The sequence below is a fragment of the Phyllobacterium chamaecytisi genome (assembly GCF_020164455.1).
GTDB lineage: Bacteria > Pseudomonadota > Alphaproteobacteria > Rhizobiales > Rhizobiaceae > Phyllobacterium > Phyllobacterium chamaecytisi.
On record NZ_JAIQWW010000014.1, the window covers coordinates 57672 to 113080 of the forward strand.

Consider the following 55409-nt stretch of genomic DNA (forward strand, 5'->3'; position numbering starts at 1 on the left):
CTGGCCTTTCGACGGCTGGATATTCGCCTTGATAGTTTCGAGCATTGATTCCCGAATAACCGTTTCACCGTGGGTTTCACGCAGATGCTCGGCAGCGCGGCGAATGATTTCAGCTTCGGTGTCGTGACGTGTATGCCACTGGCAACCGGGAACAATGCAATGAAGTTCTTTCATGCCTTCTCTCCCTGTTGTAAGCCCGCAAAAATACGTGCTCTTCCCATAAGAGCGCGGCTGCTTTTGCCGCACCAGCGGTTAGCATAACGCATGAAGCGGCGGATTGATCCCTTAAATATCTATCTCACGGCCATTTGACCGTAGGTGGCATCGACGAGAGAATTGAATCGACATTCCCGCCGGTCTTCAAGCCGAAGATCGTGCCGCGATCATAAAGCAGATTGAATTCGACATAGCGGCCACGGCGGACAAGTTGCTCCTGACGGTCGGCATCTGTCCAGTCGTGATTAAAGTTCTGCCGTACAAGATAGGGGTAGACTACGGAAAAGGCGCGGCCGACGTCACGCGTGAAATTGAAATCGGCCGTATAGCCGCCGTTTTCTTCGGAGGAGTGTAGCCAGTCATAAAAAATACCACCAGTTCCGCGCGGCTCCTTGCGGTGAGGAAGATAAAAGTACTCGTCGCACCATGTCTTGAATTTCTCATGATCCGCGACGGCTGAATGCTTGTCGCAAACGAATTTCATCGCTTTGTGGAAAGCCAGTGTATCCGGATCGTCCTGTGTTCGCTTGCGGTCAAGAACCGGCGTGAGATCAGCGCCACCGCCGAACCATTGTCTCGTCGTTACAACCATGCGCGTGTTCATATGTACAGCAGGGACAAACGGACTTTGGGGATGTGCGATCAATGAGATTCCCGATGCCCAAAAACGGGGATCTTCGTCAGCTCCGGGTATCTGCTTGCGAAACTCCTGCGAAAACTCACCATGGACTGTTGATGTGTGGACGCCGACTTTTTCGAAGACGCGGCCGTGCATGACCGACATAACGCCGCCGCCGCCCTTGCCATCATCGCGTTGCCATGGGGTCTGCTTGAAGCGACCTGGCGTGCGGTCCGAGAGCGGTCCGTCCAGTTCGTCTTCCAACTGCTCGAAACTCGCGCAGATCTTGTCGCGCAATTCCATAAACCAAGCGGTCGCTTCAGCTTTCTTTTCATCGAGCGCTTCGGGAAGTACGGCGGGGATATCTGGACGGTCCATGGCAAAGAATCCTTTTTCGCCTGGACATTATCACATCCACTTGAAGCCAAAAGGAAGTTGCTGCCGTTCATTCAGCCTATCCATAAAAAAATGACTCGTTTTCCGGCTTTGCTGCACCTACTCTCATGATTGTAGGGTTCAGTGAGGGATACGAGATGGTCTCCAAAGCGCCCCGATCGCAATATCCAAAACCGCCGCTCGACGGTTTGCGAAAGAGACTTAAGGAAAGCCGCGAAGCTCCCAGCCAGCAACGCGGTGCATTTGTTCGCGAGAGTTTTAAACTGCCGCGTCTGGCGGCGCGCGAAAAGGCACGCGAATGGTTCGAGCAATATCCGAAAGCCGCTTATTGGACTGAAATTGAGAGCTGGTATGAGCGTCCTGGCGACATCATTGAATTCACTATGCGCCGCTTGCCGAACGCTGATTGAAAATGCGAAAAATCCTCGATTCAACAATAAAATTGATGTTCTTTTTCAAATATTTGATTGTTTCGGCCGAAAACGGTCCCAGTTTTTGAGAATTCTTCAAATTTTCTTCCATTTATGCAGAATTTCCAATGATCGCAGCTGACAGCCATTTCCAAAGACAGTAGAACTCTGCCAGCACCGGAGAACGTTCCGGACGCATAAGAAAATCCAAGGAGGAAATAATGCGCTTATCGTTGATCTCTGGCGTGGCGTTGGCAGCCGTTATGGCGATGACGTCGTTTGCCAAAGCCGACATCGTCGTCGGAATTATCGCACCTGTGACCGGCCCCGTCGCGGCTTATGGTTTGCAGGTAAAGAATGGCGTCGAAAGCGCTGCTGAAGCCATCAACGCAGCAGGCGGCATCAAGGGCGAAAAGATTGTAACGAAGATCTTCGACGATGCAGGCGAACCCAAGCAGGGTGTATCGGTTGCCAACCAGGTCGTTGGTGAGGGCATCAAGTTCGTCGTGGGTCCGGTGACGTCCGGCGTCGCCATGCCTGTATCGGATGTTCTGGCCGAAAACGGTATCGTCATGGTCACGCCTACGGCCACCACACCAGATCTCACGACACGCGGTCTCGAAACTGTGTTTCGCACTTGCGGCCGCGATGACCAGCAGGCTGATGTTGCGGGCAAGTACATGCTCGACAAGTTCAAGGACAAGCGCATCGCTATCGTCTACGACAAAACGCCCTATGGTACCGGTATTGCCAACGGTCTGAAGGCCGTGCTCAACAAAGGCGGTGTTACCGAAGTCGTCTTCGAAGGCATCAATGCCGGCGAAAAGGACTACAGTGCGCTCATCACACGTATCAAGTCTGAAAAAGCCGACGTGATCTACTTTGGCGGTTATCATGCCGAGGGCGGCCTTATCGCCCGCCAGTTGAACGATCAGGGAATCAAGGCCCAGATCATCGGTCCCGATGGCTTGTCGAACACCGAATATTGGGCAATTGGCGGCGACGCAGCAGCGGGTACACTGTTCACCAACAGTGCCGATCCAACCAAGAATCCAGCCGCGGCAAAGGTTGTGGAAGCACTTCAGGCCAAAAACATTCCGGCTGAAGCATTCACGCTGAATGCTTATGCCGCGTTGCAAGTGATCGCCGGAGGTATTGAAAAGGCTGGCTCTGCCGAACCATCCGAGGTCGCGGCAAAGATCAAGTCTGGTGACGCGTTCCCGACGGTAGCTGGGGATCTCAGCTATTCCAGCACTGGAGATCTGAACACACCTGCTTTCGTCTTCTACAAGTGGGAAGGCGGCAAGGCCACTCAGATCGACTGACGAGAACCGTCGACTGCTAATTCGCCGGCCGAGTTGGCCGGCGAAGATTAGCGGACCAATGAAAACTGTCGTTGCGCTTCAGCGGTTGCGATCGCTGCGGAGAGCGCCAGATTGAGCGAGCGGGCGCCAGACACCATTGGAATGATGAGTCTGGCGTCGGCAGCCTGATGAACTTCATCGGGAACACCGGCAGATTCGCGGCCGAACATTAAAATGTCACCGGGTGCAAACTTGAAGCGAGTATAGGGCTCAGCCGCCTTGGTGGAGAAAAGCAGAACCCGGCGTTTTTCCCGAAGCCGCCATTCCTGAAACTGTGTCCAATCGGGATGACGTGTCAGGGTGGCTTGTTCGAGGTAATCCATTCCGGCGCGTTTCAGCGCGCGATCGGAAATATCGAATCCGGCAGGCTCGATGATATCAACGCCGACGCCAAAACACGCTGCCATGCGCAGAATAGTTCCAGCATTGCCAGGAATATCTGGCTGGTAGAGTGCAATGCGTAAGTCGGTATATGGTTCGGTCAACGAGATGCCTTCCATGAGTCGGCGTGGAATGACGATGAATGAGGTTTAACAATGTTTCGCTGGTTTGAAGAGAGGCTCGAACCATTTCCGACGGCTGAACCCGCTGAGCCGCCGAAATCGCTCGTCGCGTTTTGCCTGCATTATACCCAAGGCGCCTGGCCATGGATTGCCGTTATGGCTGTTTGTACAGCGCTGATCGCTGTACTCGAAGTGTCCATGTTCGCCTTCATGGGCAATATCGTCGACTGGTTGTCCAATCATTCGCGCGAAACCTTCCTTTCCGATGAAGGGTGGAAGCTGGCGCTGATTGCCGGTGTCGTGTTGATCATCATGCCCGGCATCGTACTCGTGGATTCGCTCATCATCCATCAGACTTTGCTTGGTAATTATCCCATGCGCATCCGCTGGATGGTGCATCGCTATCTCATTCGCCAATCGATGACTTTCTTCCAGGACGAGTTTGCAGGGCGGGTGTCCACCAAGCTTATGCAGACCTCGCTTGCCGTGCGCGAAACGGTGATGAAGCTGCTTGACGTGCTAAACTATGTCATCGTCTATTTCACCGGAACATTGATCATCGCGGCAGCAGCGGATTTGCGGCTCATGCTGCCTTTCCTTGTCTGGCTCGCTATTTATGTTGGACTGCTTCGCTATTTCATTCCGAAAATCCGCGTCATTTCCGAGCGACAGGCTGATGCACGTTCGACGATGACCGGACGGATCGTCGACAGCTATACAAATATCGCCACGGTAAAGCTGTTCTCGCATTCGAAACGCGAGGAGCGTTATGCGCGCGAAGGATTGGAGAACTTTTTAAACACTGTCCACGGGCAGATGCGGCTGGTGACCAGTTTTCACTTCTCGCTCTATGCGATGAATTGCCTGCTGCTTTTCTCGGTAGGCGCAATTGCCATCTGGCTGTGGCTTGGATCGGCCATCTCCGTAGGTGCTGTAGCGGTGGGCATTGGCCTTGTGCTCCGCCTCAACGGCATGTCGCAGTGGATCATGTGGGAAATGTCAGCGCTGTTTGAAAATATCGGCACTGTCGAAGACGGTATCACGTCCATTTCCCTGCCGCGACTTGTACCCGATGTCCCCAACGCGCCGGAGCTCGAAGTCACTGCAGGGGCGATCAGCTTCGATTCGATCGGCTTCCACTACGGAAAAGGCGCAGGCATTATAGATCGTCTGTCTCTGGATATACGTCCAGGCGAAAAGATCGGCCTTGTTGGACGATCCGGAGCCGGCAAATCGACACTAGTCAATTTGCTGTTGCGATTTTACGATCTCGAAAGCGGCCGGATACTTATCGATGGTCAAGATATATCCAAAGTCTCGCAAGACTCCTTACGTGCACAAATCGGGATGGTGACGCAGGACACATCGCTTTTACATCGCTCGGTTCGGGACAACGTGCTTTACGGCCGTCCCGATGCGTCGGAAGAGATGATGCTGCAGGCGGTGAGAAATGCTCAAGCCGACAGCTTCATCGAAGACCTATCGGACCCCAAAGGCCGGCGCGGTTTCGACGCCCATGTCGGCGAGCGCGGGGTCAAGCTTTCCGGCGGGCAGCGCCAGCGTATCGCCATTGCACGTGTCATGCTGAAGGATGCTCCTATTCTCATCATGGACGAGGCAACCTCGGCGCTCGATTCAGAGGTCGAAGCAGCGATACAGGACAACCTCTATCGGCTGATGCAGGGGAAGACGGTTATTGCCATCGCGCACCGGCTGTCGACCATTGCGGCGCTCGACCGGCTTATCGTCTTGGACAAGGGACAAATTGTCGAAAGCGGCAGTCATGAACAGTTGATTGCGGCCGACGGTATCTATGCCGGATTGTGGGCACGTCAGTCAGGCGGTTTCCTTGGTCTCGACGATCAGGAAGCTGCAGAATAACACCAACGACGACAAATTAGCCCAAGGCGATCTCGCCATAGCTGGCGGCATTTATGCTGGGGTTGGATGAGGCAATCAGGAGTTTTTATAGGGTGCGAACAAGATCAGGGTCTATCCCTGCGACATCCTGCCCTTGTGACGCTGTCTCACTGGACAAGCTCAAGCGACATGCTTAGAAACCACGCCATATGTTGGGGATTCCTCATGGCTCAGCTCTTGGGCCAGTCTTCTATTGTGCTGACAATGTGGACTCTCCCGCTGCGTTGTTATTCGGAAAGGAACAGGCCCCGTGAGCGCACACGATACGACCGAGCCGACACGGCGTGACTTCCTCTATATTGCGACAGGTATGGCCGGTGTGGTCGGTGCGGGGGCTTTTGCTTGGCCCTTTATTGACCAGATGCGACCGGACGCGTCGACCTTGGCAGTCTCGTCGATCGAAGTTGATGTTTCTGCTGTTCAGCCAGGCATGTCTCTGACGGTCAAATGGCGTGGCAAACCGGTTTTCATTCGCAACCGGACGCCGAAAGAAATCGAAGACGCCAAGAACGTTCAAATGGGTCAGCTCAAGGATCCGATTGCGCGCAATGCCAATTTGCCGAGCGACGCCCAGGCGACCGACGCGGATCGTGCAGCAGCCAAGGACAAGGAAAACTGGCTGGTGATGATCGGCGTTTGCACTCACCTCGGCTGCATTCCGCTTGGCCAGCAAGGCGAATTCGGTGGCTGGTTCTGCCCTTGTCATGGTTCGCAATACGACACTGCCGGACGCATTCGTTCAGGTCCAGCGCCGGAAAATCTACCTATCCCGCCACTTACTTTCACTTCCGACACCGTCATCAAGATCGGCTAAGGTTCCACGGGGAGATACGACATGAGCGGTGGACATTCATCCTATACGCCGAGCACTGGCATCGAGAAATGGATCGACGCGCGACTACCGTTACCGCGTTTGGTCTATGATTCTTTCGTCGCCTATCCGGTGCCACGCAATCTGAACTACGCCTATGCGTTTGGCGGCATACTGGCGATCATGCTGGTTTCGCAAATCTTGACCGGTGTTGTTCTGGCAATGCACTACGCTGCCGACACAGGCCTAGCCTTCAACTCCGTTGAAAAGATCATGCGCGACGTCAATTCTGGCTGGCTCCTGCGCTATCTGCACTCGAACGGCGCATCGATGTTCTTCCTCGCCGTCTACGTGCATATATTCCGCGGGCTTTACTATGGCTCCTACAAGGCGCCGCGCGAGCTTCTGTGGATTCTCGGCGTAATCATTCTTCTCTTGATGATGGCGACCGCCTTCATGGGATATGTGTTGCCATGGGGACAGATGTCCTTCTGGGGGGCTACCGTGATCACCGGCTTCTTCACGGCATTCCCCATCATTGGCGACCCGATCCAGCAGCTGCTGCTCGGTGGTTTTGCCGTCGATAATCCGACGCTCAATCGCTTCTTCTCGCTGCACTATCTATTGCCGTTCATGATTGCCGGCGTCGTTGTCCTGCACGTTTGGGCATTGCATGTTGCCGGACAAACGAATCCGACCGGCATCGAAGTCAAATCGAAGACAGATACAGTTGCCTTCACCCCCTATGCGACGGTCAAGGATGCATTCGGACTGGTGTTGTTCCTTATCCTCTTCGCGTATTTCGTCTTCTATCTGCCGAATTTTATGGGCCACCCGGACAACTACATTCAGGCGGACTCGTTGAAGACGCCGGCCCATATTGTTCCGGAATGGTACTTCCTGCCATTCTACGCGATGCTGCGGGCCATCACCTTCAACATTGGACCGATCAATTCCAAGCTCGGCGGCGTTCTGACAATGTTTGGCTCGATCGCCATCCTGTTCATTGTACCGTGGCTCGACACATCGAAGGTCCGTTCGGCTGTCTACCGTCCTTGGTACAAGCTCTTCTTTTGGCTCTTCATTGCCAACGCAATCATGCTTGGCTGGCTCGGATCGCGCCCGGCTGAAGGCTTGTACACGCTGTTTTCGCAGTTCGGAACGGCTTACTACTTCGGCTTCTTCATCGTTATCATGCCCTTGCTTGGCCTGATCGAGACGCCACGCCGGTTGCCGAATTCGATCACCGAAGCTGTGCTTGCGAAAACCAAGAGTGGCGGCCAGCTGGCTGGTGTCGCTGCCGCTCCGGAAACCAGGGCTTGAGAATCGTGAAGGGCTCAAACATGAAAAAAATCCTCCTCGGTCTTGCAGCTGCCGGTCTTGGTACCATGCTTGCATTCGGTACCGCCAATGCCGCCGAAGAAGCCCACAATGCTGCTGAGCCAACGCACTTTCCGATCAAGGAGCCAGCCGAGGTAAACTGGTCCTTCGCCGGTCCGTTTGGTCACTATGACAAGCAGCAGCTGCAGCGCGGTCTGAAAATCTACAAGGAAGTGTGTTCAGCTTGCCATTCCATGCACCTGGTTGCATTCCGCTCGCTAGAAGAACTGGGCTATACGGAAGCACAGGTAAAGGCGTTCGCCGCAGAATACGAAGTGCAGGATGGCCCTAATGCTGAAGGTGAGATGTTCACCCGCAAGGCATTGCCGTCCGATTACTTCCCGTCGCCGTTTCCAAATGCGCAGGCTGCCGCCGCAGCCAATAATGGTGCTGCACCACCCGATTTCTCGCTGATTGCCAAGGCGCGTGCGGTGGAACGCGGCTTCCCGCGCTTCGTATTCGATATCGCCACTCAGTATCAGGAAGGTGGCCCGGATTATATCCATGCGCTGCTTACCGGGTTTGGCGAAACGCCGCCGGAGGGTATGCAAATCCCGGAAGGCACGCATTACAACCCATACTTCATTTCCGCAAAGTCACTTGCAATGGCGCCCCCGCTGCAGGACGGCCAGGTGACTTATGATGACGGTTCGCCGCAGACGCTGTCTCAGTACTCGCAGGATATTTCTGCGTTCTTGATGTGGGCTGCAGAACCGCATCTTGAAGAGCGCAAGAAGACCGGTTTCCGCGTCATGGTCTTCCTCGTTCTCTTCGCAGGCTTGGTCTATGTGGCGAAACGCAGGATTTGGGCCGACGTTGAACATTGAACGATGAAGATAACGGATTCTGAAAGGGCGCGCTGCGCCCTTTTCTTTTGAGTGCAAGGCGGTAGATTGCCTGCACACTGCGGACAGCGCGAGGAATACACTATGGATCCAACCCTGAAGCAGACGCTGGTCGAGGCCATCCGCAACATTCCTGACTATCCGAAGCCGGGGGTGATGTTCCGCGATATCACCACATTACTTGGCAATGCGCGTGCCTTCCGGCGAGCTGTGGATGAACTCGTCCATCCCTACGCGGGTGGCAAGGTCGACCAGGTGGCTGGCATCGAGGCGCGAGGCTTCATTATCGGCGGCGCCATGGCACACCAACTTTCTTCCGGCTTCGTGCCGATTCGTAAAAAGGGTAAGCTGCCGCACGACACAGTACGTATCGCCTATAGCCTCGAATATGGGGTCGATGAGATGGAGATGCATCGCGACGCGATCGTGCCGGGTGATAAGGTCATACTCGTTGATGATCTTATTGCCACCGGCGGTACTGCTGAAGCTGCCGTGAAGCTATTGCAGCAAATGGGCGCTGATATTGTTAGCGCTTGTTTCATCATCGATTTGCCGGATCTCGGGGGGCGCAGGAAGCTCGAAGCGCTTGGCGTCAACGTCAGGACATTGATCGCCTTCGAAGGGCACTGAAGCTATTCAGGCAGGGCTATGAGCGCAGCGCTGTCGAATTCGAGTACTTTATCGCCCGCCTGGTTATAGGCGGCGGACGACATCTGCATCATCGACCAGCCGGGACGCGATTTCAGAGCGCGAATACTGTTGATTGTTCGTGTGAAGCGGATCGTGTCTCCGGCATAGACCGGCTTCAGCCATTTAAGATTTTCAAAGCCAGGTGAGGGGCCGAATTGTGGGGGCTGTTCGCCGCGCGCGATTGCCGATTTAACCTCGCTCATGATGTCCTCGACATTCAACCGCATCCAAACGGCGGTAGTATGCCAACCGGAAGCGCAGAGTGCGCCAAAGTTGCTTTTCTTGGCAGCTTCCAGATCAATGTGGAAACGCTGGGGATCATACTTGGTCGCGAATGCAATGATTTCGTCCGCTTCGAATGTATATTCCCCAAGGTCGCGTTCGACGCCTGCCAACTGTTCTATCCTGTTCATTTGGCCGACCCCCTTAGAGAGAACATTGCGGTATGTTCCAGCTCGCAAACAACCAGACCATCCTGGTTGAAGACCGAATGATGCAGCTTGACGAAGCCTAGAGAGGGTTTCGAATTCGATACGCGCCGGTCGAGAATGGTAGTCCTTCCAGTGAGTGTGTCGCCAGCAAGAACCGGCTGCGTCCACTTCACATAGTCAATTCCTGGAGCGCCCTGTGACGTGGAATCGAGAAGATATGCGTCGCACAGCATGCGCATGAACATCGAGACGGTATGCCAGCCGGACGCAGCCAGGCCCCCCAGGATACTCGCCTTGCCCGCCGCCTCATCGAGGTGAAAAGGCTGCGGGTCGAACTGGCTGGCGAAGTCGATAATTTCCTCTGCCGTTACGATTTTCGATCCGAGTGGCCATTCGCTGCCAATCGTGAAGTCCTCATAGGCGTATCGGGGAGAGTATTCGCTCATGTTCTACCTGAAGTTTATGTATTGAACCTGAACAGCATGATATCGCCGTCTTGCACGATATATTCCTTGCCCTCATCGCGCGCCTTGCCGGCTTCCTTTGCCGGGACCTCGCCCCCAAGGGATACAAAATCACTATAGGCGATCGTCTGGGCGCGAATGAAGCCCCGTTCGAAATCCGTATGGATGACACCGGCCGCCTGTGGTGCTTTCGAGCCGCGGTGAACCGTCCATGCACGGGCTTCCTTCGGCCCGACGGTGAAATAGGTGATGAGGTGAAGGAGTTTGTATCCGGCCTGTATGAGACGGTCGAGGCCAGGCTCATCAAGGTTCATGGCGTCCAGATATTCCTTCGCTTCCTCCTCCGGCAATTGCGCCACTTCCGCTTCTATGGCGGCAGAAATAGTAACCGTTTCAGCGCCTTGGCCCGTCGCCATCTCCTCGACGGCTTCGGTATACTCATTGCCTGTGGCTGCATCTTCTTCGCCAACATTGCAGACATAGAGTACCGGCTTTGATGTCAGGAGATTCAGTCCTTGTAGAATAACCAAATCTTCTGAGGCAATACCGTTCAACATAAAACGAACCGGCTGGCCTTCCTGCAAGAGCGCCAGCGCCTGCTCCATTACCGGCAGAACGGTCAGTGCCTCCTTGTCCTTGCTGCTCGCTCGTTTGCGGAACTGAACGATACGACGCTCAAGGCTTTCGAGGTCCGAAAGCATCAGCTCTGTCTCAACCGTCTCGGCATCGGACACAGGGTCGATCCGTCCCTCAACGTGGGTGATGTCGTCGTCCTCGAAACAGCGCAGCACATGGACGATTGCGTCGACTTCGCGAATATTGGCCAAGAACTGGTTACCAAGACCTTCGCCCTTCGACGCACCACGCACGAGGCCAGCAATGTCAACGAAGCTGATGCGAGTCGGTACGATATTTGCCGATTTGCCGATTTTGGCGATTGCCTGCAGGCGCGGATCGGGTACTGCAACTTCGCCCGTGTTGGGCTCGATCGTGCAGAACGGATAGTTTGCAGCCTGGGCAGCTGCTGTCTTGGTCAGCGCGTTGAAAAGCGTCGACTTGCCGACATTAGGCAGACCAACAATGCCGCATTTGAAACCCATAATTCGCTATCCTTATTCTTTCTTGCCGAAGAGCTTGTTCAGCATATCCGCCATGGGGCCAGATTTTGGAATGTTCACAGCAGGCTTTTGCTGGCGAGCTTGCCGGATATGACTTTGGCCGACGGATTTTGCAACCGGCTTTTCCCCAGTTTCCCGCTCAATTTTGCTCCCTCCGCCGAGAGCCAGAGAAACGCGGTTCATAAAACCAGCGTCGTCCTTTTTGGCGAGTAGCCCTGCATTCGTTGCAATCGCGTCGAGCAATGGTTCGACCCATTCACTGTCCGCTTTGGCAAAGTTGCCGAGTACATGATTGCTAACCATTTCTTTAACGCCGGGATGACCAATACCGAGGCGCACGCGGCGATAATCCTTGCCACAGTGTGCATCAATGGATTTGATGCCGTTGTGACCACCTGAGCCGCCACCGGTCTTCACACGTACCTTACCGGCGGTCAGATCAAGCTCGTCATAGATGACGACGAGATCGCTTAAAGCCAGTTTGTAGAAACGCATCGCTTCGCCAACGGCTTGGCCGGACAAATTCATGAATGTCTGGGGTTTGATCAGGATAGTCTTTTCGCCTTCGATGGTACCATCGGCGATCAGCGCCTGAAACTTCTTGGTCCAAGGAGAAAAACTATGGCGGCGGTGTATTTCATCCGCCGCCATAAAACCAATGTTATGCCGATTGGCAGCATATTGGAAGCCCGGATTGCCAAGACCTGCGATAAGCAGCACGTGCCTAGCTCCCAATAAACAAGACGATTACTCGCCTTCTTTTTCCGCCGTTTCAGTGGTTTCCGCTGGTGCGGCTTCAGTCGTTTCTTCCTCAGCGGCGAGAACAGCCGGAGCTGCAATCGTCGCGATAGTGAAGTCGCGATCATGAATAACCGATGTCACACCCTTAGGCAGGGTAACAGCAGAAATATGGATCGAGTCGCCGATCTGCGTGCCAGTGAGGTCGATTTCAATCGCATCTGGAATAGCGTTGGCCGGGGCATGAAGTTCAATATCGTGACGAACGATGTTGAGTACGCCACCGCGCTTGATGCCAGGCGAAGCTTCCTCGTGGAGGAAGTGGATCGGCACATGCACGTTCACCATGGACTTGGCCGATACGCGCAGGAAGTCGACGTGTACTGGCTTGTCACTGACTGGATCAAGCTGGAAGTCCTTGGGAAGGACCTGAATCGACTTGCCATCCAGAAGGATGTTGGCAATCGTCGTCTTGAAACCGCCGCCGTGAATCTTGTAGTACAGCGTCTTGTAGTCGAGGGTAATCGAAACTGGCGCCTGCTTGTCACCATAGATGACAGCCGGCACTTTACCGTTGCGGCGAATTTCCCGGGAGGACCCCTTACCAACCCGTTCGCGCGCCTCGGCCTTGAGCTCGTATGCTTCGCTCATGGCATTTCCTTTCGAGGTTCAAATCTGGAGTGTTTTTCGAGGCCAGTGGATGGCTGTTCAAAAAACATGAAGCGGTCGCACGCTCATCCGAAACCGGATGAAATGACCGCTCCATTCCGCGTTGCCTCCAAGGGTGTCTACGCGGATGGCGGCTCTATAACGGAAAGGCGACAGATGTGCAAGTTTGTTGCTTGCTGAAGGGCAGACAGTTCCGGAAGATTAATCGAAAAGGCTGGAAACGGACTCTTCCGAGGCCGTTCGCGAGACGGCTTCGCCGATCAGATCGGAAATCGACAGCACTCGAATATTGGGTGCAGCTTCAATGGCAGGGGTTGGCTGAATGGAATCGGTAATGACTAATTCCTTGAGCTTCGAACTGGCGATACGGGCGGCGGCCCCGCCAGATAGTACGCCGTGCGTGATATAGGCGGTAACGCTGGTCGCGCCCTTTGCAAGAAGCGCTTCGGCCGCGTTGCATAGCGTGCCGCCAGAATCGACAATATCGTCGAACAACAGGCAATCCTTGCCGCGCACATCACCAATGACATTCATGACTTCGGACTCGCCGGGACGATCACGTCGCTTATCGACGATGGCGAGCTGTGCATCGATGCGTTTTGCCAGAGACCGGGCGCGTACAACACCGCCAACGTCAGGGGAAACGACCATGACGTTCGACTTGCCGTAATGTGCGCGGACATCGCGGGCAAAGACCGGAACAGCATAGAGATTGTCGGTGGGGATATCGAAGAAGCCTTGAATCTGGCCAGCGTGCAGATCAAGTGTGAGGACGCGATTTGCACCTGCTTCGGTGATCAGATTTGCCACTAGTTTTGCGGAAATCGGCGTGCGTGGGCCAGGCTTACGATCCTGACGGGCATAGCCGAAATACGGAAGAACGGCTGTGATACGTTTTGCCGACGAACGGCGGAACGCATCGATCATGATCAGCAATTCCATCAAATGGTCGTTTGCCGGAAAAGAAGTCGACTGCATGACAAAGACGTCTTCGCCGCGAACGTTCTCCTGAATCTCGACGAAAATCTCTTGGTCGGCGAAACGGCGGACGCTGGCCTTGCCAAGAGGGATATTGAGATATTTGGCGACAGATTCGGCAAGAACCCGATTGGAATTGCCCGCGAAGAGTTTCATGCCGTATTTTCTCCACGTCTTTTTCAGAGCGCAGCCAAAGTAAAGGGTATGGCGGGCCTTTTACTGCCCCTGACGCACATTGCAAGCGGGCACGCTAGATTCATACACAATTCAGCGAGAATATCGCCTTAAACGTGTAAATATGTCACGTCTTGGTGCCTGATACCCATGTCATATAACCTTGGATAGCCTTGTCAGCGATGCCTTCCATAACCTTCGGGGGGACGGTGCTCCACGGGTCAGTTCCTCCTCCAGGTACCTTTTCTTGACCCTGTATCCGGTGCAGACGTGTGCCGGCTGGATCAAGTACATCCCATACGTAGATGATCGTCGTCTGGTTGCCATCGGGGAGAGCAGAAAAGTAGCCCTTCATGATGTGCGTGTTGTCGGTGTCGCCGGCTGTGCCGAGCGTGATGCCTTTTTCCTTGGCAAGTGCCGACAGACGTTGCGATAGTGGCGTAGCCGCAGCGATAGGTGCGCCTACAATGGGTGCAAACCGCAACTTTGCCGTGGGCTGGGCGCTCGGCTTCCCGGTCTGGGTGGCCCCAGATGCCGTTGTGGTTGTGTTCGAGGTTGCGGGACCGGTGCCCGGTGTGGCCGTTGCTTGTGCATTTGTGCCCGCTGAAGCGCCTGGTATTGCGGTGGCTCCCGGCGCGGGTGGTGTTGTCTGGCTTCCTTGTGCTGGGGGTAGATCAGCTTTGGTAACGCCAATAGGGGACTCTGAACTATTACACGCTGTAAGTGTGATACCGGCCAGGACGACGAATACACATGTCAGTGAGTTGCGAGACTTCATTTACTCAAACCCCGTCATGAGTCACCATTGTGCTCATTTGCAAGCAAAAACAGACAAAAGTTTTATTTTACGATCAAGTCAAGAGATTGGCGGGAAAGCGGCTCCGCCTGACCATTGGTGGTAAGGTAGGTACGGCCAAGCGTCATGGCCGTATTGCTGTCGGAGTCCATGATGATCATGTGAGCAAACAGTGTCATATCCGGCTGGATACGTTCCGGATTTCCAGAATAAAACATGGGCATGTCCATCCAGGAAGGTGTGAAGCGGGCACCAACCGAATAGCCGCAGGCATTGAGACGATGGCGGGTCAATTCATGCGCCTCCATCACCTTGGCGTGCGCATCGAATACATCGCCAAAAGTGAAATCTGGCGTCATCGCAGCTTCTACAGCTTCGAGCGCTTCGTGTGCCGCGTCATAAAGCTCTTGGTGCCGTTTCGATGCCTTGCCGGTCAATATCGTGCGCATCATGGGGGCGTGGTAGTGGCGATAGACGCCGGCCCATTCCAAAGTCAGCTGATCGTTCTTGGTCAACTTGCGTCGCCCGGACTTGTAACGGCAGAGAAGCGCATCTTCACCCGAGCCAATGATGAACTCGTTGGCCGGATAATCGCCACCGCCTGCAAAGATTGCCGATTGCATGGCAGCAAGTATGACGCCCTCATCTGCACCGGCTTTCACGAGTTTTAGCGCTGCATCGAGCGCTTCGTCGCTCAGCTCCGCGGCCTTGCGGCTAAAGACGATTTCGGCAGGGCTCTTTAGCACACGCAATTTGTCGACAATGCCTGAAATGTCGACGAGTTGCCCGAATGCTGTGAGCTGTTCGTCAAGCTTCCGGCCGTTGGCGGCGGTGAGTCCATGAGTCTGGTATTCGATACCAATACGGCAACCAAGCAGATCGAGATCGTTGAGAAGTTCGCGCAAATCGGCTGCGGGATTGGCGTTGTCGCGGTCTGCCCATACTATGATATTTTCGATGTTCGACGTTTGGCGCGCTTGTCTCAAATCCGCGGAACGGGTCATCAACACATTGCTGCCATCTGCCTTGACGACCAGGCATTGGAAGAAACAGAAGCCAAAGGTGTCGTAGCCGGTGAGCCAGTACATGCTTTCTTGGGCAAACAGCAAGACCGCATCAAGCTTCTGCTCGGCCATGACCATCATGAGCCGGTCACGGCGCGCAGCAAATTCTTCCGGTTCGAAATGGAGGGCCATACTCTTACTCCGTGATCGTAATCGCTGATATCTGCCGGCCGTAGTCAGCTTCCTTGCGGTGGGTCGTCCGGCGGTAGGAGAAAAACTGCTCCTCATCAGCGTAGGTGCACTGTTGAAGCCCAGAGGCCTCTACCCCGGCACGTTCAAGCCGCGTTGTGATAAAGGCCCATAGGTCAAACATCTTGTGACCGTTATTGGCCGAGTCGCGGAAAAACGCGCGATAGGAAGGGTCAGTTCCAACGAACTGGTCATAGAACTCTCCTCCCACTTCGTAATTGTCGGGACCGATCGTTGGGCCGAGAACAGCCTGGATCCGATCGCGACGTGCGCCCAGGGCAATCATCGCGTCAACGGTATTTTCGAGAATGCCGTCGATGGCTCCGCGCCAGCCGGCATGCGCTGCGGCCACTACTTTCGCTTCGCTGTCAGCAAAAAGGATAGGACCGCAATCGGCAGAAAGAGCACCAATGACGATGCCGGGAGTGGCGGTCACAATGGCGTCGGCCTTCGGTCTGTCCCCGTTTAGCGGTGTCGTAACGGTGACGACATCGGATGAATGAATCTGATGGACGGTGACAAGCTGTGATAGGGGAGCGCCGAGCGATTCAGCCACCCGCCTGCGATTCTCCTTGACGCGATCCTGATCGTCATTTGAACCGCTGCCTACATTCAGGCCGCGATAGATGCCGTCCGACACGCCGCCTTTGCGAGTAAAGAAACCATGAGCGATTCGGTCTTTTTCAGGGGATCCCAGCAAGGAGGAACGTAGCGGTGCTGGTTTGTCTGACGTTGTCATACCGAATGCCTTTCAAGGGAGCGGATGGTGGTTGAGCAATCGATTGAAGTCAATTGCCAGAATTTATTTCGCTTCGAATGGGAAAACATGTGTTGCCGGATCGCTCACACACAGCACCTTGAACAACGTTCCCATCTGTTCCGGGCCCGCCAACCGTTCGACGTCGAGGCGAATTTGTTCCTGGACCTCCGCCGATTTGTGTTGGCCCAGTGCTCCGGCGCGATCAAGCAAACCCATAGCCAGCAAAAAATCGCCTTGCGTCATCGCACTGGTCTTGCAACCTTCCCTGCGTGCAGCCAGCGCGAGAGCATGAAAGTCCACATGGGTGGTGAGGTCTGCTGCGCCGGGAATATGCAGGACATCGACAGAGTTGTGGCGGCTCAGCGCTTGCAACGTATCGCCAAAGCCCGGTTGCAAATGTCCGTAGTCGAACAACAACGCTGCACCTCGCTCATGATGAATACGCGCTGCAATTTCCTGCATGAGGGCATTGCGGGCCGGAGCAATCTCGAAAATACTCCCTTCCGGAGCGATGTCGCTACCAGGCGGAAGCAGAGCTGCCTCAATCGAGCCGGAACCGGCAGCAAAGACAAGGTTTTGCTCTGCATCGAGCGCAAGCACGCGTTCGACAAAACGCCCTTTCGTCTTCACATGTTGACGTGAGGGAATGGCATCGAAAAGTTCATTAGCAATGGTAATCACCGGGCCGGACGGTATATCGCCAAAGTTCTTTTCCCAGACGATGGCACCACCGTGTTTCCCTAGCGACTTTTGCTGAACTTGCGTCAAACGATCGCTGATTTCCACCATATGGATTTTAGCGGCAGCGATAAAACCCGGTGCGATCTTGTCGGCCGTGCGAATGAGATCTTTCATGAGCGTGCCGCGTCCAGGCCCAAATTCGCAGAGAATGAAATCGTCGGGCGACCCAAGCGCTTGCCAAGCGTTGACACACCAGACCCCGACGAGTTCGCCAAACATCTGGCTGATCTCTGGCGCCGTAATGAAATCGCCGTCTTTGCCGAATGGTTCGCGCGTTGTGTAGTACCCCGCGTCGCGATCGAACAAACACATGGCCATATAGTCAGCAACGCTCATCGGGCCATTGGCCTCGATTTGCCTGATGATGCGTTGCCCGAGATTCATCGTCCGGTCGCCACCTCGGGGTTGCGGGCAGACAGGATGAATGCCAGTCCCACGAGAACCATGGGAACGGAAAGCACCATCCCCATCGTTAGCCAGCCGCCGTAAAGGTAACCAAGTTGCGCATCCGGCTCCCGGAAAAACTCGACGAAAATGCGCGAGAGCCCGTAGAGGGCAACGAATGTTCCTCCGATAAATCGTGGGCTTTTCAGTTTACGGCCATAGAAGATCAATAGAGCTAAAACTGTGAACAATACGATTCCCTCGAGACCTGCCTCATACAGCTGGCTCGGATGGCGCACGAACGGGCCGCCTGTCGGGAAGATCATGCCCCATGGTACGTCTGTCGGGCGACCCCATAATTCGCTGTTGATGAAATTGGCAAAGCGTACAAGGCCGAGACCAACGGGCACACCTGCGGCAATAGTATCGAGCATGCTGTAGACGTTGATCCGGCGTGATCGGGCAAAGAGCACCATGGCGAGAATAGTGCCGAGCATGCCACCATGGAACGACATGCCGCCTTCCCAGACTTTGAACATGTCGAGCGGATGGGCGATATAACGGGCAAAATCATAGAACAATATATAGCCGATGCGCCCGCCGAGAACGACACCGAGCGCTGCCCACAGGACGAAATCGTCCAGGTCCGCAGGCTTCATCGGTGGTGTATTGTTTGCCCAAAGCCGAGGCTTGCTGATGAGCTTCTTAGCGTACCACCAGGCAAATAGAATGCCCGCCACGTAACCGAGGCCATACCAATGTACCGATAGCGGACCCAGGTTGAATATTACGGGATCGATATTGGGAAATGCGATCGCGGCAAACGTCGGTAGAAGTATTTCGCTCACAAGGCACTCCATAGTCGCGATTCAATTTGGCGGGACCATGCGCGAGGGCAAGAACAGCGTCAAGTTTCTCCTCCGGTAACATTTGTGCGTCGCCGATCCAATGCCAACTTGCTTGCAATCGCCAGACGCGGCGATTATTTGATTGGGAAATGAGAGAGGTGTCGCCATGACCAATGGATCAAACCGCGTTCTTGACGAACTGGCAAAGCTCGTGACCGATGCAGCGGGTGCTGCTCAGGGTGTGCGGCGCGAAGTCGAGACCGCATTTCGCGGTCAAGCCGAGCGCTTGCTCAACACAATGGATGTCGTTCAGCGTGAAGACTTTGAAGCTGTGCGCGAGATGGCTATCCGGGCGAGGGCAGAAAATACTGCACTACTTGCGCGCATCGAGGCGCTGGAGGCGCTTGTAGGCCAGAAGGGTAAAGCGTCGAGCGATACTCCTGAAAAACCAGCGGCTTCTGGTCGCACGAAGAAGGCCTGATACCGAACAAGCACGGAAGCCTGTTCGGTAACCAACGGGCAAGCGCTGGTCTTGTCTCAATTCCAGCGCTTTAGGCGTTACCGCTTTCCGCCAATTTTTGCTGGCCTGCAGCTATTGCGGCTTCTTGGGTGTCGTAGGGCCCCACTCTGTTTCCCTCTTCTTGATCGATGGTAATCACATAGTACCACCGTCCATCATCATTTTTTTGAGTTGCAGTTACTTTCGTATTTGGCTCGCTTGTCATCGCCACCTCCTGTTGCGTTACACGGTACAGGCAATCTAGATGATGTGGATATCGGAGATATGACGAACGCCGACCGAAAGAGGTTGGCATTAGATTGCCCGTTTCCGATATTTCGATGCTCCTTGTGCCTATCCCCAAAATAAATCTTAAGTACTTATCAACAGGTGGAAATCGCCGAAAATCGTTGTCTTAGAGTCAGTTAAAGGCAGCTCGTGAATCTTTTTCCGAACTTCTGTCCACATCCATTCCCACCATTCGACCAAAAGGGGACTGGCGCTCGGACTCAGCATCAATACACTGAAATTACAGCATGATTCGTTTCGGCGATCATGTAGCGGTTAACAAGGTTTGTTGCCGCGGCCCGGCTGGCGCGTTCTGCCTGTTCATTGGGTCTAAGCGTTTGGTGTCCTCTGGGTTGGTTCGCTGTGTCCCCGCAGCTTCATACGAGATTCGATTTAGCAGGTAATGGCAATGAGCCTTCTGGAAATAGAGATTGCGCGCGATTTACATCCAGTTGATGTGATCGAGCATGTGGCCCATGCCAATGAGTGGGCATTCGAGCGCACTGGAGAGGACGAGATTGCCATAACGGTAGAGGGAAGCTGGACCGATTATCAGATTTCCTTCTCGTGGATGGAAGATTTCGAGGCGCTCCATTTGGCCTGCGCCTTCGACATTGCGATCAGCGAGCCGCGGGTCAATGAAGTGATGCGCTTGCTGTCGCTGATCAACGAGCAACTGCTCATGGGCCACTTCGATCTTTGGCGGCAGGAGGGCGCGGTTATGTATCGTCAGTCACTGCTGTTGTCCGGTGGTGCCGAGCCCACGAGCAAACAGGTCGAAGTGCTGCTTTCCAGCGCGCTCGACGCCTGCGAAACCTATTTCCAGGCATTCCAGTTCGTTGTCTGGTCTGGCTCGACGGCCCGGGAATCGCTCGACAGCATCCTGTTCGAGACAGTAGGCTCGGCCTGAGACAATCATTCAGGATCAGCAGCGTGGCTACAATTACCTTTGATGATTTCGAGAAAGTGGATATCCGCATCGGTACTATCGTTGAAGCCGAAACCTTTCCCGAAGCGCGCAAACCCGCATTCAAGCTGAGAATCGATTTTGGTCCCGAGATCGGGATCAAGAAATCGTCAGCTCAAATCACAAAGCACTACATGTTGGAAGAGCTCAAGGGCCGACAGGTTATTGCGGTGGTCAATTTCCCGCCACGCCAAATCGGGCCGTTCATGTCCGAAGTGTTGACGCTGGGTTTTCCGGATGAAGAAGGTGCGGTCGTCCTTGCAGCAATCAGCAAACCCGTGCCGAACGGTGGCAAGCTCTTTTAGAGAATAGAGAACCATACCATCGCACAGAATGCGATGGTATGGTTCAGCGGTCGTGCCGCCGGGAGGATTCTACGCTAGATCGTTTTCGCGGCCATCTCCTTGGCAATGTAGTCTGCTTGGCGAATTGCAAGACTGACGATCGTGAGCGTCGGGTTTTCGGCTCCGCCTGTCGTGAACTGGCTGCCATCGGACACGAACAGATTTTTGATGTCGTGGCTTTGGCCGTGCTTGTTCACCACTCCATCTTTCGCTTTTTCGCTCATGCGATTTGTTCCAAGATTATGCGTCGACGGGTAAGGCGGCGTCGGGAAGACGCGGGTTGCGCCAACGGCCTCGTATAGAGCCTTGCCCTGTTCATAGGCATGATCCCGCATGGCTATATCGTTCTTATGGTCGCTGAAATTCACATTGGCGATGGGCAGGCCGTACTTGTCCTTCTCACCCTTGTGCAAGGTGATCCGGTTGTCTTCCTGCGGCATGTCTTCACCAACGATCCATAGACCGGCCATATTCACATATTGGTCGAGCGCTGAAGTGAAAGAACGTCCCCAGCCGCCGGGATCGAGAAAGGCCGCCATGAACGGTAGGCCGAGGGACAATGTTTCCATCTCATAACCGCCGACAAATCCCCGTGAAGGATCGTGGCGGGCCTCGTCGCGAATAATACCTGCCATTGTCGTGCCGCGATACATGTGCACCGGCTTTTCGAATATGCCGTATACCGATCCGGTCGTATGGCGCATATAATTCCGCCCCACCTGACCGGATGAATTGGCAAGACCGTTGGGGAACATGGTCGATTCGGAATTGAGCAGCAGACGGGGGCTTTCTATCGAATTGCCGGCGACGGCAACGATACGGGCTTTCTGCAATTGCTGTTTGCCCTCTTTATCCGTGTAGAGAACGCCAGTTACCTTGCCGCTCTTGTCGTGTTCGATCTTCTGGGCCATGGAATTAGGACGAACTTCAAGCTTGCCGGTCTTTTCGCCTTTTGGAATTTCCGTATAGAGCGTCGACCACTTTGCGCCCCACTTGCAGCCCTGGAAGCAGAAGCCAGTCTGCTGGCATGACATCCGGTCGTCACGCTCGGCGGAATTGATCGCCATATTGCCGGTATGGCACTCCTTGTAGCCGAGCTTGTCGGCACCAGCCTTGAGCACCTTGAAATTATTATTGCCTGGCAGACCTGCAATCCCGTTGGTGCGGGTTACGCCCATCTTGTCTTCCGCTTTGGCATAGTAAGGCTCAAGCTCTGCCAAGGTGATAGGCCAATCGAGCAGGCTTGCGCCTTTTACTTTGCCATAGTGGGTAAGCGCTTTGAATTCATGGTCTTGAAAACGCAGAGAAGCACCAGCCCAGTGGGTCGTCGATCCGCCGACGGATTTGACGATCCACGCGGGAAGATTGGGAAAATCCTTGGCGACACGCCAATCCCCGGAAGTAGTCCGTTTGTCGACCCAGGCAAGCTGACCGAAACTGTCCCACTCATTGTTGGTGAAGTCTTCATATTCGTGGCGGGCACCAGCCTCTAGAATAACGACATCAATGCCTTTTTGTGCAAGTTCGTTGCCGAGCGTTCCGCCGCCCGCGCCAGAACCTATGATGACGACGACACTGTCGTCCTTAAGATCAAAAGGTGCAGCCATGGTTTCCTCCCATTAGCTTGAAAGTTCTTTGATTGCGCGTGCTGTTCACAGCCATTCGATGTCACCGAAGCCGCGGGCGATGTAGCCGCCCTTCGAATAGGACTCGCCCTCATAACCAAATAGCGGCCAGATCTCTTCCTGATTGTAGAGGCCTGTGACAAGGCCGCCGCGAACGGTTTGAAAGAAAGGCGTGTCTTCAACTTTTCGAAGGATCGCCAGCCGGTCGTCTTCCCATCCGAGACCGATGTAGCCCCCCTTGCCGGCGCGCTTGTCGAGATCGGCAATGCCGTCCTCGATCATCTTCTTGGTCTTGGGGTCCTCTCCTGCCTTGGCGTCATAGGGCTTGACTGCGATGGCATAAAAGCGATCCGGAATATGGTCGTGCGGATAGATATCGCGCGCCAACTGGATCAGAGTCGCCATTGTTTCTGGCTTGAGATTGGATGTCTCGAGACCCCAGGCAAATTCTGGATGGATGATCGAACTGCCGCTGATCACGAGGATGGCGCCGAGGCTGATCGTACCGCCTTTCAATAGATCGCGTCGCGATAATCCTTGTTTTTCAATTGGTTCCGGCGTGTCAGGCGCCGCCGCATTGCGGTTGAAGATGGTAACCATAGACTTCCTCCCTTGCTTGCTATCGGCATTCCGGCGGGAATTTCCGTCGGATGCCCTTGCTGGCTGATGGCGTTCCTCCAACGCCATTGGCCGGTATTACAAATACCGGCCTTGTCGTTCCAAAACCTCGATCTTGTAGCCATCCGGATCTTCGACGAAAAAGAACCGCGCCAGCATTGTGCCTTCGCGTTTGAATTCCACGATATCGCGAATCTTGAGTTGCTGAGCCTTCAGGCGCACGTGCTTGGCGTCGAGATCGTCGACGCTGAAGGCTAAATGGCCATAGCCATCGCCAAGATCGTAGGGCTCGGTGCGCCCCTTGTTGATGGTCAGCTCGAGTTCGAAATCCGTCTCGCTGTTGCTCAAATAGACCAGGGTAAAATTGTCGAAATCGAGCCTGTCCGCTACGTTCAAACCGAATGCAGACTTATAGAACGATCTCGACTTCTCTTCGTCGAGAACCCGGATCATGGAATGGATGGCTTTTGCCAAAAGCTCCTCCTAATGAACGATATGCCGCCCGAAAACTATTGTTGCAGTGTCAGGGCTTGTCGGCGATTATGAGCTTGGGAGAACAGAAGTGGTGGCAATCGGCTACCACACCGCGATACGAGCGGAATAATTTTTGCCCATGATGCACTAACGCGCAAAATACCACCTTTGCGCATGGGTGGCGAGCATCATCAGGCACTCTGGAAGGGAGGTTTTTGGAATGTGTAAGGTATTTGCAGAACAGGATCCGCAAGGCTATCGGCAGATCAATCGTTCTGTGCGCATTGGCGGGCATTCAACGAGCATTCAACTCGAGGCAACGTTCTGGAAACTACTCGATGAGATCGCCCAGAGCCAGAATATGACCACACCGCGGTTCATCTCCACTCTCTACGACGAGGCATTGCAGGCGCAAGGAGAGATTCCGAATTTTGCCTCGATGCTTAGTACCACATGCGCGCTCTATTTGCGCGGCGTGCAGACCTGCGCGGAAACAGTGGCTGGGAAGAACCAAGTCCTCGTTGGAGAACATGCTGCCTAGGCAGGAATCCTGACAACTGCCCTCAAGCCACCGGCGGGGTTGTCATCAAGGATAATGTCCCCGCCGTGACTGCGGGCGATATCCAATGCTATTGCGAGGCCCAGTCCTGTTCCGCTTGAATCCTGATTGCGTGCTTCATCCAGCCGGAAGAATGGCTTGAACACCTCATCACGCATCTCCCTCCGTATTCCTGGCCCATCGTCGTCGATAGTTATGGTCAGCCATCCGTCACGGTGATCTGCAGCAACGGACACGTTTTTCGCGTAGCGGAACGAATTCGACACCAGATTGGAAATCAGGCGGGAGAACGCATTCGGCCTAACCTGTATTTCCGGCTCACCGCGGATTTTCGACGTGAAGCCGCGTTCGAGCAGGATACCTTCTTCCTTCAGCTTGCCAAATAACCGCTCCAGATTGAAGGTGCCGGTCTCTTCCTCTGCCTCGCTGCGAGCGAAGGCGAGATAGCCCTCCAGCATCGATTGCATATCTTCGATGTCCTGCTCCATAGCTTCCGTGTCGACCCTGTTGCCGACGAGAGCGAGCTGGAGTTTAAAGCGGGTCAGGATCGTGCGTAGGTCATGGCTGACGCCACTCAACATCGTTGTGCGCTGCTCGATTTGCCGCTCAATACGCTCGCGCATGACGATAAAAGCTGCGCCGGCCCTGCGAACCTCTTCCGCACCGCGCGGTTTGAAATCTGGGGGGCCGGCACGGCCCTTGCCGAAACTATCGGCGGCGGTGGCAAGCTGTTGAATTGGCTTGATCTGGTTACGCAGGAAAAGGATAGCGATGGCAAGCAAAACGAGGGCGGAACCCGCCATCCAGACAAGGAATATCAGCGTGTTGGATGCATAGGCTTGGCTGCGGCGTGCAAAGACCCGCAAGACTTTGTTGTCGAGCTGGATGCGGATTTCCACCAGATCGGAATCGCCGATCGTGTCGATCCAGAACGGGCGGTTGATCTGCTTGGTGATCTCTTCGCTCAGAATACTATCGAGAATTGAGAAGAAGGGTTTGGGGCCAGGTGCGGGCAGGGGATCGGCGGGCAGGATTGAAATATTGAGCGATAATCTTTCACGCGAAATGCGGATCAGGTTTTCATAGGCTGGATCTTGAGGATAAGTCTCCATGAGATCGATGATGCCAGCAATGTCACGCACAACGGCCGTCGACAGACGCTGTGTCACGGTCTGCCAATGCCTCTCCATGAAGACAAATGCAATCAACGATTGCAATAAGACCATAGGAGCAATGATGATAATCAGTGAGCGCGCGTATAGCCGTTTTGGCATCCAGTGCGCTAACCAGCGCGTGAACTTTCGCCAAGGGCCCAGCAATGTACTTCGTCGACGTCGCCAGTGGCGCTTCCTGACTGCCAATGCGCGTTTTGCGGTATCCGTCGGTGCCATTTATCCAGTATCCGCTTGCGCATTGAAATGGGCGGATCGCTACTCCACGCTTAGTTTATAGCCGACGCCCCGCACCGTCTGCAACCAAACTGGGTTTGCCGGATCATTTTCAATCTTGCGGCGCAGGCGGTTTATCTGGACGTCGATCGTCCGCTCGCCCACATCGCCTTCCTGTCCGGTCAATTCGTGACGCGGGACGGTTTCACCGGCGCGTGCAGCGAAAATTGCCATTATATCCTGCTCACGGTCTGTCAGTCGGATCATTTCACCTGAGCGCTTGAGTTCACGCTTCGCAATGACGAATGTGTAGGGACCAAAGACGATCTGCTCGATCTTCGCTTGTGTAGCCGGGGCGCCACGCCGAAGGATGTTGTTGATCCGCAGGATCAGCTCGCGCGGATCAAAAGGCTTTGGCAGGTAATCGTCGGCGCCTGCTTCCAGACCGGTAATACGGCTGTCGGTCTCCGAGAGCGCCGTGAGCATGAGTATTGGTACGTTCTTTTCCTGACGCAGCGACTGGGTCAGGGCGACGCCGCTTTCTCCTGGCATCATCACGTCGAGGATCAGAAGATCATAGTCGATCCCGGCCAGCTTGCGCCGAGCCTCATCGGCATTGGCAGCCACCGTAATGCGAAAACCGCTGCCCGTAAGATATTGCGACAGTAGATTTCGAATTCGGGTGTCGTCATCGACAATGAGCAGGTGCGGTGCATCGTCTGAAAGCAGCAGTTCGTCACTCACCAATGTATTCCTCTTTTCTCGCGGACATTCGTCCTCCCTTTTCGTAAAACTTGTTTTATCCTGCCTTCGGCAGACTGTCGATCTGTTGCCATTGAGCGGGATTCACCATCGCCTTAAGGAAATGCTCGATCACTGACCGGTCGGAATCACCGATCTGCTCCAATGCACTGGTAATGCGGCGTGATTGCGGTGCAGCTAGTTCCAGCGCCAGTTCGCGACCCTTTGGTGTTGGATAGAGCTCGCGCTGGCGCCTGTCGCGAGGTCCGGTAATCTGAACCACATGATCCGTATCGATCAGTTGCTTGAGCACGCGGGCAAGGCTTTGCTTCGTGATCTGTAAAACCTCCAGTAATTCCGCAACGGTCATCCCCGGCTTACGATTGATGAAATACAGCACACGGTGGTGCGCGCGCCCAAATTCAAGCTTTTCCAGTATCATGTCGGGATCGGCGGTGAAGTCGCGATAGGCGAAGAAAAACAGCTCGATAATATCGAGTTGACTTGCATCTTTTTGGGTTAGGGCTGTCTCAATATGCCGCTCTGGTGTATAAGATTTCATACAATGTTCCCGCTCTTGTTGAAAAATATGTCAGCCTTGTTGACTTAGTTTTAGACTGCTGATAATTTTTGACAAGCTGTTGGCCGCATTTTGAATTAAACGCAAAGCCGATAGGCGTGTCTGAGACATTTTTCTCATTCAACCGCTTATTGTGTTGGTGGGCAATGGTACACCAATTGGTAATCGGGACCAGTTGGCGGACACATCAGACCCGCAAAATTATCAGGAAATCAAACGCCTGGAGGAAAACATGGCACCCGTTCCATTCGACCAGCTTGAAGGTTATATCTGGATGAACGGCGAATTCATTCGCTGGGCGGACGCAAAGGTCCATGTGCTGACCCATGGCTTGCATTACGCCAGTTCGGTTTTTGAGGGTGAGCGCGCTTATGGCGGCGAGATATTCAAACTCAACGAGCACACCGAGCGCCTACATGAGTCTGCACGCATTCTTGGCTTCAAAATACCTTATACAGTTGAAGAACTGAGCGATGCGAGCCGCAAACTATTGGCCAAACAGGGCTTCCAGGACGCTTATGTCCGGCCGGTTGCGTGGCGCGGTAGCGAATCAATGGGGGTTTCTGCTCAAGCAAACAAGATCAACGTCGCCATCGCTATCTGGCAGTGGCCGAGTTATTTCGACCCGGCCCAGAAGCTCAAAGGTATCCGCCTGGATCTCGCGGAATATCGCCGTCCCGACCCACGAACCGCTCCATCGAAGTCCAAGGCAGCGGGTCTATATATGATATGCACGATCTCCAAGCATGCGGCGGAGGCAAAGGGATATGCTGACGCACTAATGCTCGATTGGCGTGGACGAGTTGCCGAAGCAACTGGCGCGAACGTGTTTTTCGTCAAGGATGGCGTTCTTCACACACCGACGCCAGATTGCTTCCTCGACGGTATCACACGCCGGACAGTCATCGATTTGGCCAAGCGCCGTGGTTATGAAGTTATCGAACGCGCCATTATGCCGGAAGAACTGGAGACTTTCGAGCAGTGCTTCCTGACGGGGACAGCCGCAGAAGTTACGCCGGTGGCGGAAATTGGTCCTTATCGTTTCACCGTTGGTGAGATAGCAGCTAATCTGATGAATGATTATGCAGCAGAAGTAATGCCAAAGAAAGCTGCTGCTGAGTAACAGCTGGATAAAACGAAGAAGTGAACTTGATACCTGCGCTATGAGGTATCAAGTTGTTTGACATTGATTAAAACTTAGTCATCATGTTGCATGTCAGGCATGAGTCTGGCTTGAAACGTTGACGGGGTACAATCATGGAAGCGCTTCTTCCTATTATTATCCAGCTTATCTCGGGTGGTGTCGGCGGAAATATTGTCGGCGGTCTTCTAAAAAACCTGAGTCTCGGTACGACCGGAAACACAGTTGCTGGTGGTATCGGCGGCCTTGTTGGTGGTTACCTGACGCAATTCCTTGGCGCAGGCGGTGCCGAGGTGGTAGCAAATGCGGCGGCGTCCTCCGGGCTTGATATCGGATCGATCATCGGTCAGGTAGCCGGCGGTGGTGTCGGTGGTATCATCTTGACTGCAATCGTCGGCTTCATCAAGAATTCGATGGCAAAGGCCTGATCGATATCATCAACAACGAAATCAACTGTTTTCAAGGGCGGCACACGGCCGCCCTTTTCATTTGAGTACTTATTGTCCTACATATTGTCCCAAGTAATGTATCGCGTAGGATTTTGGTGAAATGGGACAATTGCAGGCGGGTATTATTCCCGTCACGGCCTTCCAGCAGAATTGCACAATCCTTTTTGACAGCGAGGACAAGCATGGCGTGCTCGTTGATCCGGGTGGCGACAACGATCAAATATTGAATGCCATCCGTTCAAACGGCATCGCGATCGAGGCAATCTGGATCACACACGGGCACATTGATCACGCTGCGGGTGCAATGGATATGAAGGATGCGCTTGGGGTCGATATTATCGGGCCAAATGAAGCCGATCGGTTTCTGTTGGACCGCCTTGAATCCAAGGCATTGAAATATGGCATCACGGACAAGGTCCGCAATTGTGTGCCGGATCGCTGGTTGAACGACGGTGATACAGTTTCTTTCGGATCGCATATCTTTGAAGTATTGCATTGTCCGGGTCATGCACCCGGCCACGTCGTTTATTTTAACAGGGCGGCGAAATTTGCACATGTTGGCGATGTGCTCTTCAACGGTTCGGTAGGGCGAACAGACCTTGAAGGCGGCGATCATGCCGCGTTGATTAACTCCATCAAGACCAAGCTCTTGCCGCTCGGTGACGACATCGGTTTCATCTGCGGACATGGCCCCGGAGGCCGCTTTGGCGAAGAACGTCGCACCAACCCATTCCTGAATGAAGCATAAAAAAGCCGCCGGATGACCGGCGGCTCGTCAAACGCGAATGATTGCAGATCAGTTGGCGTTGCAGAAATAGTCGCGTCCGTCATAGCCGCGGAATGTACCCGTCTCAGGATTGAACGAGCGATAGCGGTCGGCGCAATAGCGATACCATGAAGGTGACCAAGGCTGTGCGCCGCCGTAATAACGCGGTGCCACTTCACGATAGACCCGGACCGGGCGGCGATAGTAGCCGTCATCATAATCCCGGTAGATCGGCTCTGCCGGTTGGGCCAACGCGCTACCAAGCAAAGCGCCTGCTGCAAGGCCGACTGCGCCGGCCGCCCATGCGTCGCTGTTATTGTTATAATGGCGATGACGGTAGTACCGATCGCCACGCCAGCTGTCGGCCGAGGCCGATGTCAGAGGAACCGCGACCGTCGCAAATGCAGCGGTTGCAAGAATGGCAATCTTAATACTCTTGTTCATTTGTGCCTCCTTTGAAGCATCCTTGGCGAGTGCTTTTCGGCGTCGCCTGATCGATATTGGCCGGAATCCATGGGAGCTCCAGCGGTAGTTCTGTTTTATTCGCTTCAGAATGAATGCAAGCTGAACGGCACTCATACGAAATGGTTCCACCGCCCATCCTGAGGACAAGAGAAGCACATATAATTTTAGCAAATCCGAGGCGGGAAAAAGGCACGATTACAATTGCAAGCCCACATGGAGGTGTGCACACTCCACTCAGCGGCAAAGTGGACCCCTGCCGCGGCATATCCAGGCAAAACCCCCGACTTCTGCCGGGGATCGGTGGCGGCTCCAGCCGCTAGAATTATTCAGTCACCGCGATGTTTACGGCCTTTGGTCCTTTGCCACGACGATCAGGCTCCGTATCAAAGGAGACCTTCTGATTGTCTGCGAGACCTGTGAGTCCGGATGCCTGAACGGCGGAAATATGAACGAAAATATCCGCTGCGCCATCATCCGGCTTGATAAAGCCAAAGCCTTTTTCACTATTGAAGAATTTGACCGTACCGGTCTGTGCCATGCTCAGTTCCTTTTCCTTACTTACCGCGTTCCCCTCCGGGTTTGCGGGATTGGTAGTGCCGTTTTCAGTAAGATACATTCAACGGAGATCATGCAGGCAGTTCTCGAATTCAGGAAAGGAGCCGATCATTGCCGGGATTACTCCCGGCCCGGTATTCTTGCGGTTCCGGCGCGCCGTTCTTCCAGTCTTCCAGTGTTCGCAAATGCCCGAACGCTTTGAGACTGCTAGAATAAGTGTTTTTTGGCAAGCAAAAGTTTTTCTACCATTTAGGCGACTATATCGAACGGCTTTGCAACCTACATACTTGGGGGTAGGAAATTTCGTTTGGCATTCGTCCGCCAGCACCTCTCGAGATCACGACACGCAAGTTGAAGTCGCTGCTTTTCTTTCAGCTTTATCGATTGCGCAACACGATACAGGCACCACCAGCGCTGTGGAGTTGCGAACAGATTTGGTTGGCTTCGCCGCGATTGTCGGCACCTATACGCACGGCGTAGATGCCGCGCCGCCCCATGGCTGTGCGATTTCGGCTGATCACAGCCTCGTGCTTGTCGAGGATGGCCGGAAAGGCGCGACGCAGGCGTTGAAGCTGTCCCACTGCTGCTGCGCGGCGGAAGTTGCCAGCAATCTGGATTCCCCAGGGCTTCGGCTTGATTTGGGCCATCGCAACTGTCGCAAAGCGAACAATCGGGAGCTTCCGGCAAGCCGCATCAAAGGTCAGTTTAGCGTTTAACGGATGCGCCGATATTTCAGTACCCGCGGCAAAGTCGTCAGCCGACTTTCCGGTTATATCGAGTACATATTCTTCGGTTTCGAGAGGGAGGAAGCCACCGTTTGATAACCATTTTGACACTCGCGTTGGCCCCGCATTATAGGCAGCTGCGGCGAGCCCCCAGTTGCCGAATGCCGCTCGCAGATCCTTCAACAGCGACGCAGAAGCAGGAAGAGCCTTTGCAAAGTCGAACGGATCGTCGAGATTTCGCTCCTTTGCGGTACCGGGCATGAACTGTGCGATGCCCTGCGCGCCAACTGGACTTGTTGCCTGAGCGTCGAAACGGCTCTCTTTCCAGATAAGTCTGGCGAAGAAGTCACGCGGAACGCCATGTCCATCAGCATTGGTCGCTATGGCTGCGCAAATCTGGGCCACCGTTGGTGTTGGCGGTTTCGCCGGCACTGAAACCGACGGATTATCAGCCGACAATGCCCTTAGCGATGTCAGTAGCAGGAATGCTGCAACGATGCCGAGTTGTTTGAAGCAATACACCCTGTTGCCGATCCCCTTGATACGTTAGCATATTGGCATAATGCACGGCCATATTTCTAGCAAAAGACACCCGCCATTGATTTCATAATCCGGTAAACATTCATGACGACAACGACGAAGAACAAGTGAACACGCCCCATGCCTCTCTCCATCACCACAATCGGTTTCGACGCTGACGATACGCTCTGGCAAAACGAGCAGTTCTTCCGAACCTCCGAAGATAAGTTCGCCAGTCTATTGGCTCCTCACGTGGACACGACCGATCTTTCCAACCGGTTGCTCGCGGTGGAAAAGCGAAATCTTGATCTCTATGGTTTCGGCATCAAGGGCTTCACCCTTTCCTTGGTCGAAACAGCGGTTGAAGTCTCCGAAGGCAAAGTGCCCGCCTCAGTTATCGCAGAAATTCTGGCGGCAGGCCGGGAGATGCTGCGTCATCCGATAGAGACCTTGCCCCATGTTCAGGAAACACTTGCGCAACTAACTGAGCGCTACAGGCTCGTCCTGATAACCAAAGGAGATTTGTTCGATCAGGAGCGCAAACTGGCACAATCGGGCCTTGGTGATTTTTTCGATGCGGTTGAAATTGTAAGCACCAAGGACAACACCACCTACAAGCGAATATTCAAGCGCCACGGAGATGGTGCGACCCGGAGCATGATGATCGGTAACTCATTGAAATCGGATGTTGTCCCGGCAATCGAAGCAGGCAGCTGGGGCGTGTTCGTACCGCACGAGCTGACCTGGGCGCTTGAACATGTCGAAGCGCCAATTGGCGCAACTCGCTTCCGTCAGATTGAACATTTGGGGGAGTTGCCGCCGCTTCTGGCAGAGATTGGCTGATTATTCAGCGGCGTGTTGTTCCTGCGCGCCTTCATCCGGACCGTTGGGATCGCCTGCGCCAGTTTCACAGCCAAGATCAGGAAACGCAACCACACGATTGCCGGCAAAATCGGTGCGCACTACAATGAGCCCCTGCTCTTCGAAATACGTGAGAAGCCGTCGCGCTCGGCGTGCCGAATGAGTGCCATAGGCGCGGGCCAACGTGGCGTCGGACGGGCAGGGACTGCCGGTAACCGCAGCTTGGGCCACGATAAAGAAAACACCTTGAACATCATCCGGCAGGCCCTTTGAAAGTTCAAGCGCCAGCTGCCACGGTTCCCCTTGCGCGGTCTCTCCGTCAATGCCAGCACGTGCGACCGCAAGATTGCGGCGAAATGCCGGCAGAGAAAGGGGATCGCCCGGGACACGGCGAATGCGGCAACGAACGAGAAAATCCTGATAGAGGACGGCATCCGTGCGAAAAGATGCATCGGGGTCGTTGAGCATTTCATGCATAATCGCGTTGATCAGGCCATTGCGCTCGGCTTCGTCAATCTCGGGAAACAGTGTCGGTGCTGGCGTTTCCGCCGCAGCCACAAATTTGGTCTGGGTGAGCTGGCTCAAAATATCGGCTGTCGGTGTGGAGGCGGGCGGCGCTACTGCGCGCCGAACAACCACCCGGCGCTCTTCGGGCGATGGTGTAAAAATCAAGTCGCGCGCATCTTCGCCCGGCTGCGGCAGCGGAGTGAGCTTCGGGCTCGCCGAACGAGCAGATGTCTCTACTGGTCCAATGGTCACAGCCAATGGACGACGCGACAAGGCCGGGCCAAGCGCAACGAAATGGCCCCGTGCGAGATCACGGAACTGTTCGGCCTGCCGCCGTTCCATGCCAAGAAGATCCGCGGCACGGGCCATGTCGATATCGAGGAAAGTTCGGCCCATGAGGAAATTCGATGCTTCAGCCGCAACATTCTTGGCGAGTTTGGCGAGACGCTGTGTGGCGATGACACCGGCAAGACCACGTTTGCGGCCACGGCACATCAAGTTGGTCATGGCGCCGAGCGATAGTTTGCGGGCCTCGTCTGAAACCTCGCCGGCAACCGCCGGTGCAAAAAGCTGCGCTTCGTCGACAACGACGAGCATCGGGTACCAATAGTCACGTTCTGCGTCGAATAGGCCACCGAGAAAGGCTGCGGCACAGCGCATTTGCTGTTCGACATCCAGTCCTTCCAGATCAAGCACGACGGAAACGCGGTGCTGGCGAATTCGTGCCGCGATGCGCGTGAGTTCACTTTCGGTCCGTGCACCATCGACAACCACGTGGCCGTATTTATCGGCCAGCGTAACGAAGTCGCCCTCCGGATCGACGACGCATTGCTGTACCCACTGCGCGCTTTGTTCGAGCAGGCGGCGCAGCAAATGCGATTTGCCTGAACCCGAATTGCCCTGGACGAGCAGGCGAGTTGCCAGCAGCTCTTCCAGATCGAGCATGGCTTTTGCGCCGGCTGACGCCGCTCCCATGTCGATATCGACCTTCATCATCTCTCCAGCGTTCAAGTGATTCTGCGCGCGATATAATGCGCAAAATCACTTAGCATTCTTTGCCATGCTGCGTGGAGGATATGCGCTCCGTCGTTGGAAAACTCACAGGTGAATTGATCGGCTATTCGGCTGGCACCGGCTCCGGCAGCATGTTTGCCTTGCCGTGCTTACTTAGCGTCAGCACCAGCAGCGCCGCAATCAGGCAGAGAATTCCCGCCACGAAAAATGCAGGCATATAAGTTTGGTATTCGGTACGGGCAAAGCCGCCACCATAGGCTGCCGAGGCTGCACCCAACTGGTGTCCGGCAAAAACCCAGCCAAATATCAATCCAGCCTTTTCACGTCCGAAACGATCGGTTGCCAATTTGACAGTTGGCGGTACCGTGGCAATCCAGTCGAGACCATAGAACATGGCAAACAGCGACAGGCCGTAAAAAGAAAAATTGGAGTAGGGCAAGTACAGCAGCGAGAGGCCGCGCAATCCATAATACCAAAAAAGCAGCCAACGGTTGTCTACACGGTCCGAGAGCCAGCCTGAACCAATAGTGCCGAAGAAATCAAAGAATCCCATCATGGCCAAGACGCTGGCGGCCGCTACGGGGACCATGCCGAAGTCTCCGCACATAGCCACGAAATGGGTGCCTACAAGGCCGTTGGTACTCGCACCGCAAACGAAAAAAGTGGCGAAAAGCACCCAGAACGTGCTCGAGCGCGACGCTTCCTTCAAAGCGAGCAGTGGCATAGTGATGAGGGATATTAGCCCGCCTGTGATTGGCGGAACGGGTGCGATCTCCTTGTCTCCATAGGCGGGCAGGCCGATATCGGCTGGCCGGTCGCGCATGAGGAAAAAGACTGCCGTGACAGCGATGAGCAATAGAGCGCAAATCAGCATGATTGCTGTGCGCCAACCGTAGTTTTCACTGAGAGAAGCCATAAGCGGCATGAACGCCAACTGCCCCGTAGCCGAGCTTGCTGTCAGCATCCCCAAAGCCAAGCCGCGGCGCTCGGTAAACCAGCGGGCGGCGACGGTGGCGCCCAGAACCATGGCGGTCAGTCCGGTACCGAAGCCGACGACGACGCCCCAGAGTAGAATTAGCTGCCAGATTTCCTTCATCGCCAAGGAGGCAAACAGGCCAGCTGTGATTAGCACCAGTGCGACGCAAACTACTTTCCTGACACCAAAATAGTTCATGAAGGCCGCTGCAAACGGACCCATGAAGCCGAACAGCAAGAGCCGGATCGAAAACGCCGTCGCTATTTGCTCGGTCTCCCAACCGAACTCTTTTTCCAGCGGAACAATCAGCACCCCGGGTGCACCAACGGCCGCGGCGGTGACCAGCATCGTAAGAAACGTGACCGCTATGACGACCCAGCTATAATGGATATTGCGGCGGGCAAGCGAAGCGGCGAGCGAGGAGGAGATCATGGGCTGTCTTTCGAGAAGTGGGAATCCACGCGAGTTAGATGATGATCATCATCATTGTTGACTATTGATGATGACAATCATATAAATTGTCAATAGTCTTTTTCGGGGATACTGCACATGCGTGTCAGCAGAGATCAGGCAGCGGAAAACCGCGCCCGCATCATTGAAGTTGCCAGTCAACAATTTCGTCAGAAAGGTTTTGACGGGATTGGGGTTGCCGATGTGATGAAGAATGCCGGCCTAACCCATGGCGGCTTCTATGGCCATTTTGCATCGAAAGATGATCTTATTGCTCAATCCTGCGATGCGGCAATGAAGCGGTCGGCGGAAAAATGGTCTGCAATTGCACAAGAGGGACCTGATGTTGCGCTTGCCGCGATCACGTCGTCCTATCTTGCCAAGAATCACAAGGGTGACTTGGCAAACAGCTGTACTATGGCGTTGCTTGCGCCGGATATTGCCCGGCAAGGAGGAGCAGTCCAGACCCGATTTACCGAGGGCACCAAAAGGCTGCTTGAAATATTGTCGGATTTGGTTCCTAGCCGATCCAAAGCAAAAAAACGCCAGAAAGCCCTGGCCACGATGGCCGGTCTCATTGGTGCGGTTGTCTTGTCGCGGGCGGTGGATGACCCGGAATTTGCCGACGAGATTCTCGACGCGGGCCAGGCTTTCTTTGGCTCTGGCAAACCTGCAGACGAAATCTGAGTTAACGCCCCGGACGTCCTGTCTTGCCCGGACGTCGTTTTTTACGATCGTTAGCGTCCTCATATGAACCAGCACCTGCTCGCTCGCGGCGAATGATATTCTGGTCATTGCGGTTCGTACCGGTAAAGGCAGGCTTTTCAGGAACATGGCCGATAACCGGCTTCTCTGTACGCCCAACGGTCATCTCATCCAGCGAATTCTTGCGGAAGACGCCGGGTCCGAGAGGGCGCGTCGTGTCTCCGCCCATTTCGTCGAGGTTCGGTTTGCCGAACAGTGCCGAATTCTTGTCGCCCTCGTCGGTAACCACACGGTGCATCGCGCGCCCGGCATTGTGCCTGCCCTTGGTGCGGCCAGTGACCGGACTTTCCATCTCGACCTCCCGTGCCATTGGGTCGTCCGAAATTGCCAACTCCATCTCGCGCAGACGCTTGATCTCGTCACGCAGGCGAGCAGCGACTTCGAAATCGAGGTCGTCGGCGGCATCGCGCATCTGCTTCATCAGATGTTCGAGATGAGCCTTCAGGTTATTCCCCATCATCGCGCCGGAATCGGTGAAGTCGGAAATATCGGCCCGAACGTGGTCGCGCTCGTAGACACTGTTGAGGATGTCGCCGATATTTTTCTTGATGCTGGCAGGCGTAATGCCGTGCTCGGTATTATAGGCTTCCTGCTTCTCGCGGCGGCGATTTGTTTCCGCCATCGCGCGTTCCATCGAACCGGTGACCTGATCGGCATAGAGAATGACCTTGCCGTCGATATTACGCGCTGCACGCCCTATCGTCTGGATCAGCGAGGTTTCTGAGCGCAAAAAGCCTTCCTTGTCCGCATCGAGAATGGCGACAAAGCCGCATTCTGGGATATCGAGACCTTCACGCAAAAGGTTGATGCCCACGAGCACGTCAAATGCCCCAAGGCGCAAGTCGCGCAAAATCTCGATACGCTCCAGGGTGTCGATGTCGGAGTGCATATAGCGGACGCGAATGCCCTGTTCGTGCAGATATTCTGTCAGATCTTCGGCCATACGCTTGGTGAGAACCGTTACAAGCGTGCGGTAGCCCTTCGCCGACGTTTCACGAATTTCTCCAAGAACATCGTCAACCTGGGATTTGGCCGGACGGACCTCGACTGGGGGATCTATAAGGCCGGTTGGGCGAATGACCTGCTCGGCGAAGACGCCGCCGGATTCTTCCATTTCCCATTTGCTGGGCGTCGCCGAAACCGCAACGGTCTGTGGACGCATGGCGTCCCATTCCTCAAACCGCAACGGGCGATTGTCCATGCACGAGGGCAGGCGGAAGCCGTACTCGGCCAGCGTTGCCTTGCGGCGAAAATCGCCCTTATACATCGCGCCAATCTGCGGAACCGTTACATGGCTCTCATCGATGAAAACCAAGGCATTGTCAGGAATATACTCGAACAGCGTGGGCGGCGGCTCCCCAGGCTTGCGACCGGTCAGGTAGCGCGAATAGTTTTCAATACCGGCGCAAGAGCCGGTTGCCTCCAACATTTCCACGTCAAAAGTACAACGTTGCTCAAGCCGTTGCGCTTCGAGCAATCGGCCAGCGGCATTCAACTCCACAAGACGGTGCTTGAGTTCTTCCTTGATGGATTTTATCGCCTGATTGAGCGTCGGGCGTGGCGTCACATAGTGCGAGTTTGCGTAAATCTTGACCGAACGCAGGTCGCCGGTCTTTTGACCGGTAAGCGGGTCGAACTCGGTAATTGCCTCGATCTCATCGCCGAACATGGAAATGCGCCAGGCGCGATCCTCCAAGTGGGCAGGAAAAAGTTCGATCGTATCGCCACGCACACGGAATGAGCCTCGAGTAAAATCCATGTCGCGCCGTTTATACTGCTGCGCAACGAGATCTGCGAGCAGCGCTCGTTGGTCCAGACGGTCGCCGATCTTCATCTCGAAGGTCATCGCCGTATAGGTTTCGACCGAGCCGATACCGTAGATGCACGACACCGAGGCGACGATGATCACATCGTCGCGTTCAAGTAGCGAGCGGGTAGCGGAGTGGCGCATCCGGTCGATCTGTTCGTTGATCGAGGATTCCTTCTCGATATAGGTGTCGGAGCGCGGCACATAGGCTTCCGGCTGGTAATAGTCGTAATAGGAAACGAAATACTCGACCGCGTTGTTCGGGAAGAACGATTTGAACTCACCGTAAAGCTGAGCCGCCAACGTCTTGTTAGGAGCCAGGATCAAAGCAGGACGTTGTGTTTCCTCGATGACTTTCGCCATGGTGAAGGTCTTGCCGGAGCCAGTGACACCGAGCAAGACCTGAGTCTGATCATGGTCCCCGATGCCGGAAACCAGATCCTTGATAGCCGTCGGCTGATCTCCAGACGGCTTGAATTCTGTTTCCATCTGAATGGCGATGCCGCCTTCGGATTTGCCCGGGCGGGCCGGGCGGTGCGGTTGCCACGCGGTGCCATTTTTGAAAAGCGGATTGCCGCTTTCAATCAGGGCGGATAGAGCAGCGACGGTAGCCGTTGCGCCTCCAGGCATGATGCTGCCTGCGTCTTCCAGATTGATATCCAGTCCGGCCACGGGATTAAGGCCCGCAGCGGCACGTATCTTGGGGTCGGTCGATCCACCAATCGACGTGCCACGAGACGTACGGGACGCGCTGGACTCTTTGCTCGCCGGCTTCTTTGCCTTGACTACCTTCGGTGGAGCTTTCTCGGTCTCATCGGTGATCTGCTTTGCCCAATCACTGACGGAACCGGAAAGCGGAGTGCCTTCCAGCTCAGGTTGGGGCGCTTCGCCGAAACCGTCGGCGTTATATCTGTCAGGAGATTTAACCATAGGTTGAATATGGTGGGAGTCCGGCAAAATGGAAAGACCCGAGTGATGAAAACTGGATTTTCCAGATTTCTCCTGACAGCAGGCTGTCATGAGCGACGCAGATTTATGGGAGGAATATATGCTCGCGATGGTAGCGCAGAAATTCCGGATGAGGGAAATGGTTGCTATTTTTTGGAAGGGTGATCTTTCCTGATTCGTTGAGAAGACCATCAATCTTGGGTTCGTGATAGCGAGACGATTTCAGGATCTGGTAGTCCGGGCCGATGGAGATCAGGCCGTTATCGAACATCCAGTGAATCGACTGGAGAAGCGCGATGCCGTTGTTGATGGAGTCTGGACCGGAATGTTTTACCGGCCGGATGTGAGCGCATTCGATTTCACAACTACCGTCAGGTGCCTGCATCAATATGCCCGTCATTGCGCACCTCATATTGTAGGCTTTGCCAACAAGCTGCCGAAATACGCGGTCACGGAAGGTGCGGGATGTCAGGATGCGGTCACGTTCGACAGATTCTGGTGGGTCTTCTGCAAAACCGTAAAGAGGCGTCACCACTAACCGCTCCTCGTATTCGTCCCAGTTCTTTCTGAAGCCGGCTCTCTCAATTCTTCTATACTCTTCGTCGGAGAGGGCGCGAACCTGCTGCTGGATCGTATGCGAATTCATCCTGCCATCCGACTGCACCATGCTCTTTTCGAAATAGAATTTCTTGTTGAGCTGAAAATCAGGAACGCTGAATGGCACCGTCTCTTCAAGTTCCAGATATTGTTCAAGCGATGCTTCGGAATATCCCGGGCGACCCGCCAACGGATATATGGAAGTGACGCGCGCGGTCGCGAAATATCCCGTCGACCCTATGACACGCGTACCTGCGCGAGGTGCGGGTTGGTAGTATATGATCCAGTCGTCCAGCGTATCGCGGACAATGTTGAGATACTTGTCGCGGAAACGGTAGCGCCTGTCGTGGCCTCCGGGGGCAGCTTCCTCATCTGTCAGCTTGATTTGAAATATTGCGTGCATTTAGCCGGGATTTGCCTGTTGAAACTGTGGTTTGTTCAACATGGCGATATCGTGCGTTAAGCGAAACGCATCCGAAATTGTATTTTCGGGCGTCTTGCTCAATCTGAAATGGCAACCTCTCAGCCGTAACGGAGCTTAAGGCCAAGGATTGTGAGAATAAGCAGGAGGGTTATCCCATTTGCTGCCATGACCGGCCATGAACTGATCATCATTCCGTAAAACAGCCACAGCAGAACGCCGAGGGCGAGAGAAACGTTGGTGACGAGAGAAATGCTGTCCGTCTGGCGGTGCCGGACAATCTTGATGATCTGGGGGATCCAGCACAGTGTTGTGATCGCGGCAGCGAGGCTACCAACAAGCTCGATGTAGATTGGCACGGGTAAAACTTTCAGAGGAATGGATCTAGATTACAATTGGCGATATTCGCTTGAGAAATATAGCGGAATCATGTTCCGACGCGATCGCTTCACATAAATATTCGTGCCGCAGTCCCGATTATACAATCAATGGATCACGCCCCATGTTGAGATGCAGTTCGTGGCCATCATAGGCATGGGCTGCCGCCACCGTCTCATCCAGCTCCACGCCGAGGCCCGGTTCTGACGACGGAACGATATATCCGTCTTCCCATTGAATCGGTTTCTTCAGAATATCGGCGTGGAAGCCGCCGAAAGCCTGGATACATTCGAGAATAAGAAAGTTCGGGCTGCAGGTTGATATCTGAATGTTGGCGGCACCGACGATCGGGCCGCAATAGAGGTGCGGGGCAATCTGGGCGTGGAAGGTTTCTGCCATCCCGGCAATTTTCTTTGCTTCCAATATGCCACCGACGCGGCCAAGATTCATCTGCAGGATGTTTGCGGCCTGGTTTACCAGCAAGCGCTGAAACTCATACTTCGTCGTCAGGCGCTCACCCGAAGCAATCGGAATCGACGTATGCTGTTGCACATAGCCCATATTCTCCGGCATATCAGGCGGTACTGGCTCTTCCAGCCATAGGGGATCATACGGTTCCAGACGTTTTGCCAGACGGACAGCGCTGGTTGGGGTCATCTGACCATGAGTTCCAAACAAAAGATCAGCCTTGGAACCGACGGCTTCACGAACCAGCCGGGCGAATTTCTCGCCGAGATCAAGCTGTTCGAGCGACAGCTGACGTGGATCGAACGATGTATAAGGGGCGACAGGATCGAACTTCACTGCCGTATAGCCTTGCGCTACGTACTCTGCCGCCCGCTCGGCAGAGGCTTCGGCATCCCAGTAGATGGCCGACGTCTCCCCCAGTTCCGGCTTGGGATAGATGTAGGTGTAGCTGCGCAGCCGTTCATGCACCTTGCCACCGAGTAGTTCGTACACCGGCTTGTTGGCTTCCTTGCCGATGATATCCCAGCAGGCCATTTCAAGCGCCGACACCGCGCCCATGATCGTCACATCGGGGCGCTGGGTAAAGCCGCTGGAATAGGCGCGGCGAAAGAACCGTTCGATATGGTGAGGGTCCTCGCCGACGAGCCAGCGCTCGGCTACGTCTTCGACGACCTTTCGCATGACTTGCGGGCTGATGGTTGAATTGTAAGCCTCGCCATAGCCCACTACACCTGAATCGGTGGTGAGTTTGACGAAGAGAAACCATGTCCCACCGAAAGAAGGCGGCGGATTGCCAACCACGAAGGTTTTGACATCTGTGATTTTCATGATCCCTCCGGACGCTCACTATCGATCAGACTAGGCCACACTCCGCGTCATACCGAAACCACGCAGCGACCCGCACTGTCGGGTTTCCGACAGTTCTTGTATCGGGCCCTTTCCAAATCTGCCGCTGCAAAGCATCATGCTGCAAATCCGCATTGATCGATGGAGACAGCAGTTGAGCGAACAAACCAAACCTATCGGCGAATTGACGCTGCGTACACTGGCGATGCCGGCCGATGCGAACGCAGCGGGGGACATTTTCGGCGGCTGGGTCATGGCACAGATGGATTTGTCCTGCGGTATCAGGGCTGCTGAACGAGCAAGGGGCAGGGTGGTGACCGCCGCGGTCAAAGAAATGGCCTTCGCAAAACCGGTAAAGATCGGCGACACATTGTGCGTCTATACACATATAGACCGCGTCGGACGCACTTCGATTACGTTGAAGGTCGAGGCTTGGGCGCAACGCTACCTCTCGGATTTGATGGAACGCGTTACGCATGCCGATTTCGTGATGGTTGCCCTCGACAAGGAGGGCAACCCGACGCCAGTGCCGGGCGAACGCTAGCCGCCGATCATATATTTGTCCCAGAAACCGGCTTCTGATTCGATCTGTTCGACCACGTCGATCCACAGGCCGGAGGGATCATGAAACCCAAAACGGCGTTGCCCGAAAGGCTCGTCCGTCAACGGATATTCGATTTTCAGACCGGTAGCGTTCATTTTTTCAAACGTTGCTCTGGCATCCTCTACCTGCAATTCAAAGCACATGCCCGTACCGCTGAAGCTCTCGGAACCGGGCGGTGCGGAGGGATGATCGGGGGTCATGAAGGCGATGGAAGCGGACTGGTCTTCCGCCAAAAGCAAGCAAAACCAGGTGCTATCGAAACCACTGATGAAGCCGAGGTGCCGGATCCAGAAATCGCGGCAGGCTTCCTTTCGTGGCGTGACAATAATTGGATAGCGGTCCATGAAAGCCATTTTCTTCATCCTGTAATTTTGTGAGTCACCGCATTAAACAGGGACACAAAAGATATTGGCAAGGCCCTTTTGTCAGGAGAGAGAATAGGAATAAGTTCTCAGATGAGAACTTATTCACGCGCTGTTCCCATCGATTACCGGATGACAGATTCATTCTGATGCGATTAAGTGGCGATCAAATTCCTGCGCCGCTTCGGGAAAAAAGCATTCCATTTTTGGTAAAAAGCATTCCATTTTGAGCAAAAAGCGTATGAAAAATTGGGGCAAAAACGTGGCTTTTTTCGGAGCAATTCAAGACTACTCCCGCAAGCGCGGCGATGCGAACAGCGCGAAAGTTGACTTCGTCGAACTCTTTTTCGATCTCGTATTCGTCTTCGCCATCACACAGATATCGCACCTACTGCTGCATGATCTCAGCCTCAAGGGGCTCGTCGAAAGCGCGCTGCTCCTTTTGGCAGTCTGGTGGGTCTGGGTCTATACGATGTGGTGCACCAATTGGCTCGATCCGGCGACACCGCCGGTGCGCACAATGTTGTTCGTGCTGATGCTGGCCGGGCTTGTGCTTTCGACGTCGATCCCCACTGCCTTCGAGGCCCGCGGATTGGTGTTCGCCAGCGCTTTCGTCTTCATGCAGTTCGGCCGGTCGGTTTTCATGGTTTGGGTGCTCCGACACCACAATCGGGCCAATTACCGCAATTACCTGCGGATCACGATCTGGCTCGCCGTGTCGGGCTCATTCTGGATTGCCGGTGGTTTCGCCGAACCGGAATATCGGCTTGTCTTTTGGGCAATAGCTCTGGGAATAGAAGTGGTGGGACCAGCCCTTGGTTTCTGGACATTCCGCCTCGGGGCCTCTTCGACAGGAGAGTGGGATGTCGATGGTGAGTACATGGCGGAGCGGGCCGCGCTGTTTGTCATTATCGCACTTGGAGAGTCCATCCTCGTTTCCGGCGCGACTTTCGCCGATCAGGAATGGAATTTCATCTCCTTTTCGGCATTTCTGACGACCTTCCTTGCTTCTGTTGCCATGTGGCTGGTCTATTTCAATGTCGGGCAATCGGCCGGCCATCACAAGATTGCGGCGACCGATGATCCCGGCAGGATCGCTCGCGTGGCCTACACCTATGTTCACGTTCTGCTTGTGGCCGGTATCATCGTCGTTGCTGTATCGGATGAGCTTATCCTTGCGCATCCGACGGGTCATTCGGACGCCGCGACGATCTGGACGTCAATTGGTGGTACGGCGCTTTATCTGGTCGGGAATCTGCTGTTCAAGTTCTATATCGCGGGAAGACCGCCACTGTCTCATATGATCGGTCTGGGACTGTGCGCGATGCTTGCGTTCTTTGCTGGCGGACTGTCGCCATTGGTGCTCGGCTCCCTCACCACCGGCATTCTGATCATCGTCACGATCTGGGAGTATTTTGGCCAGGTGAAGGCCGACAGCCCTGTTAAACACTAGAGCGCCATAAAGGTTGGATTTAGCAAGGGCCGAAGGTCCCGCTTCGCACCCTCCCCCTTGTGGGGAGGGACGGAGCGAAGCGACGGGGAGGGGTTTCTTGACTTAAACGGAAGAAGAGCCCCTCCCAGCTGCTGCGCAGCCTCCCTCCCCACAAGGGGGAGGGTAAGGGCGGCGTCAGCGGCAGGCGCGATGTCCGCTTCGGCGTTGCATCAGATCGAAATGGAAATGCGTGCGATGAAACCTGTCATAGCCGGGACCAAGAACCGTCGAGAAGTAATCGCAGGCATCCGAGCGTACGGTGTTCAGCAGTCCGCGCTGGCGGAATGAGAACCAGCCGGGCTTTTGCACCTGGATATCCTTGCCATTGTTGAGTGTGATCTTCGAAATGTCGAGCGCGTTACCCTTGGAATGTTCCGACATGCTTCTCCCGCGCTGGTTGCTCATCGTGCGGCAGGAATAGCTCGATGCCTGATGAATCGTGTTGATACCGGAAAGATAACGCAGGCGCGTTGAGGGTGCGAGATCGCCTTTGACCCAGCGTGCGAAAGCAAGTGTCATCTGGCAATTCAGCGTGGCACTCGGCTTGAGCCTGATGCGTCCACTGGCAAATCCACTGACGGTCAGCGGGTGGTCGATCTTGCAGACGCCTCCGTCATTGATGGGTTCCCGCTCCTGAAACACGACGCCAAGCTGTTTAAGCTGGGTACGACAGGCAATGTCACTACCCGACATGGCAAACGCACTTTCGCCGCGGGCAATAGGGTCCCTGATCCCGCCCGCATAGCCGTAGCTTTCGGCGTCGTCGGAGGCCGGTTCGGATTCTGGCAATGAGTAGGGTTTAGGCTCTGCGACTTGCGGGGCCTCGGGTACGACAATCGTGTCCGGCTGCGGTTCGGCGTCCGGTACGGAAAGGACTTCGGGCTGCTGTGTGGCGAATTCGCCCGTCTGCGGGGTGGATTGCTGCTGGGGTTCCTCGGCGGTGACCTGCGTGCTTTCTTCGCTTGCAAGCGATTGGCCGGCAACTGACGTGTCCTCGCTGCCAACATCCGCCATGGGTCGCCGCACATCGCCCATGCCGCAACTGCTCAGCGCTGTCGCCGTGAAAAGGACAAGCATGATCGAAAGGTGCCTAAAACGCACGGCGGACGACAACGCAATACTCATGTCACCACATCCCCTTTGCCCCGTTACGCAGGCGGATGCGGCTAAAAATAGAGGTAAATTGTAAAGGAAAGGTCAGCGTCGCTCTTAAGGCCTGCGTCGAAAATGTGACCGGGCCCCGGTTGATCCCGGCTTGATTTTGCTGCAATCACCGCGGCAACTGTTTTTCCTTCTCCTTCCTCCCGGAAACCATCAATGACATCTCTGTTCTCACCCTACGTCATGCCGATTTTGCTGCTTGCGGCGTCGAATGTATTCATGACTTTTGCCTGGTACGGCCATTTGAAATATCCGATGGCGCCGCTCACGCTGGTGGTCTTCATCAGCTGGGGTATTGCGCTTATGGAATATTGGCTGGCCATTCCCGCCAACCGCATCGGCCACACCGTCTATACGACAGCCGAGCTGAAAACGATGCAGGAAGTCATCACGCTGGTCGTGTTCAGCCTGTTTTCAGTATTTTACCTGAAGGAATCCTTCACCTGGCAGCACGTAGCCGGTTTTGTGTTGATAGCCGGCGGCGCAACCCTGATCTTTAAGGCCTGACCCTGGTCCGGCTCCGCAAAGCAGGTATCAATTCGACGGCGATCATTGCGAAGAAGATGAGGGCGCAACCCGCTACACCCTGAAGCGACATGCGCTCACCCAACAATATGGCGCCGAAAAGCGCCGCAAAAAGCGCTTCGGAAGACAGCATGATTGCTGCCTGTGGAGCCGTGGTGAAACGCTGTCCAACCACCTGAAGCGTGAAGCCGATGCCGGACGAGATCACCCCCGCAAAGAGGATTTCCGGCGCGGCCGTCAGGATCGAGAAGAGTTCGGTGCGCTCGGTGGATAATGTCGCCACGAGGCCAAGCAAGCCACAGACCATGAACTGAACCAGCGACAACATGATGGGTCTGCCGCTTTTCATGCCGATGCGATTGATAAAGATAATCTGCAACGCCCAGAATATGGCGCAGGCTACGATGAGCAAATCACCGGCCGTCAGCCCTTCGAGATGTCCTCCGGACAACAGATAAATGCCGGCAAGCGCCGTCAAGGCGCAGGGCCAGACAACCGGATGGGGCCACTGCCAAAACAGAATGACGCCAAGGAATGGCACCATGACTACATATAGGCCGGTCAGAAAGCCGGCATTGGTGACGGACGTCGTCTGCATGCCGACCTGCTGCAGCGCGGCCCCGGAAAAGAGCAGAACACCGATGAAAAAGAAGCCGTAATAATCGGCGCGCGTCAATTTCACCGGCGCAGCCTTCGCCTCGCGAACGGCCAGCGGCATGATGGTCAGGGCGGCGAGGAAAAAACGCAGGGTGACAAACATGAACGGCCCGACGCTGCCCATTGCGCTCGACTGGGCGACGAAGCCAAAACCCCAGATCGCTCCGGCGAGAAGCAGCAAAGTGTTGGCGCGTCCATGCGTCATGAGAATCCTGCGAAATGGAGCGGTCATCAAAGGTCCGCATCGATCGCTGTCTAGCGATTGCAATTCATGGCGGCAAGGGTGCTACAAACGTTATGCGCGTGTCAGCCGTATGATTTTCCCATCGCCTTCATCGGTGAGAAGGTAGATCGACCCATCGGACGCAACCCGCACATCGCGGATGCGGCCAAACTCGCCCTTCAGCATCCGTTCCTCACTCTTGATAGCGCCTTTCTCGTCGCGGTCCAGACGCACGAGCATCTCGAACTTGAGGGCACCTGCCAGAAGGTCTCCCTTCCATTCGGGGAACATCGATCCTTCATATACCGCGAGCCCGGAGGGGGCGATCGAAGGGTCCCAATAGTATAGCGGCTGCTCATAACCCTTCGCACGGGTTCCGACGCCGATTTTCGCGCCGGAGTAATCCTTGCCGTAAGTTATGACCGGCCAACCGTAATTCTTGCCCGCCTGAGGCTGATTGACTTCATCGCCGCCCCTGGCGCCATGCTCCACAGTGATCAATGAATCCGTAACGGGATCCCAGACAGCCCCTTGCGGATTACGGTGGCCCTTGGACCAGATTTGCGGCAGGCCTTTTTTGCCGTCGGCGAATGGATTATCCGCCGGAATGGTGCCGTCCGCATTGATGCGGAGTATGGAGCCCGCCTCATCCCTGAAATCTTGCGAGCGCTTCATTGTGCCTTGATCGCCGATCGTAACGAAAAGCTTGCCATCGGGTGCAACAAGAATACGCGAGCCGAAATGCGCCGATCCCCTGGTGCTTTGCTTTACCGATAGCAGAACCGAGACATTTTCGAGTTCGGCTCCGTCGCCATTGCGAACGAGACGCGCGCGAGCCATGACTGTGCCGGTACCATTCTGGCGTGGTTCGGTGTAGCTGAAATAGATGTTTCCACTCTTGGCAAAGTCCGCCGAAAGCGCGACATCGAGCAGGCCACCTTCACCCTTGACGACGACCTTGGGAACGTTGGCAACGGGCTTCGACACTTTACCGTCCTTGACGATGCGCATCGTACCACCGCGTTCCGTCACGAGGAGCGCGCCATCGGGCAGGAAGGCGAGGCCCCATGGATGATCAAGGCCATCAGCAATCGTCTCGGCAGAGAGCGTCACCGTTTCTGTCTTGAAATCCTTGGCGAGAGCGGTCAGGGGCATCGATATCAAGACCGCAAACAGGCCCGCAGCAGCAACCCTTGGTCCTTGTTTCATTGACGGCGATCCTCTTCGTCGTTCGATAGATGAACGCATTTTGTGCATAATTCGCCAATCCGGTCGTCTCACAGTGATGTGAATTGTTGCGTCTCCGAGATTGATTTGCCTGCGCAAATTCCCGACGTGCGACATTTTCCACTTTCTACGTGAATTCGCCGGAATCGGTGCTATATTAAGGGACGAATGACTGAACGGTTCCGAAGTCTTGAGCTTCGGCGACCGTTTTCTTTTTGTGTCGAACGGCATCGATCGATGCCGTTCGACATTGACTACGAAAGGAGAGGGCATGGAAAAGGTCCCGATGACTCAGGCTGGATTCGACAAGCTCAAGGAGGAGCTGCGCTGGCGCCAGCAGGAAGAACGTCCACGTATTATTGCGGCCATCTCGGAAGCGCGCGCCCATGGCGACCTTTCGGAAAACGCCGAATATCACGCCGCCAAGGAAGCCCAGAGCCACAATGAAGGCCGGGTCGGCGAGCTGGAGGATTATACGGCACGCGCCGAAATCATCGATATTTCCAAGCTGTCAGGCGACAAGATCAAATTTGGCGCCACGATCCAGCTGATCGATGAGGATACCGAAGAGAAAAAGGTGTATCAGATCGTCGGCGATCAGGAAGCTGATCCCAAGGCCGGCCGCATCTCCATTTCCTCGCCCATCGCACGTGCGCTGATCGGCAAGAGCGAAGGCGAAACGATCGAAGTCAATGCACCCGGTGGTGCCCGGTCTTACGAAATCATCGGCTTCAGGTTCCTCTAGACTTCGTGCAGGAGCCCCTAAGCAGCGTCGAAGTGATCGCTCCGAATTTCAAGCGAAAGCTTTCCGGAGTCACTTCGACGATCATTCAGCTCATCCCGCTACAGCGGGCCAATGGCCTCAATATTGTCACCATGGGCCCCGGATTGCCCGCGGAACTGCCGAGTATTGGCTGGACATCGCTCCCCGGCCTCTGGTTCAAGCCGAAGACGAGACCATTTCGTATCTGGCACGCGCGCCGCAACAATGAAATGATTGCCGGTATTCTCATGCGCCATGTGTTGCGCATGAGATTGAAGCTGCTGTTCACTTCGGCTGCGCAACGCGACCACCAGCCTTTCACCAAATGGCTGATCCGGAGAATGGACGCAGTGATCGCCACGAGCGGCAAATCCGGAAGCTTCCTGAAGGTGCCCCATACCGTCATCATGCACGGTATCGATACCGAACTGTTTCACCCACCGCAGGACGATCAGGACAGGTTTGCTGCCTCGGGCCTCCCGGGACAATTTCTCGTCGGTTGTTCGGGGCGCATCCGGCCTTCGAAGGGTACAGATCTCTTCGTCGATGCAATGATCAATTTGCTTCCGCAGCACCCGCAATGGACGGCGGTCATGACTGGCCGCACGACTGCGGAGTATAAGGGCTTTGAACAGGCCCTCCGCGACAAGATTGCCAAAGCCGCGCTTGGCGAGCGCATCCTGTTCCTGGGGGAGGTGCCCGATGTACGCCTCTGGTATCGCCGCATGTCGCTCTACGTTGCGCCATCTCGCAATGAGGGCTTCGGCCTGACGCCGCTTGAGGCGATGGCCTCGCAGACCGCGGTGGTTGCGAGCGATGCCGGGGCCTATGCCGAGATGATCGAACCGGAGACGGGAACTGTGGTTGCCGCGGGTGACGGGCTCGCGCTTGAACAGGCGATTGCGCCTTACCTCGCCGATCCGGCGATGTGTGTGGAGGCGGGGAAGCTGGCACTTGCCCACGTCCGCCAGAACTTCCCACTGCAGAAGGAAGCCGGCCGTATTGGCGAAGTTTACGAGCAGCTTTTCGCCACCGGATCGCGGCCGTGACTGTTACGGCTTTCATCATCCATCTCGATCGCGCGGTACAGCGTGGCGAGCATGTCCGCGGACTGGTCGAGCGCTTGCCGGTGAAGGCGGAGATCGTCGATGCGGTGGACGCGCTCGCGATGGACGCGGGTGATATTGCCGCCGTCTATGCCCGCTCGCTGCACAGTCCGTACTACCCGTTCGAGCTGCGGAAATCCGAGGTCGCCTGTTTTCTGTCGCATCGCAAAGCTTGGGCTGCAATTGTCGATCGCAAGCTGGATGCAGGCCTCATCATCGAGGACGATGTCGAGGTTGATGCTGGTTTCGCGGCACAGTTGCAACTGGCGATCGACCGGTTGCAGCCGGCCGACTACATCCGCTTTCCCCGCTGGCCGAGGGGTGAGTCGGGGATTGAAATTGCGCGCGTTGGCGCCAACAGCGTCATTGAACCGGAACTGCCGGGGTTGGGGATGCAGATGCAACTCGTCGGACGCGAGGCGGCGATGGCGCTGCTCGCGGCAACGGAACGATTTGATCGGCCGGTGGATACGACGATCCAGATGCGCTGGCTGCATCCCGTCCGTGTATTGTCCGCGCGGCCAATCACCATTCGCGAGATCGATTTCGATCTCGGCGGGTCGGTCGTTCAGGGCAAGAACAAGACTTTTGCTGGCAGGCTGAAGCGGGAAATCCTGCGCCCCTGGTATCGCGTGACGCTCTACCTGTATAACCGGTTCCGGCGCTAAAGTACCATCAATGGCTCGTTCTTGACCGAACGGATCGTGAGGGATGTGCGCACGGAATCGACGTTGGGTGTCGAGGTTAATTCTTCGATGACGAAATTCTGGAACGTGCTCAGATCACTCGCGACGCAATGCAGCAGGAAGTCTGACTCGCCGGAAACCATCCAGGCGCGGCGCACCAGTGCCCAATGCTTGGTCTTTTCGGCGAAGTTCTTCAGATCGGCGTCAGACTGGCGGTGCAGGCGGATCATGCAGAACGCGACGATATCCTGGCCGAGGATCGCGCCGTTCAGGATCGCGCGATAGCCCTGGATAATGCCGGCTTCTTCGAGCTTGCGAACGCGGCGCAGGCAGGGCGGCGCCGATATGCCGACACGCTCCGCCAGTTCCACATTGGTGATGCGGCCATTGTCCTGCAATTGTTTCAGGATTTTCCAGTCGATCGCGTCGAGATCCGCCTTCAAAGGCATATTCCATCCTGTCCCAAGAGAATTGCGGTCACCATAGGCGATTCCCCATGCTGTGTAATCACATCCAGCAATGGTTGCAAACAGGTTCCACAAATCTCCTAGAAACGCCGCTCTTCCGCCACAAGCTGTGGCTAACCCGTCTATGTTGAGCGAAGACCTTGCAACAAAGGGTTCTGAACCACTACTTTATAGTCATTGAAAGAGCATGGCGGTCGTGCCATCTCTTGTATGTCGAACACATATTACTTCAAGGTCTAGTCATGTCACAGCGCCATGTGCCCGTTCTTATCATCGGTTCCGGTCCCGCGGGTTATACCGCGGCGATCTATGCGGCTCGTGCAAACCTGAAGCCCGTCATCGTCGCCGGCCTGCAGCAGGGTGGCCAGTTGATGATCACGACCGACGTGGAAAATTATCCGGGCTATGCCGATACGGTGCAAGGCCCGTGGATGATGGAGCAGATGCGCATCCAGGCCGAACATGTCGGCACCGAGATTGTCCACGACATCATCACGGAAGTTGACCTTTCTGTGCGGCCGTTCCGCCTCGTCGGTGATGGCGGCACGCAATACACGTGCGATGCGCTGATCATCGCGACGGGTGCACAGGCGAAATGGCTGGGCATTCCAACAGAGCAAACCTTCATGGGATTTGGCGTTTCTGCCTGCGCCACATGCGATGGCTTCTTCTACCGCAACAAGGATGTTGTGGTCGTTGGCGGTGGCAATACCGCTGTCGAGGAAGCGCTTTATCTCGCAAACCTTGCCAAATCGGTCACGATCGTGCATCGCCGCGATCATTTCCGCGCGGAAAAAATTCTGCAGGACCGCCTGTTCGCCAAAGAAAATGTCAAAATCATCTGGGATAACGTCGTTGACGAAATTACGGGAACAGTAGCCAAGGCGCCGATGCCCGCATCGGTGTCGGGCATACGCCTGAAGAATGTGAAAACGGGCGAGACCACGGAATTGGCAACCCATGGCGTTTTCGTTGCCATTGGTCATGCGCCGGCGGTTGAGCTTTTCAAGGGGCAACTCAAACATAAGCCGAATGGCTATCTCTGGACCGCAGCCGATTCTACAGCAACGGATGTGCCGGGCGTCTTTGCTGCGGGTGACGTTACGGATGACATCTATCGTCAGGCGGTCACCGCTGCGGGCATGGGTTGCATGGCAGCTCTTGAAGCCGAGCGTTGGCTGGCTGCGCAGGAACCAGTGCGTCAAGCTGCCGAATAGCAGCCGTTAATATAGAGCCGGTCCCGATGTGCGTGACCGGAACGGGGGAGAGACTGCGCGATGTCGCTTGATTGGGACAAATTGCGAATATTCCATGCTGCAGCGGAGGCGGGGTCCTTTACCCATGCCGCCGAGACCCTGCATCTGTCGCAATCGGCTATTTCCCGTCAAGTCAGTGCGCTTGAGCAGGATGTTGGCGTTCCGCTGTTCCACCGCCATGCTCGCGGTCTTATCCTGACCGAGCAGGGCGAAGTGCTTTACCGCACCGCCCATGAAGTCCTGATGAAGCTGGAGAATGTCCGCTCTCGCCTGACAGAGAGCAAGGACAGGCCGTCGGGCAAATTGCGCGTGACGACAACAGTCGGCCTCGGTTCGGGCTGGCTCATCGAGCGCGTGCAGGAATTCATCGAGCTCTATCCGGAAGTTCAGCTGCAGTTGCTTTTTGACAACGAAGAGCTTGATCTGACTATGCGTCACGCGGATTGCGCTATTCGCCTGCGTCAGCCGCAGCAGCCGGACCTGATCCAGCGGCGGCTCTTTACCGTGCACATGCACGTTTATGCTTCACCGGCCTATATCGCCAAATATGGCAAGATCGAAAGTATCGAGGAAATCGATACTCATCGCATTGTCAGTTTCGGCGAGCCCGCGCCATCTTATCTCACCAATCTCAATTGGCTGGAGGTGATCGGCCGGACAGATGGCAATCTGAGACCCGCTGTCCTGCAGATCAACAACCTCCTGTCGATCAAGCGCGCCATACAGAAGGGCGTCGGCATCGGCGTGCTACCCGACTATATGGTGGAAAAGGATTCGACGCTGGTCCGGCTCTTGCCGGAGATGGAATTGCCATCGTTCGACACGTTCTTTTGCTATCCCGAGGGAATCAAAAACGCTGCCAAATTGCACGTGTTTCGAGATTTTCTTTTCTCGAAAGCGCGTACGTGGTCGTACTAGGCAAGCTATTTCGACATTTTACGAAAAGTTTTTCTTTCCAATCTCGTGCTGCTTTGCAGCATGATTTTGCCTGCGTCACCGACATTCCACGCCTGCAATTCCAACATTTCCCTTGATTTCGCCGGTATGCACCAAACGCATGGGTGCGATGCACAATTGGATGTTGCGACACGGCGTCAAAGGGCTCATATCCACATCACTTGCCGGTGCGTCTCCTCCTCCCATTGCGCGCCCGCAAGTGTTCCCCTCTGGAGGTATAGCCGGAAACGGCACCTTCAAAACTTAAGGCCGGGCAATTGTCCGGCCTCTTTTCTTTTCAGGGGTGAAGGAACATCCGATGCGCAATAATATAGCTAGTGAGCTTCGTGCCGATTGGGCAGAAGACGCAAAGCGAATAGCGGAAGCAAGGGACGATGTTCTCGTCTGGCCTCAGTTTTCAAACGAAGACGATGATATGGCCGGCAACGCTTGGGCCGACAGCAGACGTCGCAAAACGTCTCCCTCTCCGTCATCCTCGGGCTTGACCCGAGGACCCAAGGCAAAGAAGCGCTGAACTCCCTGGCACGATGCGATCCAGCAAGATTCCTTCTGAATGAAGAGCTGCTTTTCCGTGTCGCCTCACTGGATTCAATCATGTTGGCTGGAAAGGATTGTACTTCTTTGCCTTGGGTCCTCGGGTCAAGCCCGAGGATGACGGAGGGAGAGGGTGCTTTAGGACAAGGCGATGTTCCGAGCCACATTCGACGAAAGAAAAAGGGGCCATTAGGCCCCTCGATTTTATCTGATGATCTTCTTAGCGAAGGTTGGCGCAGAAACGCTGGATCCGTTTTCCGGCTTCTTCGAGGTTGGCATCAGAGGTTGCGTAGGAGATGCGGAAGTTCGGTCCGAGGCCAAATGCCGATCCATGCACGGCAGCCACGGCTTCCGTTGAAAGCAGTTCGCTGACGAAATCCTCATCGTTCTCAATGACCTTGCCGGATGGCGCCGTCTTGCCGATCGCAGCCGCACAGGAGGGATAGACGTAGAATGCACCCTCCGGCTTTGGGCATTCGAGGAAGTTGGTCTGGTTGAGCATCGAAACGATGAGATCGCGACGGCCTTCGAATGCCTTTTTGAAGACCGGCAAATGCGCCTGTGTTCCGTCGAGGGCTTCTACCGCTGCCCATTGCGAGATCGAGCTTGTGCCGGAAGTCTGCTGGCCCTGCACCATGTCCATGGCCTTGATCAGCTCGATCGGGCCGGCCGCATAGCCGATACGCCAGCCGGTCATGGCATAGGCTTTCGACACACCGTTCATTGTCAGCGTGCGGTCATAGAGGTTCGGCTCAACCTGTACCGGCGTCACGAACTTGAAGTCGCCATAGGTCAAATGTTCATACATGTCGTCGGTCAAGACCCATACATGCGGATGACGCACGAGGACATCGGTAAGCTTCTTCATTTCGTCCCAGCTATAGGCTGCGCCGGACGGGTTGGAAGGCGAGTTCATGATGATCCACTTGGTCTTCGGCGTGATGGCACGCTCCAGATCTTCCGGCTGCAACTTGAACTCGTTGGCCTGAATGGCCGAGACGATGACCGGCGTTCCACCGCATAGCGAAACCATTTCCGGGTAGCTTACCCAGTACGGCGCGACGCAGATCACCTCATCGCCGGGATTTAGCGTAGAGAGCAATGCGTTGTAGATGACGTGTTTGCCGCCGGTCGAAACGATCGTCTGGCTTGCCTTGTAGTCGAGCTCGTTTTCGCGCTTGAACTTGCGGGCAATTGCTTCGCGCAGTTGCGGAATGCCGGATACCGGGGTGTACTTGGTCTCGCCGCGCCGAATGGCAGCGATAGCAGCTTCCTTGACATTGTCAGGCGTGTCGAAATCCGGCTCGCCAACGGACAGCGAGATGACGTCACGGCCCTCGGCTTTCAGATCGCGTGCTTTCTGGGTGATCGCAATGGTTGCGGAAATCTTCACACGGGAAAGGGCGTCTGCGAGGAATGCCATGGTATCGTTCTCCTGAAACGGGTTTGCGGGCCTGCTATGTCGCAATGGCGGCCGAATCGCAAGCAAAAGCATACTTACGGGACTTCACATTATGCAGTTTCTGTGCAGGGTGTGGCATCGAACGTCCAATACATCAGCAATGTTTGAAGGATGCTTCAATCAAAATGATTGGACATATCGGCTCGTCGTGGGAATAGTCGCCCGCCAACCAAGCCGTCATTTGTGTGCCCGCACCGACGCTCTCAGGAGACCGCTACCATGCCGAGACTTTATTCACAGCCTGATTCAGGAAATTGCTACAAGCCGCGGCTTTTGATGGCGAAATTGGCGATGCCTTTCGAGCACATTTCGATTTCTTCAACCGATGGTTCAACGCGCAAACCTGAATTCATGGCGAAGAATCCAAACGGCAAGGTGCCGTTGCTCGAGTTCGACGACGGACGGTTTCTTGCAGAATCGAATGCCATTCTGCTTCATTTGGCGGAAGGCAGTCGCTTTGTTCCCGAGGATTCGTACGAGCGCGCCCTGATGTATCAATGGCTGTTCTTCGAACAATACACGCATGAGCCGAATATCGCCGTTCGTCGGGCGCTGCTAGTCTATCCGGAGCGAGCAAAGGATGCGACGCCCGAGCGCCTGGCAGCAACACTGGAAGGCGGCAACAAGGCGTTGCTTGTGATGGAAAATCAACTGCAGAAGACGCCTTATTTCACAGGC

The 55409-nt window shown here is 55.1% G+C and carries 61 protein-coding genes (2 of these 61 cut by a window edge); 25 read left to right on the forward strand and 36 right to left on the reverse strand.

Annotated elements, in window-relative coordinates; all coding sequences use genetic code 11:
* Nucleotides 1–174, reverse strand: the 5' portion of a protein-coding gene (locus LB462_RS20120; protein WP_112530660.1) for a DUF1059 domain-containing protein. Its footprint begins 9 nt before the window's first position; only the first 174 of its 183 coding nucleotides appear in the window; it begins with the start codon at nt 172–174; its stop codon lies off the left edge, out of view.
* A gap of 124 nt (nt 175–298) precedes the next feature.
* Nucleotides 299–1213 carry an oxygen-dependent coproporphyrinogen oxidase gene (gene hemF / locus LB462_RS20125; protein ID WP_112530661.1) on the reverse strand — a complete coding sequence of 305 codons (915 nt, stop codon included), beginning with the start codon at nt 1211–1213 and terminating at the stop codon, nt 299–301.
* A 155-nt stretch (nt 1214–1368) separates the two neighbouring features.
* On the opposite strand from hemF, the gene LB462_RS20130 reads away from it, so the two are divergent.
* Together LB462_RS20130 and LB462_RS20135 are read left to right on the forward strand one after the other, a co-directional pair.
* The gene (locus LB462_RS20130; protein WP_112530662.1) at nt 1369–1641 is read left to right on the forward strand and encodes a hypothetical protein; all 273 of its coding nucleotides are present in this window, start codon (nt 1369–1371) and stop codon (nt 1639–1641) included.
* 221 nt (nt 1642–1862) lie between these two features.
* Nucleotides 1863–2966 (forward strand): ABC transporter substrate-binding protein, encoded by a 1104-nt coding sequence (locus LB462_RS20135; RefSeq protein WP_224511683.1) that lies wholly within the window; start codon nt 1863–1865, stop codon nt 2964–2966.
* Between the two features lie 47 nt (nt 2967–3013).
* Here the strand turns inward: LB462_RS20135 and LB462_RS20140 are convergent, their stop codons facing one another.
* On the reverse strand, nt 3014–3505 hold the full coding sequence (locus LB462_RS20140) for a tRNA (cytidine(34)-2'-O)-methyltransferase (RefSeq protein ID WP_224511685.1): 492 nt from the start codon (nt 3503–3505) through the stop codon (nt 3014–3016).
* Nucleotides 3506–3541: 36 nt separating this feature from the next.
* On the opposite strand from LB462_RS20140, the gene LB462_RS20145 reads away from it, so the two are divergent.
* From LB462_RS20145 to LB462_RS20165, 5 genes are all read left to right on the forward strand, one after another.
* On the forward strand, nt 3542–5389 hold the full coding sequence (locus LB462_RS20145) for an ABC transporter ATP-binding protein (RefSeq protein ID WP_224511687.1): 1848 nt from the start codon (nt 3542–3544) through the stop codon (nt 5387–5389).
* Between the two features lie 289 nt (nt 5390–5678).
* Nucleotides 5679–6242 (forward strand): ubiquinol-cytochrome c reductase iron-sulfur subunit, encoded by a 564-nt coding sequence (petA, locus tag LB462_RS20150; protein WP_210003116.1) that lies wholly within the window; start codon nt 5679–5681, stop codon nt 6240–6242.
* A gap of 21 nt (nt 6243–6263) precedes the next feature.
* Nucleotides 6264–7562 carry a cytochrome b gene (locus LB462_RS20155; protein WP_224511688.1) on the forward strand — a complete coding sequence of 433 codons (1299 nt, stop codon included), beginning with the start codon at nt 6264–6266 and terminating at the stop codon, nt 7560–7562.
* 20 nt (nt 7563–7582) lie between these two features.
* Nucleotides 7583–8446: a cytochrome c1 gene (locus LB462_RS20160; protein ID WP_112530668.1), complete on the forward strand. Its 864-nt coding sequence runs from the start codon at nt 7583–7585 to the stop codon at nt 8444–8446.
* 102 nt (nt 8447–8548) lie between these two features.
* Entirely contained in the window at nt 8549–9094 is a 546-nt protein-coding gene (locus tag LB462_RS20165; protein ID WP_224511690.1) for an adenine phosphoribosyltransferase, read from the forward strand.
* A gap of 2 nt (nt 9095–9096) precedes the next feature.
* Here LB462_RS20165 and LB462_RS20170 read toward each other — a convergent pair whose 3' ends face one another.
* The 11 genes from LB462_RS20170 to lgt form a co-directional block, all read right to left on the reverse strand.
* Nucleotides 9097–9567 carry a MaoC family dehydratase gene (locus tag LB462_RS20170; RefSeq protein WP_224511691.1) on the reverse strand — a complete coding sequence of 157 codons (471 nt, stop codon included), beginning with the start codon at nt 9565–9567 and terminating at the stop codon, nt 9097–9099.
* Nucleotides 9564–10031, reverse strand: a complete 468-nt coding sequence (locus LB462_RS20175) for a MaoC family dehydratase (protein WP_224511693.1) — start codon at nt 10029–10031, stop codon at nt 9564–9566. The genes LB462_RS20170 and LB462_RS20175 overlap by 4 nt, the downstream gene beginning before the upstream one ends.
* Nucleotides 10032–10045: 14 nt before the next feature.
* The gene (ychF, locus tag LB462_RS20180; RefSeq protein ID WP_224511702.1) at nt 10046–11149 is read right to left on the reverse strand and encodes a redox-regulated ATPase YchF; all 1104 of its coding nucleotides are present in this window, start codon (nt 11147–11149) and stop codon (nt 10046–10048) included.
* A 12-nt stretch (nt 11150–11161) separates the two neighbouring features.
* Nucleotides 11162–11887, reverse strand: coding sequence for an aminoacyl-tRNA hydrolase (pth, locus tag LB462_RS20185; protein WP_224511704.1), 726 nt, complete (start codon nt 11885–11887; stop codon nt 11162–11164).
* A gap of 27 nt (nt 11888–11914) precedes the next feature.
* Nucleotides 11915–12556, reverse strand: a complete 642-nt coding sequence (locus LB462_RS20190) for a 50S ribosomal protein L25/general stress protein Ctc (protein ID WP_112530674.1) — start codon at nt 12554–12556, stop codon at nt 11915–11917.
* A gap of 219 nt (nt 12557–12775) precedes the next feature.
* On the reverse strand, nt 12776–13708 hold the full coding sequence (locus LB462_RS20195; protein WP_114430386.1) for a ribose-phosphate pyrophosphokinase: 933 nt from the start codon (nt 13706–13708) through the stop codon (nt 12776–12778).
* Between the two features lie 145 nt (nt 13709–13853).
* On the reverse strand, nt 13854–14504 hold the full coding sequence (locus tag LB462_RS20200) for a hypothetical protein (RefSeq protein WP_224511706.1): 651 nt from the start codon (nt 14502–14504) through the stop codon (nt 13854–13856).
* A 62-nt stretch (nt 14505–14566) separates the two neighbouring features.
* Nucleotides 14567–15718 (reverse strand): M24 family metallopeptidase, encoded by a 1152-nt coding sequence (locus tag LB462_RS20205; protein WP_224511709.1) that lies wholly within the window; start codon nt 15716–15718, stop codon nt 14567–14569.
* A 4-nt stretch (nt 15719–15722) separates the two neighbouring features.
* On the reverse strand, nt 15723–16514 hold the full coding sequence (gene pgeF, locus LB462_RS20210) for a peptidoglycan editing factor PgeF (RefSeq protein ID WP_224511711.1): 792 nt from the start codon (nt 16512–16514) through the stop codon (nt 15723–15725).
* 63 nt (nt 16515–16577) lie between these two features.
* On the reverse strand, nt 16578–17660 hold the full coding sequence (locus LB462_RS20215; RefSeq protein ID WP_224511713.1) for a class I SAM-dependent methyltransferase: 1083 nt from the start codon (nt 17658–17660) through the stop codon (nt 16578–16580).
* Nucleotides 17657–18508, reverse strand: coding sequence for a prolipoprotein diacylglyceryl transferase (lgt, locus tag LB462_RS20220; protein ID WP_224511716.1), 852 nt, complete (start codon nt 18506–18508; stop codon nt 17657–17659). Before lgt ends, LB462_RS20215 begins: the two co-directional genes overlap by 4 nt.
* Before the next feature lie 166 nt (nt 18509–18674).
* Here lgt and LB462_RS20225 point away from each other — a divergent pair, with 166 nt between their 5' ends.
* Complete coding sequence (locus tag LB462_RS20225; RefSeq protein WP_112530680.1) at nt 18675–18989, forward strand: accessory factor UbiK family protein; 315 nt, start codon at nt 18675–18677, stop codon at nt 18987–18989.
* A 70-nt stretch (nt 18990–19059) separates the two neighbouring features.
* Here the strand turns inward: LB462_RS20225 and LB462_RS20230 are convergent, their stop codons facing one another.
* On the reverse strand, nt 19060–19233 hold the full coding sequence (locus LB462_RS20230) for a hypothetical protein (protein ID WP_224511718.1): 174 nt from the start codon (nt 19231–19233) through the stop codon (nt 19060–19062).
* 471 nt (nt 19234–19704) lie between these two features.
* Between LB462_RS20230 and LB462_RS20235 the strand changes: the two genes are divergently transcribed.
* Together LB462_RS20235 and LB462_RS20240 are read left to right on the forward strand one after the other, a co-directional pair.
* A complete protein-coding gene (locus tag LB462_RS20235) occupies nt 19705–20205 on the forward strand; it encodes a type III secretion system chaperone family protein (RefSeq protein ID WP_112530758.1) in 501 nt (166 codons plus the stop codon).
* Nucleotides 20206–20219: 14 nt separating this feature from the next.
* Nucleotides 20220–20567, forward strand: coding sequence for a tRNA-binding protein (locus LB462_RS20240; RefSeq protein WP_224511915.1), 348 nt, complete (start codon nt 20220–20222; stop codon nt 20565–20567).
* Nucleotides 20568–20641: 74 nt separating this feature from the next.
* Here the strand turns inward: LB462_RS20240 and LB462_RS20245 are convergent, their stop codons facing one another.
* The 3 genes from LB462_RS20245 to LB462_RS20255 all read right to left on the reverse strand — a co-directional run bounded on the left by LB462_RS20245 (nt 20642) and on the right by LB462_RS20255 (nt 23323).
* A complete protein-coding gene (locus tag LB462_RS20245) occupies nt 20642–22213 on the reverse strand; it encodes a GMC family oxidoreductase (protein ID WP_224511719.1) in 1572 nt (523 codons plus the stop codon).
* A gap of 45 nt (nt 22214–22258) precedes the next feature.
* Nucleotides 22259–22831 carry a gluconate 2-dehydrogenase subunit 3 family protein gene (locus LB462_RS20250; protein ID WP_224511721.1) on the reverse strand — a complete coding sequence of 191 codons (573 nt, stop codon included), beginning with the start codon at nt 22829–22831 and terminating at the stop codon, nt 22259–22261.
* Between the two features lie 96 nt (nt 22832–22927).
* Nucleotides 22928–23323, reverse strand: a complete 396-nt coding sequence (locus LB462_RS20255) for a VOC family protein (RefSeq protein WP_224511722.1) — start codon at nt 23321–23323, stop codon at nt 22928–22930.
* A 220-nt stretch (nt 23324–23543) separates the two neighbouring features.
* On the opposite strand from LB462_RS20255, the gene LB462_RS20260 reads away from it, so the two are divergent.
* Entirely contained in the window at nt 23544–23864 is a 321-nt protein-coding gene (locus LB462_RS20260) for a ribbon-helix-helix domain-containing protein (protein WP_224511723.1), read from the forward strand.
* Here the strand turns inward: LB462_RS20260 and LB462_RS20265 are convergent.
* The 3 genes from LB462_RS20265 to LB462_RS20275 all read right to left on the reverse strand — a co-directional run bounded on the left by LB462_RS20265 (nt 23861) and on the right by LB462_RS20275 (nt 26573).
* Nucleotides 23861–25156, reverse strand: a complete 1296-nt coding sequence (locus LB462_RS20265; protein ID WP_370637241.1) for an ATP-binding protein — start codon at nt 25154–25156, stop codon at nt 23861–23863. The two genes, LB462_RS20260 and LB462_RS20265, sit on opposite strands and share 4 nt — an antisense overlap.
* Before the next feature lie 156 nt (nt 25157–25312).
* A complete protein-coding gene (locus tag LB462_RS20270) occupies nt 25313–26014 on the reverse strand; it encodes a response regulator (protein WP_224511725.1) in 702 nt (233 codons plus the stop codon).
* A gap of 55 nt (nt 26015–26069) precedes the next feature.
* Nucleotides 26070–26573, reverse strand: a complete 504-nt coding sequence (locus LB462_RS20275; protein WP_224511726.1) for a MarR family winged helix-turn-helix transcriptional regulator — start codon at nt 26571–26573, stop codon at nt 26070–26072.
* Nucleotides 26574–26823: 250 nt separating this feature from the next.
* Here LB462_RS20275 and LB462_RS20280 point away from each other — a divergent pair, with 250 nt between their 5' ends.
* The 3 genes from LB462_RS20280 (at nt 26824) to LB462_RS20290 (ending at nt 28929) form a co-directional block, all read left to right on the forward strand.
* Nucleotides 26824–27714 (forward strand): branched-chain amino acid aminotransferase, encoded by an 891-nt coding sequence (locus LB462_RS20280; RefSeq protein ID WP_224511728.1) that lies wholly within the window; start codon nt 26824–26826, stop codon nt 27712–27714.
* Between the two features lie 134 nt (nt 27715–27848).
* Complete coding sequence (locus LB462_RS20285; protein ID WP_112530689.1) at nt 27849–28160, forward strand: hypothetical protein; 312 nt, start codon at nt 27849–27851, stop codon at nt 28158–28160.
* Between the two features lie 121 nt (nt 28161–28281).
* Nucleotides 28282–28929, forward strand: a complete 648-nt coding sequence (locus tag LB462_RS20290; protein WP_224511730.1) for an MBL fold metallo-hydrolase — start codon at nt 28282–28284, stop codon at nt 28927–28929.
* 48 nt (nt 28930–28977) lie between these two features.
* On the opposite strand, the gene LB462_RS20295 is transcribed toward LB462_RS20290, so the two are convergent.
* The 3 genes from LB462_RS20295 to LB462_RS20305 form a co-directional block, all read right to left on the reverse strand.
* Nucleotides 28978–29391 carry a BA14K family protein gene (locus LB462_RS20295; RefSeq protein ID WP_224511740.1) on the reverse strand — a complete coding sequence of 138 codons (414 nt, stop codon included), beginning with the start codon at nt 29389–29391 and terminating at the stop codon, nt 28978–28980.
* Nucleotides 29392–29734: 343 nt separating this feature from the next.
* Complete coding sequence (locus LB462_RS20300; RefSeq protein ID WP_106718536.1) at nt 29735–29950, reverse strand: cold-shock protein; 216 nt, start codon at nt 29948–29950, stop codon at nt 29735–29737.
* Nucleotides 29951–30344: 394 nt separating this feature from the next.
* A complete protein-coding gene (locus tag LB462_RS20305) occupies nt 30345–31214 on the reverse strand; it encodes a transglycosylase SLT domain-containing protein (RefSeq protein ID WP_370637242.1) in 870 nt (289 codons plus the stop codon).
* A 138-nt stretch (nt 31215–31352) separates the two neighbouring features.
* Here LB462_RS20305 and LB462_RS20310 point away from each other — a divergent pair, with 138 nt between their 5' ends.
* Complete coding sequence (locus LB462_RS20310) at nt 31353–32054, forward strand: HAD family hydrolase (RefSeq protein ID WP_224511742.1); 702 nt, start codon at nt 31353–31355, stop codon at nt 32052–32054.
* Here LB462_RS20310 and LB462_RS20315 read toward each other — a convergent pair whose 3' ends face one another.
* Together LB462_RS20315 and LB462_RS20320 are read right to left on the reverse strand one after the other, a co-directional pair.
* Entirely contained in the window at nt 32055–33572 is a 1518-nt protein-coding gene (locus LB462_RS20315; protein WP_224511923.1) for a helicase HerA domain-containing protein, read from the reverse strand. It abuts the gene before it with no gap.
* A 124-nt stretch (nt 33573–33696) separates the two neighbouring features.
* Nucleotides 33697–35001 carry an MFS transporter gene (locus tag LB462_RS20320; RefSeq protein ID WP_224511751.1) on the reverse strand — a complete coding sequence of 435 codons (1305 nt, stop codon included), beginning with the start codon at nt 34999–35001 and terminating at the stop codon, nt 33697–33699.
* 117 nt (nt 35002–35118) lie between these two features.
* On the opposite strand from LB462_RS20320, the gene LB462_RS20325 reads away from it, so the two are divergent.
* Nucleotides 35119–35706, forward strand: coding sequence for a TetR/AcrR family transcriptional regulator (locus LB462_RS20325; protein ID WP_224511753.1), 588 nt, complete (start codon nt 35119–35121; stop codon nt 35704–35706).
* A 1-nt stretch (nt 35707) separates the two neighbouring features.
* Here the strand turns inward: LB462_RS20325 and uvrB are convergent, their stop codons facing one another.
* From uvrB to LB462_RS20345, 4 genes are all read right to left on the reverse strand, one after another.
* Complete coding sequence (gene uvrB, locus LB462_RS20330; protein WP_224511755.1) at nt 35708–38521, reverse strand: excinuclease ABC subunit UvrB; 2814 nt, start codon at nt 38519–38521, stop codon at nt 35708–35710.
* A 103-nt stretch (nt 38522–38624) separates the two neighbouring features.
* Nucleotides 38625–39326, reverse strand: a complete 702-nt coding sequence (locus LB462_RS20335; RefSeq protein WP_224511765.1) for an HNH endonuclease — start codon at nt 39324–39326, stop codon at nt 38625–38627.
* Nucleotides 39327–39658: 332 nt separating this feature from the next.
* Nucleotides 39659–39916, reverse strand: a complete 258-nt coding sequence (locus LB462_RS20340; RefSeq protein WP_112530698.1) for a SemiSWEET family sugar transporter — start codon at nt 39914–39916, stop codon at nt 39659–39661.
* Between the two features lie 118 nt (nt 39917–40034).
* A complete protein-coding gene (locus LB462_RS20345) occupies nt 40035–41231 on the reverse strand; it encodes a mandelate racemase/muconate lactonizing enzyme family protein (RefSeq protein WP_224511767.1) in 1197 nt (398 codons plus the stop codon).
* Between the two features lie 223 nt (nt 41232–41454).
* On the opposite strand from LB462_RS20345, the gene LB462_RS20350 reads away from it, so the two are divergent.
* Complete coding sequence (locus LB462_RS20350) at nt 41455–41793, forward strand: acyl-CoA thioesterase (protein WP_112530761.1); 339 nt, start codon at nt 41455–41457, stop codon at nt 41791–41793.
* On the opposite strand, the gene LB462_RS20355 is transcribed toward LB462_RS20350, so the two are convergent.
* Complete coding sequence (locus tag LB462_RS20355; RefSeq protein ID WP_224511771.1) at nt 41790–42206, reverse strand: VOC family protein; 417 nt, start codon at nt 42204–42206, stop codon at nt 41790–41792. The two genes, LB462_RS20350 and LB462_RS20355, sit on opposite strands and share 4 nt — an antisense overlap.
* Nucleotides 42207–42477: 271 nt before the next feature.
* Between LB462_RS20355 and LB462_RS20360 the strand changes: the two genes are divergently transcribed.
* The gene (locus tag LB462_RS20360) at nt 42478–43668 is read left to right on the forward strand and encodes a low temperature requirement protein A (RefSeq protein WP_224511773.1); all 1191 of its coding nucleotides are present in this window, start codon (nt 42478–42480) and stop codon (nt 43666–43668) included.
* Nucleotides 43669–43842: 174 nt separating this feature from the next.
* Here the strand turns inward: LB462_RS20360 and LB462_RS20365 are convergent, their stop codons facing one another.
* Nucleotides 43843–44832: an extensin-like domain-containing protein gene (locus LB462_RS20365; RefSeq protein WP_224511775.1), complete on the reverse strand. Its 990-nt coding sequence runs from the start codon at nt 44830–44832 to the stop codon at nt 43843–43845.
* Between the two features lie 192 nt (nt 44833–45024).
* Here LB462_RS20365 and LB462_RS20370 point away from each other — a divergent pair, with 192 nt between their 5' ends.
* Nucleotides 45025–45375 (forward strand): DMT family protein, encoded by a 351-nt coding sequence (locus LB462_RS20370; RefSeq protein WP_224511777.1) that lies wholly within the window; start codon nt 45025–45027, stop codon nt 45373–45375.
* Here LB462_RS20370 and LB462_RS20375 read toward each other — a convergent pair.
* Together LB462_RS20375 and LB462_RS20380 are read right to left on the reverse strand one after the other, a co-directional pair.
* Nucleotides 45365–46282 (reverse strand): DMT family transporter, encoded by a 918-nt coding sequence (locus tag LB462_RS20375; protein ID WP_370637243.1) that lies wholly within the window; start codon nt 46280–46282, stop codon nt 45365–45367. The two genes, LB462_RS20370 and LB462_RS20375, sit on opposite strands and share 11 nt — an antisense overlap.
* Nucleotides 46283–46345: 63 nt before the next feature.
* Nucleotides 46346–47482: a PQQ-dependent sugar dehydrogenase gene (locus LB462_RS20380; protein WP_224511779.1), complete on the reverse strand. Its 1137-nt coding sequence runs from the start codon at nt 47480–47482 to the stop codon at nt 46346–46348.
* A gap of 289 nt (nt 47483–47771) precedes the next feature.
* On the opposite strand from LB462_RS20380, the gene greA reads away from it, so the two are divergent.
* From greA to LB462_RS20395, 3 genes are read left to right on the forward strand one after another with little or no spacing between them, the layout of a single operon-like run.
* A complete protein-coding gene (gene greA / locus LB462_RS20385; RefSeq protein ID WP_112530705.1) occupies nt 47772–48245 on the forward strand; it encodes a transcription elongation factor GreA in 474 nt (157 codons plus the stop codon).
* A 5-nt stretch (nt 48246–48250) separates the two neighbouring features.
* Nucleotides 48251–49312 (forward strand): glycosyltransferase family 4 protein, encoded by a 1062-nt coding sequence (locus LB462_RS20390; protein WP_224511781.1) that lies wholly within the window; start codon nt 48251–48253, stop codon nt 49310–49312.
* Nucleotides 49309–50037 carry a glycosyltransferase family 25 protein gene (locus LB462_RS20395; protein WP_224511782.1) on the forward strand — a complete coding sequence of 243 codons (729 nt, stop codon included), beginning with the start codon at nt 49309–49311 and terminating at the stop codon, nt 50035–50037. Before LB462_RS20390 ends, LB462_RS20395 begins: the two co-directional genes overlap by 4 nt.
* On the opposite strand, the gene LB462_RS20400 is transcribed toward LB462_RS20395, so the two are convergent.
* Complete coding sequence (locus tag LB462_RS20400; RefSeq protein WP_224511784.1) at nt 50034–50504, reverse strand: Lrp/AsnC family transcriptional regulator; 471 nt, start codon at nt 50502–50504, stop codon at nt 50034–50036. The genes LB462_RS20395 and LB462_RS20400 overlap by 4 nt on opposite strands.
* 260 nt (nt 50505–50764) lie before the next feature.
* On the opposite strand from LB462_RS20400, the gene trxB reads away from it, so the two are divergent.
* Nucleotides 50765–51739 (forward strand): thioredoxin-disulfide reductase, encoded by a 975-nt coding sequence (gene trxB, locus LB462_RS20405; RefSeq protein ID WP_224511786.1) that lies wholly within the window; start codon nt 50765–50767, stop codon nt 51737–51739.
* A gap of 60 nt (nt 51740–51799) precedes the next feature.
* Complete coding sequence (locus LB462_RS20410) at nt 51800–52696, forward strand: LysR family transcriptional regulator (protein ID WP_112530710.1); 897 nt, start codon at nt 51800–51802, stop codon at nt 52694–52696.
* A gap of 793 nt (nt 52697–53489) precedes the next feature.
* Here LB462_RS20410 and LB462_RS20415 read toward each other — a convergent pair.
* Nucleotides 53490–54692, reverse strand: coding sequence for a pyridoxal phosphate-dependent aminotransferase (locus LB462_RS20415; protein ID WP_224511788.1), 1203 nt, complete (start codon nt 54690–54692; stop codon nt 53490–53492).
* A 258-nt stretch (nt 54693–54950) separates the two neighbouring features.
* On the opposite strand from LB462_RS20415, the gene LB462_RS20420 reads away from it, so the two are divergent.
* On the forward strand, nt 54951–55409 hold the 5' portion of the coding sequence (locus LB462_RS20420; RefSeq protein ID WP_224511790.1) for a glutathione S-transferase family protein. The gene runs 156 nt beyond the window's last position; the window shows 459 of its 615 coding nt (coding positions 1–459); the start codon lies at nt 54951–54953; its stop codon lies off the right edge, out of view.

What these genes read in the sequence shown, in the direction of transcription:
- LB462_RS20190 (WP_112530674.1), bottom strand. Translation starts at nt 12,556, where the DNA reads ATGAGCGAAGCATACGAGCTCAAGGCCGAGGCGCGCGAACGGGTTGGT.
- LB462_RS20215 (WP_224511713.1), bottom strand. Translation starts at nt 17,660, where the DNA reads ATGAATCTCGGGCAACGCATCATCAGGCAAATCGAGGCCAATGGCCCG.
- LB462_RS20400 (WP_224511784.1), bottom strand. Translation starts at nt 50,504, where the DNA reads ATGCCTTTGAAGGCGGATCTCGACGCGATCGACTGGAAAATCCTGAAA.
- LB462_RS20175 (WP_224511693.1), bottom strand. Translation starts at nt 10,031, where the DNA reads ATGAGCGAATACTCTCCCCGATACGCCTATGAGGACTTCACGATTGGC.
- trxB (WP_224511786.1), top strand. Translation starts at nt 50,765, where the DNA reads ATGTCACAGCGCCATGTGCCCGTTCTTATCATCGGTTCCGGTCCCGCG.
- LB462_RS20205 (WP_224511709.1), bottom strand. Translation starts at nt 15,718, where the DNA reads ATGGCCCTCCATTTCGAACCGGAAGAATTTGCTGCGCGCCGTGACCGG.
- LB462_RS20130 (WP_112530662.1), top strand. Translation starts at nt 1,369, where the DNA reads ATGGTCTCCAAAGCGCCCCGATCGCAATATCCAAAACCGCCGCTCGAC.
- LB462_RS20145 (WP_224511687.1), top strand. Translation starts at nt 3,542, where the DNA reads ATGTTTCGCTGGTTTGAAGAGAGGCTCGAACCATTTCCGACGGCTGAA.
- LB462_RS20300 (WP_106718536.1), bottom strand. Translation starts at nt 29,950, where the DNA reads ATGGCACAGACCGGTACGGTCAAATTCTTCAATAGTGAAAAAGGCTTT.
- LB462_RS20280 (WP_224511728.1), top strand. Translation starts at nt 26,824, where the DNA reads ATGGCACCCGTTCCATTCGACCAGCTTGAAGGTTATATCTGGATGAAC.
- LB462_RS20140 (WP_224511685.1), bottom strand. Translation starts at nt 3,505, where the DNA reads ATGGAAGGCATCTCGTTGACCGAACCATATACCGACTTACGCATTGCA.
- uvrB (WP_224511755.1), bottom strand. Translation starts at nt 38,521, where the DNA reads ATGGTTAAATCTCCTGACAGATATAACGCCGACGGTTTCGGCGAAGCG.
- LB462_RS20235 (WP_112530758.1), top strand. Translation starts at nt 19,705, where the DNA reads ATGAGCCTTCTGGAAATAGAGATTGCGCGCGATTTACATCCAGTTGAT.
- LB462_RS20165 (WP_224511690.1), top strand. Translation starts at nt 8,549, where the DNA reads ATGGATCCAACCCTGAAGCAGACGCTGGTCGAGGCCATCCGCAACATT.
- LB462_RS20250 (WP_224511721.1), bottom strand. Translation starts at nt 22,831, where the DNA reads ATGGTTACCATCTTCAACCGCAATGCGGCGGCGCCTGACACGCCGGAA.
- LB462_RS20285 (WP_112530689.1), top strand. Translation starts at nt 27,849, where the DNA reads ATGGAAGCGCTTCTTCCTATTATTATCCAGCTTATCTCGGGTGGTGTC.
- LB462_RS20160 (WP_112530668.1), top strand. Translation starts at nt 7,583, where the DNA reads ATGAAAAAAATCCTCCTCGGTCTTGCAGCTGCCGGTCTTGGTACCATG.
- pgeF (WP_224511711.1), bottom strand. Translation starts at nt 16,514, where the DNA reads ATGACAACGTCAGACAAACCAGCACCGCTACGTTCCTCCTTGCTGGGA.
- LB462_RS20370 (WP_224511777.1), top strand. Translation starts at nt 45,025, where the DNA reads ATGACATCTCTGTTCTCACCCTACGTCATGCCGATTTTGCTGCTTGCG.
- LB462_RS20225 (WP_112530680.1), top strand. Translation starts at nt 18,675, where the DNA reads ATGACCAATGGATCAAACCGCGTTCTTGACGAACTGGCAAAGCTCGTG.
- LB462_RS20375 (WP_370637243.1), bottom strand. Translation starts at nt 46,282, where the DNA reads ATGACCGCTCCATTTCGCAGGATTCTCATGACGCATGGACGCGCCAAC.
- LB462_RS20320 (WP_224511751.1), bottom strand. Translation starts at nt 35,001, where the DNA reads ATGATCTCCTCCTCGCTCGCCGCTTCGCTTGCCCGCCGCAATATCCAT.
- LB462_RS20355 (WP_224511771.1), bottom strand. Translation starts at nt 42,206, where the DNA reads ATGGCTTTCATGGACCGCTATCCAATTATTGTCACGCCACGAAAGGAA.
- LB462_RS20245 (WP_224511719.1), bottom strand. Translation starts at nt 22,213, where the DNA reads ATGGCTGCACCTTTTGATCTTAAGGACGACAGTGTCGTCGTCATCATA.
- LB462_RS20415 (WP_224511788.1), bottom strand. Translation starts at nt 54,692, where the DNA reads ATGGCATTCCTCGCAGACGCCCTTTCCCGTGTGAAGATTTCCGCAACC.
- LB462_RS20170 (WP_224511691.1), bottom strand. Translation starts at nt 9,567, where the DNA reads ATGAACAGGATAGAACAGTTGGCAGGCGTCGAACGCGACCTTGGGGAA.
- LB462_RS20380 (WP_224511779.1), bottom strand. Translation starts at nt 47,482, where the DNA reads ATGAAACAAGGACCAAGGGTTGCTGCTGCGGGCCTGTTTGCGGTCTTG.
- LB462_RS20345 (WP_224511767.1), bottom strand. Translation starts at nt 41,231, where the DNA reads ATGAAAATCACAGATGTCAAAACCTTCGTGGTTGGCAATCCGCCGCCT.
- LB462_RS20295 (WP_224511740.1), bottom strand. Translation starts at nt 29,391, where the DNA reads ATGAACAAGAGTATTAAGATTGCCATTCTTGCAACCGCTGCATTTGCG.
- LB462_RS20195 (WP_114430386.1), bottom strand. Translation starts at nt 13,708, where the DNA reads ATGAAACTCTTCGCGGGCAATTCCAATCGGGTTCTTGCCGAATCTGTC.
- LB462_RS20155 (WP_224511688.1), top strand. Translation starts at nt 6,264, where the DNA reads ATGAGCGGTGGACATTCATCCTATACGCCGAGCACTGGCATCGAGAAA.
- LB462_RS20350 (WP_112530761.1), top strand. Translation starts at nt 41,455, where the DNA reads ATGCCGGCCGATGCGAACGCAGCGGGGGACATTTTCGGCGGCTGGGTC.
- LB462_RS20290 (WP_224511730.1), top strand. Translation starts at nt 28,282, where the DNA reads ATGGGACAATTGCAGGCGGGTATTATTCCCGTCACGGCCTTCCAGCAG.
- hemF (WP_112530661.1), bottom strand. Translation starts at nt 1,213, where the DNA reads ATGGACCGTCCAGATATCCCCGCCGTACTTCCCGAAGCGCTCGATGAA.
- LB462_RS20325 (WP_224511753.1), top strand. Translation starts at nt 35,119, where the DNA reads ATGCGTGTCAGCAGAGATCAGGCAGCGGAAAACCGCGCCCGCATCATT.
- LB462_RS20135 (WP_224511683.1), top strand. Translation starts at nt 1,863, where the DNA reads ATGCGCTTATCGTTGATCTCTGGCGTGGCGTTGGCAGCCGTTATGGCG.
- LB462_RS20315 (WP_224511923.1), bottom strand. Translation starts at nt 33,572, where the DNA reads ATGAAGGTCGATATCGACATGGGAGCGGCGTCAGCCGGCGCAAAAGCC.
- LB462_RS20260 (WP_224511723.1), top strand. Translation starts at nt 23,544, where the DNA reads ATGTGTAAGGTATTTGCAGAACAGGATCCGCAAGGCTATCGGCAGATC.
- ychF (WP_224511702.1), bottom strand. Translation starts at nt 11,149, where the DNA reads ATGGGTTTCAAATGCGGCATTGTTGGTCTGCCTAATGTCGGCAAGTCG.
- LB462_RS20200 (WP_224511706.1), bottom strand. Translation starts at nt 14,504, where the DNA reads ATGAAGTCTCGCAACTCACTGACATGTGTATTCGTCGTCCTGGCCGGT.
- LB462_RS20410 (WP_112530710.1), top strand. Translation starts at nt 51,800, where the DNA reads ATGTCGCTTGATTGGGACAAATTGCGAATATTCCATGCTGCAGCGGAG.
- LB462_RS20230 (WP_224511718.1), bottom strand. Translation starts at nt 19,233, where the DNA reads ATGACAAGCGAGCCAAATACGAAAGTAACTGCAACTCAAAAAAATGAT.
- LB462_RS20365 (WP_224511775.1), bottom strand. Translation starts at nt 44,832, where the DNA reads ATGAGTATTGCGTTGTCGTCCGCCGTGCGTTTTAGGCACCTTTCGATC.
- LB462_RS20265 (WP_370637241.1), bottom strand. Translation starts at nt 25,156, where the DNA reads ATGCCAAAACGGCTATACGCGCGCTCACTGATTATCATCATTGCTCCT.
- LB462_RS20275 (WP_224511726.1), bottom strand. Translation starts at nt 26,573, where the DNA reads ATGAAATCTTATACACCAGAGCGGCATATTGAGACAGCCCTAACCCAA.
- LB462_RS20310 (WP_224511742.1), top strand. Translation starts at nt 31,353, where the DNA reads ATGCCTCTCTCCATCACCACAATCGGTTTCGACGCTGACGATACGCTC.
- greA (WP_112530705.1), top strand. Translation starts at nt 47,772, where the DNA reads ATGGAAAAGGTCCCGATGACTCAGGCTGGATTCGACAAGCTCAAGGAG.